Here is a 54,841-nt window from a genome sequence, read left to right as displayed (position 1 = left end):
CGGATTGGCCCGACGGAGGCGCCCATTTCCCGCGCACCGCCGCGCGACAGAACGGGACGCCCGCCATGGAACTCACCCTTCCCACGACCAATGCCGAGTGGCTGCCCTTCGCGGCCGCCGCCGTGGCCGCCCTTCTCGGCCTCCTCGCGCTTCTCGCGCCGCGCCTCGTCCTTCGCCTGAAGCCCGCCGAGCGCGAGGCGCGGGCGGTGGCCGAGGCGCGCTCGCTGATCGCGGGCTTCGGGCTCGGCATCGGCGTCGTCGGCCTCCTCCTGTTCAACCAGCCTTTCGTGCAGCTTGCCCTCGGCGCGAGCTTCGCCTTCGCCGCGCTGGGCCGGCTCGTCTCGATTCTCACGGACGGAATGGCCGGCGCCTACGACTGGCTCTTTCTCCTCGTCGCTCTCCTCCTCGCCTACTGCGCGCTGGCGCCCGTCTTCGGCCTGCCGCCCGCTTGAGGCGGCGATCCCCTGAAAAGAGCGCGGTTTTACCCGGAAATCGGGCGTCAAGCGGCGTTGTCGCGGGCAAAACCCTATGCTAGACGGAGCCTGCCCTTGGAAGGGCCTCGGCGGCACGGCCGCCTTCCTTCCGTGAATTCTCAACGGCTTCAAGCTCTTGGGGCGGCTTCCTCCACACGGGAATCGCGACAGTCGAGCTTGAACGGAACGCGAAAAGAAACGGTCGTTTCGTGGCACAAACATCCTCTCCGGTCTCCGGAGTCGCAGACCGCTACGCCCAGTCGCTCTTCGAGCTTGCGCGCGACGAGGGATCGGTCGACGCCGTCGAGGGCGAACTCGACGCCTTCGGTCGGCTGATCGAGGAGAGCGCCGACTTCCGGCGCCTGGTGGAAAGCCCTGCCTTCTCCTCCGACGATCAGCTGCGCGCCATCGACGCGATCGTGAAGGCCGCCAATCCCGGCCCGCTCACCGGCAATTTCCTGCGCGTCGTCGCGGCTAACCGCCGCCTCTTCGTGCTGCCGTCGATGATCGTCCGCTTCCGCCAGCTCGCCAGCGCCTTCCGCGGCGAGGCGGAGGCCGAGGTGACGAGCGCGCAGGCGCTCACCGATTCCCAGCGCGCCGAACTGAAGGCCGCGCTCGGCTCCTATACGGGCAAGTCCGTCAACATGCGCGAGCGCGTCGATCCCGCCATTCTCGGCGGCCTCGTCGTCAAGATCGGCTCGCGGCAGATCGACACCTCGCTCCGCACCAAACTCTCCTCCCTCAAGATCGCACTGAAAGAGGTCGGCTGATGGATATCCGCGCCGCGGAAATTTCCGCCATCCTTAAGAACCAGATCAAGAACTTCGGCTCGGAAGCGGAAGTCTCGGAGATCGGCCAGGTCCTTTCCGTCGGCGACGGCATCGCGCGCGTCTACGGCCTCGACAACGTCCAGGCCGGCGAGATGGTCGAGTTCCCCGGCGGCATCCGGGGCATGGCGCTGAACCTCGAGTCCGACAATGTCGGCGTCGTGATCTTCGGCGCCGACCGCGACATCAAGGAAGGCGACACGGTCAAGCGCACCGGCGCCATCGTGGAAGTGCCGGTCGGCAAGGGCCTCCTCGGCCGCGTCGTCGACGGTCTCGGCAACCCGATCGACGGCAAGGGCCCGATCGAGGGCGCAGAGCGTCGCCGCGTCGACGTCAAGGCCCCGGGCATCATCCCGCGCAAGTCGGTGCACGAGCCGATGTCGACGGGTCTCAAGGCCATCGACGCGCTGATCCCGATCGGCCGCGGCCAGCGCGAGCTGGTGATCGGCGACCGTCAGACCGGCAAGACCGCGATCATCCTCGACACCTTCCTCAACCAGAAGCCCGCCCACGACGAGGGCCGGACCGCCGACCAGCTCTTCTGCGTCTACGTCGCGGTCGGCCAGAAGCGCTCCACCGTGGCGCAGCTGGTGCGCACCCTGGAAGAGCGCGGCGCGCTCCAGTACTCGATCATCGTCGCCGCCACCGCCTCGGACCCGGCGCCGATGCAGTACATCGCGCCCTTCGCCGGCTGCGCCATGGGCGAGTATTTCCGCGACAACGGCATGCACGCCGTGATCGCCTATGACGACCTGTCCAAGCAGGCCGTGTCCTACCGCCAGATGTCTCTGCTGCTGCGCCGTCCGCCGGGCCGCGAAGCCTATCCGGGCGACGTCTTCTACCTGCACTCGCGCCTCCTGGAGCGCGCCGCCAAGCTCAACGACCACATGGGCGCCGGCTCGCTGACCGCCCTCCCGGTCATCGAGACGCAGGCGGGCGACGTGTCGGCCTACATCCCGACCAACGTCATCTCGATCACCGACGGCCAGATCTTCCTCGAGACCAACCTGTTCTACCAGGGCATCCGCCCGGCGGTGAACGTCGGCCTCTCGGTCAGCCGCGTGGGCTCCTCGGCCCAGATCAAGGCGATGAAGCAGGTCGCCGGCTCGATCAAGGGCGAGCTCGCCCAGTATCGCGAGATGGCCGCCTTCGCCCAGTTCGGCTCGGACCTCGACGCCGCGACGCAGCGCCTCCTCAACCGCGGCGCCCGCCTCACCGAGCTCCTCAAGCAGCCGCAGTTCTCGCCGCTGAAGACAGAGGAGCAGGTGGCGGTGATCTTCGCCGGCACGCAGGGCTATCTCGACAAGCTGGCCGTCAACCAGGTCGGCGCCTTCGAGCAGGGTCTTCTCCAGTCGCTGCGCACGCAGCACAAGGAGATCCTCGACACCATCGCCCGCGAGAAGCAGCTCTCGGACGACACCCGCGCGAAGCTGAAGTCGGTTCTCGACAGCTTCTCCAAGACCTTCGCGTAAATTCCCGCGACGGACACGTCAGACTGATCGATCCCCGGAGGAGGCTTTCCCTCCTCCGGCGGACCAACCGGAGACAGCGCCCGAGCCATGGCCTCCCTGAAAGACCTCAGGAACCGCATCGCGTCGGTCAAATCCACGCAGAAGATCACCAAGGCCATGCAGATGGTCGCGGCGGCCAAGCTGCGCCGGGCGGAAGAGGCGGCGAACGCCGCCCGTCCCTATGCCGACCGTATCGCGGCCGTGCTCGCCAACATCTCCCGCGCCACCGAGGGCGACGCCCCGGCGCTCGTGTCGGGCACCGGCAAGGAGGACACGCACCTCCTCGTCGTCTTCGCCTCCGACCGCGGTCTCGCCGGCGGCTTCAACGCCCAGATCGTCCGCCTCGTGCGCGAGCATGCCCGCAAGCTCGAAGCCGAGGGCAAGACCCTCAAGCTGATGACCGTCGGCAAGAAGGGCTTCGACATCCTGCGGCGCGATTACGGCTCGAAGATCATCGACCGCATCGAGCTGCGCGACGTGAAGCAGATCGGCTTCGCCCAGGCCGAGGATATCGGCGACAAGATCATGGCGCGCTTCAACGCGGGCGAGTTCGACGTCGCGACGATCTTCTACTCGCACTTCCAGAACGTCATCACCCAGGTGCCGACCGCGCAGCGGATCATCCCCGCCGCCGTCGAGGCCTCGGACGCGGACGCCGCGGCCAACGGCGCGGTCTACGAGTACGAGCCGGATCCGGCCTCGATCCTCGAGGACCTCATCCCGCGCAACATCAAGGTGCAGATCCTCCACGCGCTGCTCGAGAACGCCGCCTCCGAACAGGGCGCGCGCATGAGCGCCATGGACAGCGCCACCCGCAACGCCGGCGACATGATCGACCGGCTCTCGATCTCCTACAACCGCCAGCGCCAGGCGCAGATCACGACGGAACTCGTCGAGATCATCTCCGGCGCCGAAGCGCTCTAACCCTTCCGAGGAGTCCGGTCCCATGTCCGACACCAACTTCACCGCCGGCCGGCAGGGTCGCGTCGCCCAGGTCATCGGCGCCGTCGTCGACGTCGAGTTCGACGGCCACCTGCCCGCGATCCTGAACGCCCTCGAATGCGACAACCAGGGCAATCGCCTGGTGCTCGAGGTCGCCCAGCACCTCGGCGAGAACACCGTCCGCACCATCGCCATGGACCTCACCGAGGGCCTGGTGCGCGGCCAACCGGTGCGCGACACCGGCGCTCCGATCGAGGTGCCCGTCGGCGACGAGACGCTCGGCCGCATCATGAACGTCATCGGCGAGCCGATCGACGAGGTCGGCCCGATCGTCACGGCCAGCAAGCGCGCCATCCACCAGGAAGCGCCGCCCTACGTCGAGCAGAGCCCCGAGTCGCAGATCCTGGTGACGGGCATCAAGGTCATCGACCTCCTCGCCCCTTACGCCCGCGGCGGCAAGATCGGCCTCTTCGGCGGCGCCGGCGTCGGCAAGACCGTGCTGATCCAGGAGCTGATCAACAACGTCGCGAAGGCGCACGGCGGCTACTCCGTGTTCGCCGGCGTCGGCGAGCGCACCCGCGAGGGCAACGATCTCTATCACGAGATGATCGAGTCGGGCGTCAACAAGGACCCGCACGAGAACGGCGGCTCGGCCGTCGGCTCCAAGGCCGCGCTCGTCTACGGCCAGATGAACGAGCCGCCCGGCGCCCGCGCCCGCGTCGCGCTGACCGGCCTCACCATCGCCGAGCATTTCCGCGACCAGGGTCAGGACGTTCTGTTCTTCGTCGACAACATCTTCCGCTTCACGCAGGCGGGCTCCGAGGTGTCGGCGCTTCTCGGCCGCATTCCCTCGGCCGTGGGCTATCAGCCGACGCTGGCCACCGACATGGGCGCGATGCAGGAGCGCATCACGACCACGACCAAGGGCTCGATCACGTCCGTGCAGGCCATCTACGTGCCCGCCGACGACCTGACCGACCCGGCGCCGGCCACCTCCTTCGCCCACCTCGACGCGACCACGGTTCTCAACCGTGCGATCTCGGAAAAGGGCATCTACCCGGCCGTCGATCCGCTCGACTCCACCTCGCGCATGCTGTCGCCGATGATCATCGGGGAGGAGCACTACACCGTCGCGCGGCGCGTCCAGCAGATCCTGCAGAAGTACAAGTCGCTGCAGGACATCATCGCGATCCTGGGCATGGACGAGCTCTCGGAAGAGGACAAGCTGACGGTAGCGCGCGCCCGCAAGATCGAGCGCTTCCTCAGCCAGCCCTTCTTCGTCGCCGAGGTGTTCACCGGCTCGCCGGGCCAGCTCGTTCCGCTCGAGGACACGATCCGCTCCTTCAAGGGCCTCGTCGACGGCGAGTACGATCACCTGCCGGAAGCCGCCTTCTACATGGTCGGCTCGATCGACATGGCCATCGAGAAGGCCCAGCGCCTCGCTCAGGCGGCCTGAGGTCTGATCCGTGGCTGAGAGCTTCCCCTTCGACCTCGTTTCGCCGGAGCGGCAGCTCCTGTCCGAGGCGGCGACCGCGGTCGTCGTCCCCGGCACCGAAGGCTACTTCACCGTCATGGCGGGCCACGCGCCCTTCATGACGACCGTCAAGCCGGGTGTCGTCCAGGCGACGCTCGCCAACGGCCGCGAAGAGCGCATCTTCGTGCTCGGCGGTTTCGCCGACGTCTCGCCGGCCGGCTTCACGCTGCTCGCCGAGCACGCGACGCCGGTCTCCGACATGAACGCCGCCGACCTCGACGCGCGCATCCGCGACGCCGAAGAAGACGTCAAGGACTCCGAGACGCCGGAGCGCAAGGCCAAGGCCGAGCGCGATCTGGCGGCGCTGAAGGAAGCCCGCTCCGCCCTCGCCGGCTGACGGCAGCTTCCCTCGCGAACCATACAAGGCCCGGCCCCAGCGCCGGGCCTTTTTGCATCGCGGCTCGACGTTGTTCGCGTCGCGCCTATGCTTGGAAAGGTCTCGGAAGAGGAAGACGGCCGAATGCGCAAGCTCGTGATCACCGTCCTCGTCGCGGCCACGGCGATCCTGCCGTCGGCGGCGCACGCATTCCGCAACTTCACCGTTCCTTCGAGCAGCATGGAGCCCGTTCTCGGTCCCGGCGACGTCGTGACGGCGGCGCTCTACGGCTTCGACTACGACGCCCTGGCGCAGGGGCAACCTCTGACGCCGAGCGACGACCCGACGTTCCAGCCAAAACGCGGCGACGTCGCCTTCTTCAGCGCCGAGGACGGAACGGTCTTCGTCATGCGCATCGTCGGCCTCGGCGGCGACCGCGTGCAGATGGTGGGCGGCCTGCTTCACCTGAACGGCGAGCCGGTTCCGACGCGGCCGACAAACGCCGTGCCTGACCTGTGCACGGATGGCGAGGCCTGTGAGTTCTTTCGGGAGACGCCGCCTGGAATGGACGGCGGCTACGTCGTCATGAGCCAGCGGGAGGACGGGATCGCCGACAGTACGGAAGCGTTCACCGTGCCGGAGGGCCACTTCTTCGTCATGGGCGACAACCGCGACAACGCCAACGACAGCCGCTTCGTCGGCAGCGACTTCGGCATGGTCGGGTTCGTGCCGCGCGAGGCGATGATCGGACGCCTCCACGCGATCCTCTACAGCCCGCGTCCGAGCCCGCCTTTCGCGGACCGGATCGCCGGCTTCCCGGCCCTGCCCTGAGGGCCGGCTTCAGTCCGCCTTCACCAGCGGCGCGAAGACGCGCGCCACGGCCTCGTAGACGCCGCGCTTGAAGGGCACGACGAGCTCGACCACCTCGCTCATGGGCTTCCAGGCATAGGCGTCGAATTCCGCCGCATGGCCTTCCGGCGGCGGGTCGATGGCGATCTCGCTCTCCTCGCCCTCGAACCGATAGGCGAACCAGCGCTGCTTCTGGCCGCGGAAGCGGCCCTTGAGCGCGATTCCGACCAATTCGGGCGGCAACTCGTAGGTGATCCAGTCGGGCGCCTCGCCGAGAAGCGACACGGAGCGGATGCCGGTTTCCTCATAGAGCTCGCGGCGCGCGGCGATCTCCGCGTCCTCGCCCTCGTCGATTCCGCCCTGCGGCATCTGCCAGAGCTTGAGCGCCCCTTCCATCTCCCCGCTCGGCACCACCAGCCGCCGGCCGCACCAGACGAGCCCGTCCCGGTTGACGACGACGACGCCGACGCAGGGGCGGTAGGGAAGGGTTTCGGGATCCACGGGCTTGCGGGACGGGGACGCGATCTCGGCGCACATGGGGCGGCTCCTGGCGATGCTGCGGGTCTCGGGGCGGAGATACCGCGCCCGTCCCCTCACCGCCAGCCCGCGCCCTCCCCCGTCAGCCGCGCTCGGGGTCGACGGCGAGCTGCGACAAGGGGACGATCTCGATGCCGCGCTCGCGCGCCTCGCGCGCCCAGCTGCCGATCGCCGCGATCGAGGTGTCGAAGGCCGAGGCGACCCCGATGGCCGACCCTTGCGCGCGCGCGATCCGCTCCAGGAGGTCGAGCTGGCGCCGCATCTCGGCCGGGTCGTTCGCGCGGTCGACCACGACGTCGGCCACAGCGAAGGGCGCGCCGGTCAGCGCGCCGAGATCGCGGATCTTCGAGCGAGGCGAGGAGCCGTCGTCGAGGAAGAGGAGGCCGCGCCGGTCGGTTTCCGACAGCAGCGCCTCCAGCGCCGCCCCGTCAGCGGTGAGCGCCGCGCCCATGTAGTTGACCACGCCGACATAGTTGGTCGTCCGGCCGAGCGCCGCGTAGAGGGCGTCGAACTTGTCGTCGCGCGCGTCCTCGGCGGTGAGCGTGTTCGGACCCGGCGTGACGGCGGGGTAGCCGATCGGCTCCATCGGCGCCTGCATCATCAGTTCGCGCCCGTCGCGGCGGGCTTCCTGCATCCAGCGGTCGAGGCTGTTGCCGGCCGGCGCGAAGGCGAGCGTGACGCCCTTCGGCAGGCGCTCGATGGCGGCCTTGGTCCCGGTCTGGCTGAGGCCGAGGCCGCCCACGACGATGGCGATGCGGGTGCCGAGCGCTTCGCCGGGCGCCCCGGCATAAACGTCCAGAGGCCGCAGCCCTTCGGCGGAGCGGCGCGGCAGCGGCCCCCAGGCGCTGTCCTCCACGAGGCCCGGAGCCGGGCGATGCGCTTCGGCGGCCGGCTGGCGAAGCGACCCCGGGTCGGACACGGCGATCGCGGCATATCGGGTGGCGGGCGCGGCCTCGGCCGCGAAGCCCCCATCCAGATCCTCGTCGCCCCGGAGCGTGGCCGCGGTCGCCACCGGGTCGCTCGCGGATGCGGCCGCCCGTTCGGCTTTCGGCTGCTCGGTGGGAACGGGAGCGGGGATCGGCGCGAGGGCGTCGGCCACCCGGAAGCTCGGCTGGCCGTCGAACACGGTCCAGGTCAGGCCGGCCGCCACGAGAAGCAGCGCCGTGCCGGTCGCGAGCCGCACGACGCGGCCGGCGCCGCGCCGCGGGCGAAGGGGCGACGGGCGGTCGAGGCCGAGCGGACGGTAGAGCGAGCCTTGCATGACTCGGTAGCTAGCAGCGGAAGCTGAAGCGGGCCTCGCGGCGCCGGCGCGCGAACGAGAAAGGCCCCGGAGGCGGGTGCCGTCCGGGGCCTTGGATCGTCTGCGGGACGCGATCGCCTCAGTTGGCGATCGAGGCCTCGCGCTTGGGCGGGAAGCTCGCATCCGTCTTCACCCCGCGCAGGAGGTCGAAGGCGTAGTTGAGTTGGAGGTCGTCCTTCTGCTCCGGCGGCACGTAGTCGAGCGAGCCGGAGCCCTCGTCGGTTTCTTCCTTGCCGGTGATGTGGCCGCGCAGCGAGGATTCGCCGCGAACCACCTCGTCCTCGGAGTCGAGGCCCATCTGCTTCTTGATCTCGTCGGGCAGCGGCTGCTCGACGGCGATGTCCGGGTTGATGCCGCGGCCCTGGATCGAGGCGCCGGACGGCGTGTAGTAGAGCGCCGTCGTCAGGCGCAGCGCGCCGTTGGCGCCGAGCGGGATGATGGTCTGCACCGAGCCCTTGCCGAAGGAACGCGAGCCGACCACGGTGGCGCGGCGCTGATCCTGAAGGGCGCCGGCGACGATCTCCGAGGCCGAGGCCGAGCCGCCGTTGACGAGCACGACGAGCGGCTTGCCGTCGATGTCGTCGCCCTGGCGGGCGTTGTAGCGGCGCGTTTCCTCGGGGTTGCGCCCGCGGGTCGACACGATCTCGCCCGAGTCGAGGAAGGCGTCCGACACCGAGACCGCCTCGTCGAGGAGACCGCCCGGATTGCGCCGCAGATCCAGGACGTAGCCCTTCAGCTTGTCGCCGGTCTTGGCCTTGATGTCGCGGATCGCGTCCTCCATGCCGACGGTCGTCTGCTCGTTGAACTTGATCAGCTTGATGTAGCCGATGTCGTTCTCGACCGTGTGGCGGACCGAGGGCACCTTGATGTCGTCGCGGGTGATCGACAGCCGGATCGGCTTCGTCGCGCCCTCGCGGATGATGGTGAGCGCGACGGCCGTGCCGATATCGCCCTTCATCTTGTCGACGGCTTCTGTCAGCGACAGGCCGCGCACCTCGTCGCCGTCGATCTGGGCGATGAGGTCGCCGGCCAGGATCCCGGCCTTGTCGGCCGGGCTGCCCTCGAAGGGCGAGACGACCTTGACGAGCTCGTTCTCCATGGTGACCTCGATGCCGAGGCCGCCGAACTGGCCACGCGTCTCGACGCGCATGTCGGCCGCCTGCTCGGCGTTCATGTAGCTCGAATGCGGGTCGAGCGAGGTCAGCATGCCGTTGATGGCGGTCTCGACCAGCTTGCTGTCGTCCGGCACGTCGACGTACTGCGCGCGCACGCGCTCGAACACGTCCCCGAAGATCGCAAGCTGCCGATAGGTGTCGGAGTCGGCCGCCTGGGCGACGCCCCACTCGTGGCTGGAGATGACGGTCATGGCCGTCGCTCCCATCAGCGCACCGGCGGCGAGTATCGAAAGCTTACGAATCATTCCTCGTCCTTCCAGAGGATTCGACCGTCCACCACGGAGACGGATCGATCGGTTTCCCGTCCTTGCGAAACTCGACGTAGAGGGTCGGCTCCGTCGCATCGAAGTCGCTCCCCGATACGCTCGCCAGCCGCCTGTCGCCCATCGCGGCGACCGGCTCTCCTGCCAGCACGAACTGTCCGACGCCCGCGTCGATCCGGCTCATGCCCGCCAGAACAACATGATAGCCATCGCCGGCGTTCAGGATCAAGACTTGCCCGTAGGAACGGAACGGTCCGGAGTAAAGCACCGTCCCGTCCGCCGGCGCGGTCACGACGTCGCCGGCGCGGGTCGCGAAGGACGCGCCGCTCGCCGCCTGCCCGATGTCGTCCTTGTCGCCGAATGCCACGATCTGCCTGCCCGCCACCGGCTTCGTCAGACGTGCCTTCAATGTCGAAAATGCGGCGGCCGGTTCAAGGTGCGGAATGTCACGGCGAAGTGACGCGATGTCGTAGGTCGGCGCCGGAGGCGGCGCGGCCGGCTCGACGACGGCGGCTGCCGGCGGCACGAGCGCCGCTACGTCCTGCGGCGGCTCGGCGGCAGGCGTGGCAGCGCCGTTGGACCGGCGCTGCGCCTCGACGCTTTCGCGACGCGCCTCCCCCGCTTCGGCGAGGCGCAGGCGCTCGGCGGCCTCCGCTTGCGCCTGCGCCTGCGCCGCGGCCTCGGCTTGCGCGACACGCCGCGCTTCCTCTTCCAGGCGAGACGCGGCTTCGGCGGCCCGCGCGGCGTCGAGTTCGGTTTCAAGGGACGCGATCAGGCCTTCGAGGTCGGTCGCCTGACCGGCGAGTTCCTCGGTGCGCTGCTGGGCGGCCTCGCGCCGGTCGCGGCTCGTCGCTTCCAGCGCTTCCTTCTCGGCGAACAGCGCCGCGAGGCGTGCCTCCTCCTCCTTCTGCAGGCGCATCTGAGAGGCGTAGGCGGATTTTTCGGCGACGATCGCGCCGCGAACGAGGGCGAGCTTCTCCAGGTCCCGGGCAAGCGCTTCGGTTTCGGAGCGGATACCGGGCACCACCGACCCCAGGAGAATGGCGCTGCGCACGGAGCCGAGCGCGTCCTCGGGTCGCACCAGCAGCGCCGGCGGCGGTTCGCGGCCCATGCGCTCCAGCGCGCCGAGCACCTCCGCCAGGAGGCCGCGCCGCTCGCGCAGCGAAGCGCGCAAGCCCTCCTCCTGGACGCCCAGGGTCGCGATCCGGCTCTCGATCGCGGCGACCTCTCCGGCTGCGCGCTTCTGCGCGCTGGCCGCCTCGATCATCGCGGCGCGGATCTTCTCGCGGTCGGCGGCGAGCGCCACGATCTCGGTGTTCAGCTCGTCGACGGTCTTCTGGCCGAGCGTGATCTCGGCCGCGATGGCGTCGAGCTCGTCGCGCGTCTTTCGGCTGCGGGCCTCCAGCGCGGCGAGGCCAGGCGCGGGCGCCGCGGCCGGCGCCGCGTCCAGGGCGAGCGGCGGCGCGGGCGCGTCCTCCGTCGCCAGGGCCGCGAGCGGCAGTCCGGCGGCGAGCGCGAAGGCGGTCGCGCACAGCCACGCGCCGCCGCGCCGTCGCCGGGAACGGCGCCGGGTCTCCTCGTTCGGGAGCGGGCGGTGCATGCTGGATACCAAGAACGGTCCTCCGCGGCCTCGATCGAGGAAGATAACGGCGAGGCTTTAAGATCCAATCAACTATCCGCGCATGGCGCCAAGCCTGCGTCCCATCATCGCCCTGTCGGTCCGGCCGAACAAGACGGGGGTCGCGGTGCCGCGGGAAAACCTTGACCGGGTGCGGCACAACGGCTAGATGCGGGCCTCGACATGGGCGCGGGGTCGACTCGCGCCCGTTTGCCTATAGACCACCCGATCCTTCAACCGACTGAACAAAAAGACGGCCCGCCCCCGGCATCGGGGATCCAATGCGAGGCCGGATCCGAACGGAGATAAAATGTTCGCAGTCATCAAAACCGGCGGCAAGCAGTACCGCGTGTCCGCCGACGACGTCTTCGAGGTCGAGCGTCTCGCCGGCGAGGCGGGCGACAGCCTGACCTTCGCCGAAGTGCTGATGGTCGGCTCGACGATCGGCGCCCCCTTCGTTTCGGGCGCCAGCGTCATCGCCGAGATCGTCGAGCAGACCCGCGGCCCCAAGGTCATCTCGTTCAAGAAGCGTCGCCGTCAGAACTCGAAGCGCTCGCGCGGTCACCGCCAGGACCTGACCCGCATCCGCATCACCGAGATCCGCGGCGCCTCCAACGAGAGCAAGTCGGCCTGAGGCCGGCGCTGACGACCGCACAAGGAGAACACCCATGGCACACAAAAAAGCAGGCGGCTCCTCGCGCAACGGCCGCGATTCCGAGTCCAAGCGCCTCGGCGTGAAGCTGTTCGGCGGCCAGGCGGCCCGCGCCGGCAACATCATCGTGCGTCAGCGCGGCACGCGCTGGCACCCGGGCGCCAACGTCGGCATCGGCAAGGACCACACCCTCTTCGCCCTCACCGACGGCACCGTGACCTTCCAGACCAAGGCCCGCGGCCGCGCCTTCGTTTCCATCAATCCGAATCCGATGGCCGACGCCGCAGAATGACCGGTGCTCGACGTACCGGTGGCCCAGCCCCCCGGTACGTCTGACGGAGCGCCCCGAAAATCGGGTTTCCAGGACGAAGCGGAGGGGAGATGGGTCGCCATCTCCCCTCTTCGCTTTTCCCGGAAGGACCTGTTCCATGGCGCCCGAGTCCCCACCTGACGACGAGCCCGAATGTCGCTTTCCCGGCGGTTCGATCCGCACCGGGCGGCTTCTCCTGCGGCCGCTCAGTCCGGCTGACGCGCCGGAGCTCGCGCGGCAGGCCAACGACCGCGCGCTCGCGGCGATGACCTCCTCCGTGCCGCACCCCTACGGGCTCGAAGACGCCGAAGCGTTCATCGCGTCGGTAAGGGCCGAGGACGCCTTCGTGCGGGCGGTGGCCTGCGGGCGCACGGACCGCTTCTTCGGCGTCTGCTCGCTCTCCGACTGCCGCGAGGATCGCTCCACCGAGCTCGGCTACTGGATCGGGCGCGAGCACTGGGGCCGGGGCTATGCCACGGAAGCCGCGCAGGCGATGATCGACGAGGCCTTCTCGCGCAACACCGGGATCGCCGCCGTCACCGCGAGCTGCCGCGTCATCAACGGCGCCTCGCGCCGGGTGATCGAGAAGTGCGGCTTCCAGATGCGCCGGCTCGGCTTCGTGACCTCGCGCGTCGACGGCCGCGTCTCGGCCGAGTGCTACGACCTCGACCGCCGCGCCTGGGAAGCGCTGAAGCGCTGGGGCAAGGCCTCGTGAGCCGCCGCCTCGCCTCGGCCGCGGCGATCGCGCTCCTCCTGGCGCTCGCCGGGTGTCTCGCGCTCGCCGCCCCGGCGCGGCTGCCGGAGGCGCAAGCTGACGGCTTCGACCTCCTCGCCTTCTTCGACGGCGAGGCGCGCTCGACGGGCACGATCACGACGGCGCTCGTTTCGACGCAAGCCTTCTCGGCGACCTTCGAGGGCCGCCGCGAAGGGAACAGCCTTCGCCTCGACGAGCGCTTCCGCTTCGCCGACGGCTCGGCGCGGCTCCAGCGCTGGAGGCTGACGCGGGATGGCGGCGGGCGCCTTCGCGGCACCGTCGAGACGGAGGACGAGACCGGCGCGCTGCGCCCGCCCGTTCCCGTCGAAGGGCGGCTGACGGCCGAGGGGGCAGTGCTCGCCTATGACGGCTATGCCCCGGGCGGCGGGACGCTCCGCCTCGGCTTCCGCCACGCGATGACCCGCCTCGACGGGCGGCGCGTGTCCAACCACGTCACTGTCAGGCTCCTCGGCCTGCCCCTTGCCACATCCGACGTCGTCTTCGTCCGGGACGGTGCCAATCCCCATCTGATGCGCTAAGGAGGCCAGGAAGGCCCCGCAGCGCCAACGAACGTATCGACCCCATGAAGTTTCTCGACCAGGCCAAAGTCTATGTCCGCTCCGGCGACGGGGGCGCCGGCGCCGTGTCCTTCCACCGCGCCAAGTTCATCGAGTTCGGCGGCCCGGACGGGGGCGACGGCGGGCGCGGCGGCGACGTGTTCATCGAGGCGGTCGCCGGCCTCAACACGCTGATCGACTACCGCTACCAGCAGCACTTCCGCGCCAAGACCGGCATGCACGGCATGGGCCGCAACCGCACGGGCGGCAAGGGCGACGACGTCACGCTTCGCGTGCCCGTCGGCACGCAGGTCTTCGACGAGAACAACGAGACGCTGATCTGCGACCTGACCGAGATCGGACAGGTCGTGCGTATCGCGGCGGGCGGCAATGGCGGCTTCGGCAACGCCTACTTCAAGACCAGCGTCAACCAGGCGCCGCGCCGGGCCAATCCCGGCCAGGAGGGCGAGGAGCTGACGCTCTGGCTGCGGCTGAAGCTCATCGCCGATGCCGGGCTCGTCGGCCTGCCCAACGCCGGCAAGTCGACCTTTCTCGCCTCCGTCACCCGCGCCCGGCCGAAGATCGCCGACTATCCCTTCACCACGCTCCATCCCGGCCTCGGCGTCGCCCATGTCGGCGACCAGGAATTCGTGATCGCCGACATTCCCGGCCTCATCGAAGGGGCGCACGAGGGCGTCGGCATCGGCGACCGATTCCTCGGCCACATCGAGCGCACCCGCGTCCTCCTCCACCTCGTGTCCGGCACGGAAGAGGACGTGGCGCTGGCCTACCGGACGGTGCGCACCGAACTGGAGGCCTACGGCGAAGGGCTCGACGAGAAGCCCGAGGTGCTGGCGCTCTCGAAGATCGACGCCCTCACGCCGGAGGAGCGCGAGGAGAAGCGCGCCGCGCTGGCCGCGGAAGCCGGGCGCGAGCCCATGCTGATGTCGGCGGTGAGCCGCGAGAACCTTTCCGACGTTCTCGTCGCGCTCCATCGCGAGATCGTCGGCCTCGACGCCGAGGACGACGAGCGATGAGCGTCGGCGGCCTCGCCCCCTTTCGGCGCATCGTCGTCAAGATCGGCTCGGCGCTCCTCGTCGACCCGAAGAAGGGCCTGCGCCGCACCTGGCTGGAATCGCTCGGCGAGGACGTCGCGCGCCTCGCCGCCGAGGGCAAGCAGGTCCTCCTCGTCTCCTCCGGCGCGATCGCGCTCGGCCGCACGCTGCTGAAGCTGCCCCGCGGCCCCCTGAAGCTGGAGGAGAGCCAGGCGGCGGCCGCGGTCGGGCAGATCGCGCTGTCGCGCACCTATTCCGAGATCCTCGGCCGCCACGGGTTGGAGACCGGCCAGATCCTCCTCACCTTCGGCGACACCGAGGAGCGGCGACGCTACCTCAACGCCCGCGCGACGATCGAGACGCTGCTCTCCTTCCGCGCCGTGCCGGTGATCAACGAGAACGACACCGTCGCCACCGCCGAGATCCGCTACGGCGACAACGATCGCCTCGCCGCGCGCGTCGCCACCATGACCGGCGCCGACCTCCTCATTCTCCTCTCCGACGTCGACGGGCTCTACACCGCGGCTCCGCAGATCGACCCGGAGGCCCGCCACATCCCCGTGGTCGAGGCGATCACGCCGGCGATCGAGGCCATGGCGGGCGCCCCGGCCTCGGAGCTGTCGCGCGGCGGCATGCGCACCAAGGTCGATGCCGGCCGCATGGCGACGGGCGCGGGCACCGCCATGATCATCACGCTCGGCAGCCGCCTTTATCCCCTTTCCGCCATCGAGCGCGGTGAGCGCTCGACCCTGTTCAAGCCGGTCGGCACGATCGGGCTGGCGCGCAAGCGCTGGATCGTCGGGCAGATGAACCCGGGCGGCCGCCTCGTCGTGGACGAAGGCGCGGTCGCGGCGCTGAAGAGCGGCAAGAGCCTTCTGCCTGCCGGCGTCACGCGCGTCGAGGGCCGCTTCTCGCGGGGCGACGCGATCCGGGTCTGCGACCCCTCGGGCCACGAGATCGGCCGCGGGCTCGTCGCCTACGACTGGGAGGACGCGGCCAAGATCGCCCGGCGCCGCACGAGCGAGCTCGCTGCCATCCTCGGCTACCAGCCCCGCGCCGCGATGATCCACCGCGACGACCTCGTGCTCGGCGTTCTGCCGGAGATCGAAGCCCCGGCCGCGGCGGGCGAGCCGCCGGCGCCGGACGCGCGCGTTTCAGCCGCCTGATCTCATCCCTTTGCCGGTGACGAAGCCATGCTCGACCAAGCCGCAGACACGACCGACATCCACGCCCTGATGGCCGACCTCGGCGCCCGCGCCCGGGCCGCCGCCCGCATCCTCGCGACCGCCCCCTCCGCCGCCAAGGACGCGGCCCTGCGCGCCATGGCCGACGCGATCGAGGCGCGAAGCGCCGGCATTCTCGCCGCCAATGCCGAGGACGTCGCCCGCGCGGAAGAGGCCGGCATGGCCGCCTCCTTCATCGACCGCCTGCGCCTCGACGACAAGCGCCTCGCCGGCATCGCCGAAGCCTTGCGCGAGGTCGCCGCCCTGCCCGACCCGGTCGGCGCCGTCACCGCGGAGTGGACGCGCCCCAACGGCCTGCGCATCGCCCGCGTGCGCACGCCCCTCGGCGTGATCGGGGTCATCTACGAGAGCCGGCCCAACGTCACGGCCGACGCCGGTGCGCTGTGCCTCAAGGCCGGCAACGCCGTGATCCTGCGCGGCGGCTCGGACTCCGCGGCCTCCTCCGCCGCCATCGGCGAAGCGCTGCGGGCGGGCCTTGAGGCGGCGAACCTGCCCGCCGACGCCATCCAGATCGTGCCGACCCGCGACCGCGCCGCCGTCGGCGCGATGCTGCGGGGCCTCGGCGGCGCCATCGACGTCATCGTGCCGCGCGGCGGGCGCTCGCTGGTGGAGCGCGTGCAGGGCGAGGCGCGCGTGCCCGTCTTCGCCCACCTCGAAGGCCTCTGCCACGTTTATCTCGACGCCACGGCCGACCTTGCCATGGCCGTCGAGGTCGCGACCAACGCCAAGATGCGCCGCACCGGCGTCTGCGGCGCCGCCGAAACGCTGCTCGTCGACCGGCGCGACGCAAGCCGCCTCCTTCCGCCCGTCCTCGACGCGCTCAGCCTCCGCGGCTGCGAGGTCCGCGGCACGGACGAGGTCCGCGCGCTCTGGCCCGACGCCCGTCCCGCGACAGAGGCCGACTTCGACACGGAATATCTCGACGCGATCATCTCCGTCGCGCTCGTCGACGGCGTCGACGGCGCCATCCAGCACATCGAGCGCCATTCCTCGCACCACACCGAGGCGATCGTCGCGGACGACGAGGCGGTGGCCGAGCGCTTCCTGTCGTCGATCGATTCCGCGATCCTCCTCCACAACGCCTCGACGCAGTTCGCCGACGGCGGCGAGTTCGGCTTCGGCGGCGAGATCGGCATCGCGACGGGCAAGATGCACGCCCGCGGCCCCGTCGGCGTCGAGCAGCTGACGAGCTTCAACTACCGCGTCCGCGGCACCGGCCAGATCAGGCCGTGACGAGCCGGGATGCGGAGCTGCGGACGGCGCTGCGCCTGCCGCCGGCCCCGCCGGGGCAACGGATCGGGCTCTTCGGCGGCTCCTTCGACCCGCCGCATGAGGGCCACCGCCTCGTCGCGCGCGTCGTCCTTCGCCGGCTTCGGCTCGACCGGCTGTGGTGGATCGTCACGCCCGGCAATCCCTTGAAGGACCACGGCCGCCTCGCGCCCTTGAGCGAGCGGGTCGCCCTGTCGCGCGCGCTCGTCGGCGGCGACCGGCGCATCGTCGTCACCGCCTTCGAGGCGGCCCACCGCATCCGCTACACGGCCGACACGCTGGAGCTCGTCACCTCGCGCCGGCCGAACGCCCGCTTCGTCTGGATCATGGGCGCGGATTCGCTGCGCTCCTTTCATCGGTGGCAGGACTGGAAGCGGATCGCGGCCATGATGCCGCTCGCCGTCGTCGATCGGCCGGGCTCGACGCTGTCGGTCCTGTCCTCGCCCGCCGCTCTTCGGCTGGAGGGGCATCGCATCCCGGAACGGGACGCCGCGCGCCTCGCGAGCCTCGATCCACCGGCCTGGGTGTTCCTCACCGGACCGCGCTCGGCCCAGTCGTCCACGACTCTTCGGCGGCTGCAAGATTCACTGTCTTGAAACCGTCGCCTGTCGGTGCCTATCTTTTGATCGTGAGCCCGAGATCGTCTCGGTGCCACGACGTTTCCGAAAGGGAAAACGAAGCTGAGACCTGCTTTGGATGCGAAGGACGCCCCTGTGGCCGCTCCTTCAACCGCCGCCGAGGATGCGGGTTCGTCCGTGGCGCGCGCCATCGAACTCGTCGTCCGCAGCCTGGATGACTCCAAGGGCGAGGACATCGTCTCGATCGACATGAGGGGCAAGAGCCCGCTCGCCGACCACATGGTGGTCGTGTCCGGACGATCCCATCGCCACGTCACGGCCGTCGCCGAGCATCTCCTCTCCGACCTCAAGGACAACGGCTTCGGCAATGCCAAGGTCGAAGGCCTGAACAACGGCGACTGGGTGCTGATCGACACGGGCGACATCATCGTCCACATCTTCCGTCCCGAAGTCCGCGCCTTCTACAACCTCGAGAAGATGTGGACCGTGGGCGACGCGGGCGACTCGACCGTCCACTGAACCCAGTGGACGCGACATCGGGCATGGCGGCGCGCGGGGCATTCCCGTGCGGCTGACCACCGCGGCCATCGGGCGGATGAAGGCCGGCCCGGAGCGCGAGCTCTGCGAGCGCTATCTCGACCGCTTGAAGAAGAGCGGCGGCGCGCTCGGCCTCGACTATGCCGGCACGAAGGAGTGGCCGGAATCGCGCGGCGGAACGGCACCCGAGCGCAAGCGCGAGGAGGCGGCGCAGTTCCGCGCGGCGCTGCCGGACAGGTGCGTCCTCGTCTGCTTCGACGAGACCGGCCGCAGCCTCGGCTCGGAAGCCTTTGCCGGCGAGATCGCCAGCCGCCTCGAAGGCGGCGTGCGGGACATGGTCTTCTGCATCGGCGGCCCGGACGGCTTCGACGAGACCCTCCGCTCCGAGGCGGCGCTGGTCCTGTCCTTCGGACGCATGACCTTCCCCCACCAGATCGCCCGCATCCTCCTCGCCGAGCAGCTCTACCGCGCCGTGACGATCCTGTCGGGCCACCCCTACCACCGGGCCTGACGCGCCCGGCAAAAAGCGGGGAGCAAGGCGGCCCGCCTCCATACACGCGGCGGCGGGCGCCGCTACATTCCTCCCGGTATGTGCAATCTCTACTCGATCACCACGAACCAGGAAGCGATCCGGCGCTTCGCCCGGGCGACCGGCGACCGCACGGGCAACCTGCCGCGCCTTCCCGGCGTCTTCCCTGATCAGATGGCGCCGGTGGTGGGCTGCGACGCCTCGGGCACCCGCGTCCTCGACCTTTTGCGCTGGGGCCTGCCGGGGCCGAAGGCAACCGGCGAAGCGCCGGTGACGAACGTGCGCAACACCGCCTCGCCGCATTGGCGGCGATGGCTGGGCGTATCGCATCGCTGCCTCGTGCCCGCCAGTTCCTTCTGCGAATACGAAGACACCAAGCCGCGAAAGACGCCGACCTGGTTCGCGCTCGACGAGGAGCGCCCGCTCTTCGCCTTCGCCGGCCTCTGGACGGAGTGGACCGGCACGCGCGGCCCCAAGAGCGATCCCGTCGAGGGGCGCCACCGGCTCTTCGGCTTTCTGACCACCGACGCCAATGCCGAGGTGAAGCCGGTGCATCCCAAGGCCATGCCGGTGATCCTCACCGAGCCCGAGCAGATGGACCTTTGGCTGGAGGGCGACTGGGAGGACGCCAAGGCGCTTCAGCGGCCCCTGCCCGACGGCACGCTCCGGATCGTCGCGCGCGGCGAGCGCAAGGACGAGGGGAACGGCGGAGAGGACGGGCCTTGAGCCAGCTCCTCGACCCCGGCCGCACCTGCTGGCGCATCGAGGCCGCGGCCCGCTTCGCCGTGATCGTCGACGGCGCGGACTATTACCGCGCGCTGAAGGAGGCGATCCTGAAGGCTCGCCGCTCGGTCGCGATGATCGGCTGGGACTTCGACACGCGCGTCGCCATCGAGCCGGAGGGCGCGACGCTGGAGGGGCCGAACGAACTCGGCGAGTTCCTCGAATGGATCGTCGAGCGCAATCCCGAACTCGACGTCTCGATCCTCAAGTGGAACCTCGGCATCATCAACACGCTCTCGCGGGGCGAAACGCCGCTCTACGTCCTGCGCTGGATGAGCGGAGCGAGCCGCGTGCGGCTCAAGCTCGACGCCGCCCATCCCGTCGCGGCGAGCCACCACCAGAAGATCGTCGTGATCGACGACGCCCTCGCCTTCTGCGGCGGCATCGACATCACCATGGGGCGCTGGGACACCCGCGCGCACCGCGACGTCGAGCCGAGGCGCCGGGCACCCGGGCGGCGCGGCGCGCTGCTGCAGCCCTGGCACGACGCGACGACCTGCGTCGACGGCCCGGCCGCGCGGGCGCTCGGCGACCTCGCGCGCGAGCGCTGGAGCCGCGCGACGGGCAAGGCGCCGGACGCCCCGCCTCCCCCGGCCGACGACGACCGGCTGGAAGATCTCTGGCCGGACAGCGTGACGCCGCTCGCGCGCGGAGTCCCCGTCGGCATCTCCCGCACCGCCGGCGCCTTCGGCGCCTTCGCGCAGGTGTCGGAGATCGAGGCCATGACGCTCGCGATGATCGCGGGGGCGAAGCGCACCATCTTCGTGGAGAACCAGTACTTCGCCTCGCGGCGCATCGCCGAGGCCATGGCCGCGCGGCTCGCCGAGCCGGACGGTCCCGAGATCCTGATGATCAATCCGCACTCGCAGGAAGGCTGGCTGGAAGAAGCGACGATGGGCGCGGCCCGGGTCAAGCTCCTGGCGCTGATGCGCCGGGCCGACCATCACGGCCGGTTCCGCCTGTTCCACCCGGTGACGGCCGGCGGCGTCGCGATCTACGTCCACGCCAAGATCATGATCGTCGACGACCGCGTCCTGAAGATCGGCTCGGCCAACTTCAACAACCGCTCGATGGGCTTCGACACGGAATGCGACCTGTCGGTCGACGCCGCGCTGATGCCGGACGAGGCAATGGCCGCGGCGCTCGAGGCGCAAATCGCGGGCGTGCGGGACGATCTTCTCGCCGAGCATCTCGGCCTCGCGCCGGAAACGATCGCGGACGCCGTCGCGCGCGGGGGATCGCTGGTGCGGGCGGTGGACGGCTTCGCGAGCGAGACGCGGCGGCTCCAGCCGCTGCAGGCCCGCGACCTCGACGTCCTCGATCAGGCCCTGGCCGAGGCCGACCTCGTCGATCCCGAGCGCCCGCCCCGGCCGCTCAAGGCGCTGGCGCGCCGGTTCTCGACGATCATGCGACCGCGGGCGGAGCCGCGGCCGGCGCTCGCATCGCGGCGAGATCCGGTGCCGGGATCCCCAGGCGGCGGCGCATAAAGGACGGATCGCGCACGAGGTCGGCGATCGTGTAGGCGGCCAGCGCCGATAGGAAGGCTTCCAGCGCCTTGTGCAGCGCCGCGTTCAGCTCGCAGCTGTCGATCAGCGGGCAGTCCATGCGGCCCGTCTCGAAGCACTCGGCCAAGGTGAAGTTGTCTTCCGTCGCCTCGACCACGTGGCGCAGGTTGATCTCCGCGGGCGGCCGCCCGAGGCGGATGCCGCCGTTGCGGCCGCGCACGGTCTCGATCATCCGCGCCTCGACGAGGGGCGGCAGGATCTTGAACATGAAGAGCTCGGAGGCGGAATTGGCCGCGGCGATCTCGCGGATGCGGCTGAGCCGGCCTTCGTTGGCCGCGCAGTACATCAGGATGCGGATCGCATAGTTCGTCTGGCTCGTGAGCCGCATTCCGGCCTCCCATGCCGACCCGGCGCATCGCGCGCCGATCGGCCATCGCTGTCGTCGACGGCCCGCCCCTGCTTCACCGAATCACCGGCGAGCTCCGGGCGAGCGTTCATCTGATTTAGAAGCGTTCTAGGTCATTTGGAAGAGGCAGGCTCGATGCGAACCCTTCGCCGAGCTTGGCAGGCACTTCCAGGAACTCACGCGCAGCGCGAGATTCCGCGTCGAAGGCCAGTTTGGAACCTTTCCAAACCCAAACGGGTTTGCTACCTTGGAAGCATTCTAAGAGAGCGGGTCGCGAGGCCCGAGCGATCGGCGGGCACCGGATCGGTCGCCCAAACACTGGAAGGAACGGATCATGTCGGTTCACAGCGAAGCCGCCTGCAAGAAGTGCACCTACTTCGACGACCACGCCGCCAACGGCCAGCACGCCGACGCCGAAGCCGGCCTGTGCCGCTTCAACCCGCCGGTGACGCAGCCGGAGCCGGATTCCCACGGTCTCTGGCCGATCGTGGCGAAGTCCGACTGGTGCGGCCACTTCGAGACCGGCACGACGGTCAACTGACCCCGTCGATCCCATTCGGGGTCGCATGAAAGGGCCGGCGGCGCATCTGGGCGCCCCGGCCTTTCGCATGTCCGGGGGTCAGCGCAGGCGGCGCGTCGCGCGGCCGAGATCGGCCAGCGCGTCCCGCAGCGGCGGCCCTCCCCGCCCGAACAGCGCCGCGTCGAGCCGGCGAAGCGCCGCGCGCGCCTGCCCCTCCCCGTCCGTCGCTCCCTCCGCCAGCATCCGGCGTACGATGCCGCGCGCCGTCATCGCGTCGCCGCGCCGCACGGCCGCCGCGAGCCGCAACCGCTCGGGCGCGACCGGCAGGCGCCGCAGGAGGCGCCTCCACTCCGTCTCCCGCAGCCGCCGGCGGCTGGGCAGGAGCACGGCCCCCGTCAGCAGGAAGCCGGCCGCCGCCGCGAGAACCGGCGCGTTGTCCGCCAGACGGTCGCCGATTCCGGGCTCGGGCGCTTCGGTCAGGACGCCTTCCAGCGCGATGCGCTGACTGCGCAGGACAATGTCGCGCACCGCTCGCGCCTGCGTGTCGTACCAGGGGATGTGGAAGGCCTCGAGAAGACCCGGCTCCGACGAGACCGGACGCATGCGCCAGCGCCAGACGACCTTGGCGACCGGCCCGTCCGGCGTGATCGCCTGCGTGCGCTCCTCCGGCTCGGCGAAGGTGATGAGCCATTCCGCCAGCATCTTCGGGCGCGGCGGCAGGCGCGAGGCGGGCACGCCCACCGCCTCGATGGTGACCGTGCGCCGAGCCACCTCGCCGCTGGCAAGCCGCGACGGATCGCGGTCCCATTCGTCGGAATAGCTCAGCCGGCTCGCCGGCAGCCACCAGCCGCCGGCGTCCGGCGGAATGGGCGAGACCTCGATCGCCACGGGCGCCGAGACGACGGCGCGCTTCTCGCGCCGCGCCCCGTCGGCGACGGTCAGGAGATGGGTGAAGGCGCCGATCTCCAGCCGGCCGGGGCGGCTCGGATAAAGCGCGAGCCGCCGCTCGAAGACGGTGCGCTTCTTCCCGTCGATGAAGGCGCTCGTCCAGCTGTCGCGGCCGAGCTGCTGCCAGCCGAAGTTGACGAGCGGCGGCTGCTTCATCTCCTCGATCGCCACGGCAACGGTATAGACGCCGCGCAGGCGCACCAGCACCATCTCCTCGACATGCGTGTCGGCATGCGGCTGCTCGACGATCAGCTCCAGCCGGGCCGATTCGGGGTCGAGGAGTGGCGCCTCGGGTGCCGCAGGACCGGATGGCGCCGGCCGGTCCGGCGCGACGGTCGGACCTGCGGGCGCCGTTCCGGGCGCCGCGAGGTTGCCGTCGCGGTCGGCGTTGCGCGGCAGGGTCTGCGGGGGCGGCGCGATGGTCGCGGGGGCGAGTCCCTGCGCGCCGGCGGGCCCGGCGAGCGCGATCAGCAGCAGGCAGGCAAGGAGGCGAAGGCGGTTCACCACGGCGTATCCTCCGGCGGCACGGCGAGCCCGTCCTCGAATCGCTGCTGCGACTCGGCCTTGAAGCGCAGCTTCAGATAGGTGCCGGGCTCGTCCGCGAGCGTCGTCAGCCAGTCGGTGCTGGCGACTGTCGCCTTGTTGTCGTCGCGCGGCCGCAGCACCCGCTCGGCCTGCTCACCCATGGTCAGGGTCGGACCGGAATGCGAGGCGGCGTCGCTCTCCTCACCTCGCGCGGCGGTGGCGGGAATGCCGTCGATGGCATTGGCCTCGCCGATCACCGGCGGTACGAGCCGGGCGACGAGGTCGCGGTTGCGCCGGGCTTCGACGTCGGTCGCCTCGGCGAAGAGCACGGCGTCGAAGTAGGCGAGGGAGAGCGGGTAGTCGCCGAGCGCGGCGAGCGACAGGGCGCGGTTGAAGGTCTGCGAGCGTCCGGCTTCGGTGAAGGCCGCGTCCGCCTCGGCGAAGCGTTCGGCCTCGTAGAGCGCGACGCCGCGCGCCGCCGGATCGTTGAGAAGCGGCGCGGCGAGGTTCGGCAACCCCGCTTTCAGCGCGAGGCGCCCGAAACCGGCGCGGCCGGCGAAGACGGCCGCCACGAAGGCGATGACGAGAAGAAGAACGGGAGCCGCGCGCCGCATCAGGTCACCCGCTCCCGGCGGAAGAAGAACAAGGCCGGCAGCATCGCCGCGGCGAGGAGGACGCGGCCGTAGTCGTGCCAGAGGAGTGCCACGAGGTCGCTCCGGCGGAGCGTCGCCGCCTCGTTCTGGGCCAAGCGTGCCGCGACGCCGGCGGGCGCGAGCGCGCTGCCGGCGACCCCGCCGCCGGCCTCCGCGAGGCGGGCGAGCGCGTCGGCATCGGGCGGCGGCGCGGCGGCCGCGGCCGCGTTCGGCTCGACGAAGAGGGTCGACACGCGGCTCCCGCCGGCCGCGATCCGCTCCGCCTCGCGCAGGGCCGCGGGCGAGAGCCCCTCCCCGTCGGAGACGAGGACGACGTCGCCGGACAGGATCTCGGCCTGGTCGAGCAGCGTCTTGGCCATGGCGAGGCCGCGCTCGGCCCGGCTGCCCTTTTCCGGAACGGTGTCGGCGGCGAGAACCGCGATCGTGGTTTCCAGCGCCTCGGCGTCGGTGGTGAAGGCGCTGGCGAGATAGGCGTCGCCGGCGAAGACGACGAGCGCGATCGGCCGCGAGCCGGCCTCCCGCGCGACGAAGCTCGCCGCCCCCTGCGCCGCGGGAAAGCGCCCGCCCGTCACCACCGAATCCGACAGATCCATGACCAGAACCACCGCATCGAGGTTGCGGAACGTCGGCGCCTCGTCGTCGGGCACGGCCGGGCCGACCAGCGCCAGCGCCAGGAGCGCGCATAGGAGAACCGGCGCGCGGTGCCGGCGCCGGGCGCCGGGCACGACGCGGCCGAGCGCCGACAGGGCCCGCATCATCGCGGGATCCACCGCCGCTTCCCACGCACCGAGACCCGAGCGCCGCCGCCAGACATAGACGGCGGCGAGCGCGACGAGCGGAAGGCCGAGGAGCCAGGCCGGACGCAGCAGCGTCAGGTCGCCGAACAGCGTCATCGCCGCGCCTCCGCGAGCAGCAGCGCCAGCGCGAGAAGGAAGGCGAGGCTCGCCGGCACGGTCCAGTAGGGCTCCTCGACCTCCGCCGCGGGCTCGGCGAGGCGGCTCGCCTCCATGGCGTCGATCGCCTCGCCGACGGCGACGAGGTCGGATGTGTTGCGGACCCGGAAGGCTTCGCCGCCGCTCGCTTCGGCGAGGCGCCGCAGCGTTTCGGAATCGACCGCGTCGCGTGGGGCGTCCGCCTCCGAGCGGTCGCGTGGCCCGAGGGCAATGGTGTGGACGCGCACGCCGAGTTCGGCTGCGAGCTGTCCGGCGGCGATCGGATCCACCGTGCCGGACGTATCGACGCCGTCCGACAGGAGCACCACGACGCGGCTCGCGGCCGGCGAGTCCTTCAGCCGCTTGAGCGCGAGGCCGAGCCCGTCGCTGATCGCGGTCGCCCGGCCGGACACGCCGATCGTCGCCTCCTCGATGGCGCGCGCGACCGCCTCGAAGTCGAAGGTCGGCGGCGTCGCGTAATAGGCCTGGTTGCCGAAGATCACGAGCCCGACGCGGTCGCCGCCGCGCCCGCGCACGAAGCGCGCTGCCACCTGCTTGACCGCCTCCAGCCGCGTCACGGTCCGCCCGTCGAGCTCGAAATCCTCTTCTTCCATCGAGCCGGAGAGGTCGAGCGCGAGAACGAGGTCGCGCCCCGAGACCGGCAGCGCGGCGCTCGTCGACAAGCGCTGCGGTCCAGCGAGCGCCAGGACGAGGCAGAGCCAAAGAAGCGCCGGCAGCCAGCGCCGCGCCCGCGCGGCGAACGCGGCCCGCGCGACAGGCGCGGCGAGGCGCGCGGCGATCGGCGCTGGAACGCCGAGCGCGCCGATCGATGCCTGCCGCGGCGGCAGGAGACGAAGCGCCAGGAGCGGCAGCGGCACGAGCAGAAGGGCGAGCGGATCGGACAAGCTCCACATCGGATCAGCCCCGCCGCAGCGCTGCGCGGATCGCCGCGTCGGTGGCGTCCGGATCGAGCGTCGGCGCCGGCGCGTAGAGCGCGGCCCCGATTTCCCTCGCGAGTGCCGCGAGCGCCGGGCGCGGGCGCTTGGCGGACAGCTCGCGCAGGACCTGCGCCTGGACGAGGAGGCGGCGCTCCGGTTGAAGCGCGCGCGCCGCGTCCAGCCGGGCGAGGCTGGCGGCGAAGGGGGCGTCGCGCCGCCGGCTGACGAGGGCGAGAAGCGCGACGAGGAGGATCATCGCGAGGATGCCGAGCGAGAAGGCGGCGAGCGCCGTCTGCCAGAACTCGGCCGGCGTCGGGTCGGCCAAGCGCGGCGCCGAGAGCGCCGCCATCAGCTCAGCGTGCTCGGGCGAAGCGTTCATCGACGCGCTCCTCCACGCCGCGCCCCGCCGTTTCGGCCGCGAGGCCTGCATCGACCACGGCGAAGGGCAGGCCGAGCCGCTCCAGCCGTCCGATCCGCGGATCGGGCGGCTGCGCGCCGGCCTCGACGCTGCCGATGCCGCGCGCGCCGTTCGGCGCCAGAAACGGGTAAAGGCCGGCCCGTGGCTCGATCTCGAAGCGGTCGAGAACGAGAAGGCAGGCGAGGCGCGCGCGCTGCATCAAAGCGAGCGCGGCGCGGTCGAAGCGCGGTCCCGCCGCGTCGAGCCCGCTCGCCAGGAGCACGGTCGCGCCTCGCGGCCCGGCCTTCAGCGCCGCTTCCAGGAGCAGCGCCGACCCGTCCTCCGCCGGCACCGCCGCGCGCCGCGACGCGGCGAGCGCCTCGTCGTGGGCGCGGGCGAGGCGCCCGAGAAGCCGCGCCATGCCGCGCTCGCGCCCCTGCGGCGGCACGTAGGCGACCTCGCCGGCGGCGTGGATGAGAAGCGCCGCCTTGCCGCCTGCCTCCAGCGTGCGCCAGCCCTCGACCGTCAGCGCCTCGGCGGCGGCCACCGAGCGCAGCGCCCGGCGCGTGCCCCAGAGCATGTCGGGGGAAAAATCGGCGAGAAGCAGCGTCACCCGCTCGCGCTCCTCGCTGAAGGTCCGCACGTGGCGCGTGCCGGTGCGGGCGGTGGCGTTGCGGTCGATGTGCCGGATGTCGTCGCCGGCCACGAAGGGGCGCACGTCGACGATCTCCAGACCCGGCCCCTTGCGCCGGCCGACGAGCCCGCCGGGCCGGGTCGTGGCGCCGAGATGGCGCGCCGGCCGCTCGCGCGCGAGGTGCCGCAGCGCGAGAAGCGCGTCGACGTCGAGCCGCGCGCCCTCGCCCGCAGTCGCGGCGGGGTCGCTCCGCTGGAAGAGCGGCGCGGCCATCAGAGCGGCCGGACGATGTCGAGGAGGCGGTCGACGAGCCGGCGCGCCGTCTGCCCCTCCGCCTGGGCTCGCCAAGTCGGGATGATCCGGTGGGCGAGGATGTCGGGCGCGAGGGTGGACACATCCTCCGGCACCGCGAAGTCGCGTCCCCTGATAAAGGCGCGGGCCTTGGCGGCGGCGGCGAGCGCCAGCGTGCCGCGCGGCGAGACGGCGTGCTCGATGGAGCCGGCGACTTCGGTCGCGCCCGGCCCTTCGCCGCGCGTCGCCGTGACGAGGCGCACGATGTAGTCCTTCAGCGCCGGGGCGAGATGGACGCGCGCGGCGGCGCGGCGGGCGGCGAGGACCTCGCCCGGAGGCAGCGGCGGAAAGCTCCGCGCGCCGGCGTCGCCCACCGCCTCCCCTTCCACGAGGTCGAGGATCGCCGCCTCGGTTGCGGCATCCGGCAGGTCGACGAGGACGTGGGCGAGGAAGCGGTCGAGCTGCGCTTCCGGCAGCGGAAAGGTGCCCTCGTGCTCGATCGAGTTCTGCGTCGCGACCACCATGAAGGTTTCGGGCAGGCGATAGGTACGCCCGCCCGCCGTCACCTGCGACTCCGCCATGGCTTCCAGCAGCGCCGACTGGACCTTGGGCGGGGCGCGGTTGATCTCGTCGACGAGAACCAGCGAGGCGAAGACCGGCCCCTCGACGAACTCGAAGGTGCCCTGCTCCGGCCGGAAGATCGGCGTGCCCGTGAGGTCGGCGGGCATCAGGTCGGGCGTGCACTGGATGCGCGAGAAGGAGCCGTCGAGACCAGCTGCGAGACGCTTCACCGCCCGCGTCTTGGCCAGGCCCGGCGGTCCCTCCACCAGGAGATGGCCGCCCGCGACGAGCGCGACGAGCAGCCGCTCGACGAGGTCGGGCCGCCCGACGAGCCCTTCGGCCACGAAGGCGCCGAGGCGCGCGAGCGGGCGCTCCCCGCTTGCGGCGTCGGATTCGATGGCGCGGTGACGCGCCGCATGGTCCAGCATGACGGGTCCCTGTATTGCGGGCCGCCGGCGCCTCCCTCCGACGCGCGGCCGCCCTCCTCCCGAGCGGCGGTCCCGGGTGCCCGTCGTGACCGCCTCGCCTCCAAGACTAGGAAAGCCGCCCCGTCTCGGCAACAGGGCTTTGGTCGTGGATTCGCTCGACGCGAGAGCCATGCCGGTGCGCGGCAACGCAAGCGCAATCCTGCGGAAACAGGCACGCGGCAGGATTGCACCGTCGATCGAGGCGGCCGCGGCGCGGCGCCCGTGCTTTCCGGAGTCTCGCCCATGCCGCCCCGCTCCTCGGTGCTTCAACGGCTCGCCGCCGCGCTTCTGGTGGGCGGGCTCGTCTCGTCGGCGGAATCGGCGGGCGCGCGCGACGCTGCGGCGGGCCGGATCGACTGCTTCGCCCGCAGCTACGACGCGGCGCATCATGCCGCCCATCCCGCGCAGGCGGTCGAGACGATCTGGCTCGGGCACACGCCCGAAGCGGAAGCCGACCGGCCGACCGGGCGGGTCGATGCCGTCCTCGGCTTCGGCTTCCGCCTCGGCGGCGAGGCCTATTCGGGCTTAGCCTATTGCCGGAGCCTGCGCTGCGAGGTCGAAGGCGATGCCGGCAGCTTCACGCTTCTGCGCAAAGGGCGGAGCATGCGGCTCACCGTCGGCCCACACCTGTCGCTGGAAGGCGCCGACGGCTTCTCACCCGACCTCGCCCGCAGCGCCGACGACCGCGTCTTCCTCCTGCACCCCGCCCCGGCAGGCACCTGCCGCTGACCGCGAAGCGCGACGCGACACGCCATGTACAAACGAGGCGCATCCGCCGTATGTCGCGTGCGAAGCCGCCCGGTCGGTCGCGGGCGGAGGACAGCGATGGCGGTTTCATGCGGATCAGCATTCTCGGCGTCACGGGTTCCATCGGCGGCTCGACGCTCGACGTGGTGGAGCAGCTCGGCGGCCGGGAGCGCTTCGACGTCGAGGCGGTGACCGGCCACGGCAACATCGCCCGTCTCGCCGCCCAGGCCGTGTCCAGCGGCGCGAAGATCGCGGTGACCTCCAATCCCGACTGCTACGCCGAGCTGAAGTCGGCCCTCGCCGGCACGGGCATCGAGGCCGCGGCGGGGCGAGAGGCACTCTGCGACGCAGCCGAGCGGCCGGTCGACTGGGTCATGGCCGCGATCGTCGGCATCGCCGGGCTGGAGCCGACGCTTCGCGCGGCGCGCAGCGGCGCGACCATCGCCCTCGCCAACAAGGAATGCCTCGTCTCCGCCGGCAGCCTGTTCCAGGCCGCGATCGCACAGGCCGGGGGCACGCTCCTTCCCGTGGATTCCGAGCACAACGCGATCTTCCAGGTGCTGGAGCGCGATCAGGACCACGCCGTCGAGCGCATCATCCTGACGGCCTCCGGAGGGCCGTTCCGCACCTGGACGCGCGAGCGCATGGCGGGCGCCAGCGTCGCGGAGGCCGCCGGCCACCCCCGCTGGTCGATGGGGCAGAAGATCTCGATCGATTCGGCGAGCCTCTTCAACAAGGGGCTGGAGATGATCGAGGCCGAGCACCTCTTCGGCGCGCCCGGCCGCGCGCTGGAGGTGGTCGTCCATCCGCAGTCGGTGATCCACTCCATGGTCGGCTACAGCGACGGCTCGGTGCTGGCGCAGCTCGGCAGCCCCGACATGCGCACCGCCATCGGCTACGCCCTGAGCTTTCCCCGCAGGCCGAACCTCGACGTCGAGCGGCTCGACTTCGCCAAGCTGTCGCGGCTCGACTTCGAGGCGCCGGACGAGACGCGCTTTCCCGCGCTGCGGCTCGCCGGCCAGGCGATCGCCGCCGGGGGCCTGTCCGGCGCGATCCTCAACGGCGCCAAGGAGGCGGCGCTCGAGGCCTTCATCGCCGGGCGCTGCGGCTTCCTCGACATGGCGAGCGTGGTCGAGCGCGTGATGGAGGAGATGGGCGCGCCGCCGGCCACGAGCCTCGACGCCGTCTTCGCGGCGGACATCGAGGCGCGCGGGCGCGCCGCGATCCACCTCGCGCGGCTTGCGGCGTGACGGCCTCGGCGCAGTCGGCGGGCGTTGCTGCGCGGCCGGGACGGGCCGGCCGCCTGCTTCTCGGCGGTTTCCTCTCGCTCGCGATCCTGATGGGGATCGGGCGCTTCCACTACACGCCGTTGCTGCCCCTCATGCAGCGCGAGTACGGCTTCGGCACCGACGTGGCGGGCCTCGTCGCGTCGGTGAACTTCGCTGGCTATCTCCTCGGCTCGATCCTGTCGGCGCTGGTGCCGCGCGGACGGCCGCGCCTCCTCGCCTTCCGGATCGGCATCCTGACGAGCGTCGCGACGACGCTCCTGATGGGCCTGACCGACTGGCTGCCAGCCTGGCTGGCGCTGCGCGGACTGTCGGGCATGGCGAGCGCCTTCGGCATGATCGCGGCGGTCGGCATCGTGTCGGAGGCGCTCGGCCGCGTCGGCGCCGAGGAACGCCTCGCCTGGGTGTTCGGCGGCGTCGGCTGCGGCATCGCCGCTTCCGGCCTCCTGACGGAGATCGGGCACCCCGCCCTGTCGGCCGACGGGCTGTGGATCGCGGCGGGGCTCGGCTGCCTCGCGCTCCTGCCGCTGGTTCTCAGCGAGATCGGCGAGCGCGACCTCGGGGCGCCGCCGAGCACCGGCGCGACGGGCGAACGACCCCAGCCGCGGCCGATCGCCTTCTGGCCGCTACTCGTGAACTACACCTGCGAGGGGCTCGGCTATTCGGTCTTCGCCACCTTCATCGTGACGATCGTGAAGAGCCAGCCCGGCCTCGACCATCTCGGCGACTTCGTCTGGATCGTCGTCGGCCTCGCCGGATTGCCGAGCAACCTCCTTTGGTCGCGGATCGCGCGGCGCATCGGCTTCGCCGCGGCGCTCGCCCTCTGCTATGTCGGGCAGATCGTCGGCGTCGCCCTGCCGGCGCTCGGCGACGGCCCTGTGCCGGCGGTCGCCGGCGCGCTGCTGTTCGGCGGCACCTTTATGGCGATCACCTTCCTGACCGGGCCGCTCGGCCGCCGGAGCCTGGGCGGGCGAGGCTTCGCGGTGCTGACCGCCGGATTCGGCCTCGGCCAGATGACCGGTCCGCTCATCGCTGGCCTCTTCGTGTCCGGCCCGGAGGACTTCGCCGCCGCGCTCCTCGCCTCGGCCGGCATCCTCGCCTTCGGCCTCCTCTTCCTTCTCGGCGCGATGATCTGGCGGCCGGCCGCGACAGCGTAAAGGAGGCGTCAATATTCACCCGCTAAGGTTGCGACATCTCCTTGAGGCATAGGCGCCATTTCGCGCGTCAACCGGATCCGACGATGACCTCCCTGTCCGCGCTGTCCACCGCCGCCAGTCTGCTCGCCCCGCCATCGAGGCTCGCGGCCCAGCCCGCCTCGGTCTTCGGCGACGCCGCTGCCCGGCCGGGCGCGCCGGGCGTTTCCGTCCAGCCGAGCGCCGCCCGGACCCTCGCCCTGTCGACCATCAGCGGCGCGCTCCTCGACATGAAGCCCGAGCCGACCGGCGCGGCCAAGGAGGCGTTGGAATTCATCGACTCGGACGACTTCGCCATCAGCGATCCCGCCGCCAAGCTCGCCCTCGCCGACGCCATCCGCTACGGCGCCGACGCCTTCAACCGGAGATTCGCCGTCGAGCAGGCCCTCGACGACAAGGCGACCTACAAGCAGTTCCTGATGCGGACGATCACGCACACCGTGGTCAAGAACCGCGAGCTCTTCCCGCCCGGCGAGTTCGTCATGGGCGGACGCTTCGAGGACGGCTCGTTCGGCTTCGTCTCCATCGCCGCGATCGGCGCCAAGGAGACCGAGCAAAGCAGGCTGACCGCCGCGCTGGACGCCGCCAAGGCGAAGAAGAACGCGGCGCTGGCCGAAAGCACCGCGACGGGCGCGCCCTACGTGGAGCCGCCGGAACTCGCCGAGGCGCAGGCCGCCTTCGACGCTTGGCAGGAGAGTTGGCTGGTCGCCTTCAAGTTCAAGCCGGCAGCTTGAGGTCGTCCTCCAGCACCGCCAGGAAGGTCTCGCACCAGTCGGCCGCCGTGTTGTTGAAGACGGCGTCGCGAAGCGCCGCATGGCGGCGCCGGCGCTCGTCCGGTTCCATGGCGATGGCCGTGCGCAGGGCTTTGGCAAGATCGTCGGCCGAGTGCGGATTGACGATCAGGGCCTCGCCCAACTCCGCACGCGCGCCGGCGAAGCGCGACAGGACGAGGACGCCGGGGTCGCCGGGATCCTGCGCCGCGACGAACTCCTTGGCGACGAGGTTCATGCCGTCGCGCAGCGGCGTGACCAGGCAGACCCGCGCGCCGCGATAGATGCCGGCGAGCGCGCGCCGCGTGAAAGGCCGCGTCATGATCGTGACGGGCGTCCAGTCGAGCGTGGCGAAGCGCCCGTTGATGTGGCCGGCCAGTTCCTCGAGCTCCCGGCGCAGCGCCGCGTAGGCTTCCAGCTCGGCGCGCGAGAGCGGGGCGATCTGCAGGAACTGCACGCGGCCGTGCGTGTCGGGGTGCTCTTCGAGCAGGCGCCCGAACCCGCGCAGCCGCTCCACCAGCCCCTTGGAATAGTCCATGCGGTCGACGCCGACGATCTGGACGCGATCGCGGGCGATGTCGCGCAGCATCTCCTCGTGCTCGCCGGCCTCGGGCGAGAGCGCGAAGCGCTCGAAGCCCTCCGCGTCGATGCCGATCGGAAAGGCGCGGGCGACGACTTCGCGGTCGTCGAGCGTCAGAAGCCCGTCCTCGCCCGCCTCGCCGCCGAGCTCGCGCGTGACGAAGGCCGCGAAGTTGGCCCGGTCGGTCTCGGTCTGGAAGCCGAGGACGTCGAAGGCGAGCATGGCCGAGACGAGATCGTGCGCGGCCGGCAGGGCCGAGACGATCTCGGGCGGGGGAAAGGGAATGTGCAGGAAATAGCCGAGACGGCCGGAAAAGCCGAGACGGCGCAGCTCCGCGCCGAAGAAGAAGAAATGGTAGTCGTGGACCCAGACGAGGTCGTCCGCGTCGATCAGCGGCATCAGGCGCTCGGCGAAGCGCGCGTTGACGCCGCGATAGATCGCCTCCGATCCGCGGTCGAACTCGGCGAGGTCGAGCCGGTAATGAAGAAGCGGCCATAGGGTGCGATTGGCATAGCCGAGATAGAAGCCGTTCAGCTCCTCCTCGGTCATGTCGATCGTGACGAGCGCGGTGTCCCCGACGATCTCGGTCTTTTCCTTGGCTGCGGCGGCGTTCTCCGCGGTATCCCCGCTCCAGCCGAACCAGAGGCCGCCGCGGCGCCGCAGGGCGTCGGCGAGGCCGACCGCGAGGCCGCCCGCCTTCCCCTCGTCGTCGAGCGGCCCGACCCGGTTCGAAACGACGACGAGCCGCCGTTCCCGCTCCACGGCGCTCATCGCGAGGCCTCCGCGACGCCGAGCCAGCGATGGACCGCCGACACGTCCGCCAAGCGATGACGCGCGACACTCGGGTGCCGCCCGACCTTGACGGCGAGGCCGCCGCGCTCCTCCACGACGCCGAGCGCGAACTCGTCGGTCCGGTCGTCGCCGAGATAGACCGGCACGCGCCCGGCAAAGGGCGCCTCGGCCATGAAGGCCGCGACGGCGACGCCCTTGTCCATGCCGGCGGGGTGAACTTCGACGATCATGTCGCCGTGGAGCACCGACAGTCCCTCGCGATCCGTCACCGCCTCGGCCATCAGCCGCGCGGCCGCCTCGGCGAGGTCGGGCGCCGTGCGATAATGCAGGACGAGCGCCGTGCCCTTGTCCTCCAGCGCCAGCCGCGGCTCGGCCGCGACGCCGTCGCGAAGCCGCATGCGCACGTCGTCGAGGTCCTCGGGCGATGCGATGCTCTCCACCCGGCCACCCGGTCGCGCCCGGCGCTCCAGCCCGTGGACACCGGCCGCGGCGAAGTCGAGCGGCGCGAGGAAGCGGTCGAGATCGGCGATGCGCCGGCCGGACACGATCGCCAGTGCGCCGTTCGTCTCCCGGGCGATTGCGCCGAGGCGGGAGACGAGCGCCGGCGTCACCGGCACGGCGCCGGGATCGGCGACGAGCGGGGCGAGCGTTCCGTCGAAATCCAGGAACAGGGCGTGGCGGGCGGGGTCGAAGGGCGCGGGTTCCGACATGGCTCCAACGGCATGAGGCCGGCGAGGCGGAGAACGGCCGCGCCGGCGTTCGTCAATCCGGGGTTCGTTCCAGACATAAGGCCGCCGTCCCCGGCGGCAACCGATTCCCACCTTCGCCGGCCGGCAACAGTGGGAATCGGGCCGGCTTCGTTATCCGCAGCTGCCCTCCCGTCCGCCGCCCAGCGCTGCCAGGGTCGCCGCGTCGGCGATGCCCGAGGGTGTCAGGCCGCGGCGCTCCTGGAAGGCGCGCAGGGCCGTCTCCGTGCCGGGCCCGAACACCCCGTCGACACTCAAGCCGTGTCCGGCTTCGGCCAAGGCTTCCTGAAGGTCGAACACCCCTTGTCCGCGCGCGCCGCGCCCGAAGGCCGCCGCCGGGACGGCGGGTCCGGCATCGAGCAGGGCGTCGGCGCGCCGCAAGGCGGCCTCGATCTTCTCGTCGTAGCGGTTGGTGCGGTAGTTCGGGCCGTTGTAGCGGCGCGCGAAGCCGGCGAAGTCCTTCGCGACGAGCCGGTCGACGAGGTCTTCGGCGAGAAGAAAGCGCGCGCACAGATCGAGCTGGCCTTGGGTGCCCGAGCGCGCGTGTGCCGCCAAGGCCCGGGCGCTGGCGAAGCCGAGGCGCTGCCAGTGCGCCCCCATGACCTGGCCGAGCCCCCAGGACACCGAGGCATAGGCGGCCTCGGCATCGATCGCGGCGGCGCGGCCGAGCAGCGCCCAGCGCGCGGCCTGCGAGGCGGGGTTGGCGACGGCCCCGGCGCTCGGGCTCGCGAGGCCGGCGGCGCGGGCGCGCTCGCGCGCTTCGCCACCGAGGCGGCGGTCGAAGTAGTGGCCCTCGAAACGGATCAGCGGCTCGCGCCGGTCGCCGACCCGCGCGTGGGCGACGGCATTGGTCTCGACAAGCGAGACCGCGAGAAGGACTTCGGGCGGCAGTTCGCGCGCGGCGCCGACGCGGCGCGCCGCCTCGATCACCTCCGGCTCGATCATCGTCATGCACGCTTCTCCCCGCTGTTGCGACCGGCCGCGATCATGCGGCCGGTCGGCTTGCGCGGGGAAAACGTCGCCGGCGCGTCAGGCGGCGACGAGCGGCGATCCGGCCCCGACGGCCGAGCCGGGAACGCGCGTGCGCCCGAAGGCGGCGGCGACCTCGGCGGCGACCATGTCCGCGGTGGCGCCCGACAGCGTCCAGCCGAGATGGCCGTGGCCGGTGTTGTAGAAGACGCCGGGATGCGAACCCCGGCCGACGCGCGGCATCATGTTCGGCATCATCGGACGAAGGCCCGCCCAGGGGTTGGTCGCGGCCGGACGGATGCCGGGGAAGAGGCGCTCCGACCAGGCGACGAGCGGGCGGATGCGGGCGTCCCGGACGGTGCGGTCCTCGCCGGCGAACTCGGCCGTGCCGGCGATGCGCAGCCGGTCCGGCCCGAGGCGGCTGGTGACGATCTTCGCCTTGTCGTCGAGGAGGCTGACCCAGGGCGCCGCCGCGCGGCTCGCCTCGTCGGCGAGTTCCAGCGTCACCGAATAGCCCTTCACGGGATAGATGTTGACGCGGTCGCCGAGCATGGCGGCGAAGCGGCGCGAGGCGACGCCCGCCGTCACCACCACGGCGTCGAAGCGCTGCGCGTCCGCCGTCGCGTTCGAGCCCGCGGCACGGAACGCCACTTCGACGCCGCCGTCCGGCAGGCGGGCGAGGTTCGCGACCTCGGTGCCGAGCCGCATGACGGCACCGCGGCGCAGGCACGCCTTGGCGAGACCGACCGTGTAGAGGTGGATGTCGCCGGTGAAGTCGCTTTCGGTGAAGTAGCCGCCGACGAAGCGGCCGTTCGCCAGCGCCGGCTCGATGCGCGCGACCTCCTCGGCCGAGACGGCGCGCCGGTCGAGGCCGCCCTTCTTCAGGAGCGCGTTGACGCGGCCGGCATGCTCGAAATCGTGAGCGGTCTCGTAGAAGTGGAGGATGCCGCGCTTTTCCGCGTCGAATGCGATGCCTTCGGCCTCGGCCATGGCGAGGAGGTGGCGGCGCGCGGCGATGGCCATGCGCACGGTCGTCACTGTGTTGTCCTCGTAGGAGCGCGCGGCGGCGACGAACTCGGCCATCCAGGAGAGCTTGTGCCAGGTCGGCTGCGGGTGAACCAGCAGCGGGGCGTCCTTCTTGAGCATCCACTTGATGCCCTTCAGGAACGTCGCGGGGTGGTTCCAGACCTCGGCGTTCGAGGCGGAGAGCTGTCCCCCGTTGGCGAAGGAGGTCTCCATGGCGGCGGAGTTGTGCCGCTCGAAGAGCGTCACGTCGAAGCCGCGGGCGAGGAGCTGATAAGCTGTGGTCACGCCGGTGATGCCGGCGCCGATGACGGCGATGCTGGTCATGGACGGGTCCTTGTCCGGCGTTCGGGGCTCCGCCCGCAGAACGCCTCGATCGACTGAAGGTGCCCCGCCCGTCATGAGGCCTGAGAGCTTCACGGCGCAGGAGGGATTTCCCGTCTGCCGCTTTCTCCTTCGGCGGACGATCCGGACACGCGCCCGCATCGTCACTCTTCGGACTTAGACCAGACGCCAGGCGGTCCTTTTGCCTGAGAGATTCCGGGGCGGTTGCTCCTTCGGCGCCGGCCTCGAAGGGCCGGTCTCTCCCGCTTGGCGTCGATGGCAAAGATGATACGCCCGAAGTCCCGATCGGGCAAGTGGGATTCTCTATCGCCCGATGGCGATCCTTGATCCTTCGTCGCCTTTCCTTGTTCGCCGCTTTCCGTAGATTGGCGCGTGAGGAGGGCTCGCGCGGCCGCCCGCGCTGGGAGGCGCGGCGGCCACAAACGCGGCGGGCCCGCGGAGGAGAGCCCATGACCGGCAGCCGCTACGCCGAGACCTATGCTGCCTGGGAGCGCGACCCGGAGAACTTCTGGCGCGAAGCCGCGCGCGGCATCGACTGGCTCCGCGAGCCCGAGCGCATCTTCGATCCCGCGGCCGGCGTCTACGGCCGCTGGTTCCCGGACGCGCTCTGCAACACCTGCCACAACGCGCTCGACCGCCACGTCGCGAACGGCCGCGGCGCACAGGTCGCGATCCAGTACGATTCGCCCGTCACCGGCACCAAGCGCGCATTCACCTATGCCGAGCTCCTGCGCGAGGTGAAGGCGCTCGCCCTGACGCTGCGCGGCTTCGGCGTCGCCAAGGGCGACCGCGTGGTGATCTACATGCCGATGGTGCCGGAAACGGCGGTGGCCATGCTCGCCTGCGCGCGCATCGGCGCGATCCATTCGGTCGTCTTCGGCGGCTTCGCCCCGCGCGAACTCGCCGCGCGCATCGACGACGCCCAGCCGAAGCTGATCCTGTCGGCCTCCTGCGGCATAGAACCGGCGCGCCGCGTCGACTACAAGCCGCTCCTCGACAAGGCGGTGGAGCTCGCCGCCCACAAGCCGGACGCGGCCATCGTCCTCCAGCGCCCGCAGGGGCCCTGCGACCTGACGGCGGGCTTCGACCACGACTGGGCCGCGCTTCGCGAAGCTGCACTCGCGCGGATCGACGCGGGCGAGGAAAGCCCTTGCGAGGACGTCCTCGCCACCGACCCTCTCTACGTCCTCTACACCTCCGGCACGACGGGCAAGCCGAAGGGCGTGGTGCGCGACAATGGCGGGCACATGGTTTCGCTCCACTGGTCGATGGAGGCCGTCTTCGGCACCAAGGCCGGCGAGACCTTCTGGGCGGCCTCCGACGTCGGTTGGGTGGTCGGCCATTCCTACATCGTCTACGGGCCGCTCCTGAAGGGCTGCACCTCGATCCTCTTCGAGGGCAAGCCGGTCGGAACCCCGGACGCCTCGACCTACTGGCGGGTGATATCCGAGAACGGCGTCAAGGTGCTCTTCACCGCGCCGACCGCCATCCGCGCCATCCGCAAGGAGGACGGCGAGGGGCGGCTCCCGAAGCGCTTCGACCTGTCGCGCTTCGCAGCCCTTTATCTCGCGGGCGAGCGGGCCGATCCCGACACGATCCGCTGGGCGGAAGGCGCGCTGGACAAGCCGGTGATCGATCATTGGTGGCAGACCGAGACAGGCTGGCCGGTGGCGGCCAATCCGCTCGGGCTCGGCCTCCTGCCCGTCAAGCACGGCAGCCCCGGCGTCGCCCTCCCCGGCTACCGCGTCGAGATCCTCGACGAGGGCGGGCGGCCGCTTGCCCCCGGCGAGATGGGCGCGATCGCCATCCGCCTGCCGCTGCCGCCCGGCGCCCTGCCGACGCTCTGGAACGCCGACGCGCGCTTCCGCGAAAGCTACCTCGCCGCCCTGCCCGGCTATTACTCCACCTCCGACGGCGGCTTCCTCGACGCGGACGGCTACCTCTACGTGATGGGCCGCACCGACGACGTCATCAACGTCGCCGGCCATCGCCTCTCCACCGGCGAGATGGAGGAGGCCGTCGCCTCGCACCCGCTCGTCGCCGAATGCGCCGTGATCGGCATGCGCGACCCGCTCAAGGGCGAGGTGCCCTGCGGCTTCGTGGTGCTGAAGAACGGCGCGGCGCCCGAGGCCGTGGAGGGCGAGGTCGTCGCCATCGTGCGGGACCGCATCGGCCCGGTCGCCGCCTTCCGGCGCGTGGTCGTGGTCGACAAGCTGCCCAAGACGCGCTCGGGCAAGCTCCTGCGCCGCACCATGAAGGCGCTGGCGGAGGGCGAAGGCTTCGACATGCCCGCGACGATCGAGGATCCCGCCGCCATCGACCTCGTGCGACAGGCCCTCGCCCGATAAGTCAAAGCTGACTTATTCCGTTTGTCGCGGTCCTCCGATAGAAGCCGCCCCGACGGTTTGGCAGCCATGGAGCTGAGCGGATGAGTGACGGCGCGGTCGCGATGAATTCCAACGAGGCGCGGGCGCACGTCCTCGCCGAAGCCCTGCCCTACATGCAGGCCTACGAGAACAAGACGGTGGTCGTGAAGTATGGCGGCCACGCCATGGGCGACCCGTCGCTCGGCCAGGCCTTCGCCCGCGACATCGCGCTTCTCAAGCAGTCCGGCGTCAACCCGATCGTCGTTCACGGCGGGGGGCCGCAGATCGGCGCGATGCTCAAGCAGATGGGCATCGAATCGCGCTTCGAGGGGGGCCTTCGCGTCACCGACGAGGCGACGGTGAAGATCGTCGAGATGGTCCTCGCGGGCTCCATCAACAAGGAGATCGTCGCCCTCATCAATGCCGAGGGCGAGTGGGCCATCGGCCTCTGCGGCAAGGACGGCAACATGGTCTTCGCCCGCAAGGCGGAGAAGCGCTACCTCGACCCCGATTCCAACATCGAGCGCGTGCTCGACCTCGGCTTCGTCGGCGAGCCCGTCGAGGTCGACCGCACGCTTCTCGACCTCCTCGCCCGCTCCGAGATGATCCCGGTGATCGCGCCGGTCGCGCCCGGCCGCGACGGTCACACCTACAACATCAACGCCGACACTTTCGCCGGCGCCATCGCCGGCGCCCTCCAGGCCTCGCGCCTCCTGTTCCTCACCGACGTGCCCGGCGTCCTCGACGCCGACAAGCAGCTCATCAAGGAGCTGTCCGTCGCCCAGGCCCGGGCGCTGATCGCCGACGGCACGATCTCGGGCGGCATGATCCCCAAGGTCGAGACCTGCATCGAGGCGATCGAGCGCGGCGTCGAGGGCGTCGTCATCCTCAACGGCAAGACCCGCCACGCGGTGCTGCTGGAACTCCTGACCGAGCACGGCGCCGGCACGCTGATCGTGCCCTGAGGGGCTCGGGAGGGGACTACGGTCCGCCGGCCCCATTCCCTCCCTTCTTCCCTTCTTCCTTTCCTCCGTCCCTTTCCTTCTGCTCATTTCCGCTTCGTCATCCCGGGCTTGACCCGGGATCCATGCCTCCGCGCCCGTCATGGCAGAACCGGTCGACGCCACCCGCTCACCGGCCTATCGCGCTGCCCCCACTCGACGATTTGGAATGGATCCCGGGTCAAGCCCGGGATGACGAAGGGGGTGGAGGCAGGCGCAGCTGAAAGGCGCCTCGTAAGGATGTGGAGACGCGGAACGCTGGCGAGGGTCGCGGCGGCGAACTCGGTTTTTCTCGCTCCCCGTCAACCACTTAACCCTTCGATTTGCGCATCGCAGCATGCGCGTGCTATCGGCAGGCCGAAAAGCGTAACGGTCGTTACGCCCCGTTCCATGCCGTGAAAGCCCGCTTCCGTGTCAGCCCTGTCTCCCGCGCCCTCCGGCGCGAGCGCCGCCGCGCCCGTCAACTCCAAGGCCCGCGTCCTCTTCGCCAGCCTCATCGGCACGACGATCGAGTTCTTCGACTTCTACATCTACGCGACCGCCGCGGTGATCGTGTTCCCGACGCTGTTCTTCCCCTCCTCGGATCCGACCAGCGCGACGCTCCAGTCCTTCGCGACCTTCGCCATCGCCTTCTTCGCGCGCCCCGTCGGCGCGGCGATCTTCGGCCATTACGGTGACCGGATCGGGCGCAAGGCGACGCTCGTCGCGGCGCTCATGACCATGGGCGTTTCCACCGTCCTCATCGGCGTCCTGCCGACCTACGCGCAGGTCGGCATCCTCGCGCCCCTGCTTCTCGCGCTCTGCCGTCTCGGCCAGGGTCTCGGGCTCGGCGGCGAATGGGGCGGCGCGGTGCTGCTGGCGACGGAGAACGCGCCCGAGGGCAAGAAGGCCTGGTACGGCATGTTCCCGCAGCTCGGCGCGCCGATCGGCTTCATCTGCGCCACGGGCAGCTTCCTTCTCCTCGTCGAGCTTCTGTCGGACGCCGACTTCCTCGCCTGGGGCTGGCGCGTGCCGTTCCTGGCGAGCGCGCTCCTCGTCTTCGTCGGCCTCTACGTTCGCCTGAAGATCCACGAGACGCCCGCCTTCCAGAAGGCGATCGACCGCCACGAGCGCGTGCGCGTGCCGATCGCCACCGTCTTCGGCAGCCATCTCGGCCTTCTCGTCCTCGGCACGCTCGGGGCGCTCGCGACGTTCACGCTGTTCTACCTGATGACGGTGTTCACCCTGTCCTACGGCACCGGCACCCTCGGCTTCACGCGCGAGCAGTTCCTGCCGCTCCAGATGCTCGGCGTCGTGTTCTTCGGTCTGACGATCCCGATCTCGGCCGTGCTCGCCGACCGCTACGGCCAGCGCGCGGTGCTCGTCGGCGCCTCGCTCGCGATCCTCGCCTACGGCTTCGCCTTCCCGCCGCTCTTCGGCGCTGGCACGGCCGTCTCGGTCGGGCTGTTCCTGATCGTCGGCTTCGCGCTGATGGGCCTCACCTACGGCCCGCTCGGAACGGCGCTCGCCGAGCTCTTCCCGACGGCGGTGCGCTACACCGGCGCCTCGATGACCTTCAATCTCGGCGGCATCGTCGGCGCTTCGCTGGCCCCTTACGTCGCGACTTCGCTCGCCCGCGACCACGGCATCGCCGCGGTCGGCTGGTACCTGTCGGGCGCGGCGGCGGTGACGCTCGTCGCCCTCCTCCTCATCCCGCTCGCGCGAACCCGCGCGGCGCGCTGACGAGCCGGGGCGCGGGGGCGCGTCGTTGACGCGCGCCCCCGCCCGGCCCACAACCGGACGAACCATCGACGGTCAGCTCAGGAGCCCGACCCCATGACGCAAGCTGCGCCCATCGGGCGGACCCGCGACGCCGAGCCGGCCGACTTCGACCACGTGCAGGACTGGGTCTTCGACCTCGACAACACGCTCTATCCCCGCCACACCGACCTCTTCAGCCAGATCGACAAGCGGATGACCGCCTTCGTCGCCGAGCTCCTGCAGATGGAGCCGGACGAGGCGAAGCTGCTCCAGAAGGACCTTTATCGCCGCCACGGAACGACGCTGCGCGGCCTGATGGAGGAGCACCGGGTCGACCCCGACGCCTTCCTGAGCTTCGTCCACGACATCGATTATTCCTGGCTCGCGCCCGATCCCGCGCTCGGCGAGGAGATCCGGCGCCTGCCCGGCCGCAAGTTCATCTTCACCAACGGCGATCGCGGCCATGCCGAGCGCACCGCCCGGATGCTCGGCATCCTCGACCATTTCGAGGACATCTTCGACATCGTCGCGGCGGGCCTCGTGCCCAAGCCCGCGGGCGAGACCTACGACAAGTTCATGGGGCTCCACCGCATCGACGGGCCGCGGGCCGCGATGTTCGAGGACCTCGCGCGCAACCTTGAAGTGCCGGCGCGCGTCGGCATGCGCACGGTGCTCGTCGCGCCGCGCAACTTCGAATCGACGCTCGGCGACTACTGGGAGCACGAAGGCCGCGAAGCCGACCATATCGACTTCGTGACCGACGATCTCGCGACCTTCCTGCGCCGCATCCAGGGCGCCTGAAAGTGGCGGCTCAGTCGCCGAGGATCGAGCGCCCCTTGCGGGCGAGCCCGCCGCCCTGGCCGTGCGCGGCCGCGTCCGCCACGAAGGCGGCCTCGCTCGCCTCGCCCTTCTGCCCGTCGCCGGCGAACTTCCGGTTGGCGGCGAGGATCGCGTCCTGCTGCTCCACCTCGTAGCGCACCTCGCCGCGCTCGGCGGCGCGTCGCGCCTCGAAGGAGCTGGGGTCGAGGTCCGGGCGCTCGCGCGGAGGGTGGGCATCGTCGAGCGGGATGTGCTCGCGCACCGCCTTCATCTGTTGCGCGCGGATGATGTCGCCGTCCTGGGACTCGGTCATGGGAGAAGCCTTTCCGGTGCCGGCCGAAGCGCCGGCCGCTTCCCGGCAAAAGTCCGTGCGAGGCCTCCGGGTTCCGGTCAGGCGAAGTCGTAGAAGCTCCGGATGCGCGCCCAGCCCTCCTCCGCGCTGTCGACGAACGAGAAGAGGTCGAGGTCCTCCGGCGCGATCGTGCCCTCCTCGGCCAGAGCCTCGAAGTTGATCACGCGCCGCCAGAAGCTCTCGCCGAACAGGATCACCGGGATCGGCTGCATCCGGCCCGTCTGGATCAGCGTCAGCGCCTCGAACATCTCGTCGAGCGTGCCGAAGCCGCCGGGAAAGATCGCCATCGCCTTCGCCCGCAGAAGGAAGTGCATCTTGCGGATGGCGAAGTAGTGGAAGTTGAAGCAGAGCTCGGGCGTGGCGTAGAGGTTGGGCGCCTGCTCGTGCGGGAGCGTGATATTGAGCGCGATCGAGGGCGCGCCCACTTCGGACGCTCCGCGGTTGCCCGCTTCCATGACGCCCGGCCCCCCGCCGGTGACGATCACGAATTCCTTGCTGCCGGACGAAGTGGCGGAATGGCGCGAGCACAGCCGCGCGAACTCCCGCGCTTCCTCGTAATAGCGCGAATTCGCTTCCAGCCGCGCCTTCTGCCCCTCGTTGCGGGCCGCCCAAGCCGCCTGTCCCGGCTCGGGGATCCGCGCGCCGCCGAAAAGCACGACGGTCGACAGGATGCCGGCCTCGGCCAGCGTCATCTCCGGCTTCATCAGTTCGAGTTGGAGCCGCACGCCCCGCGTCGCCTCCAGCGTCAGGAAGTCGGGGTCGTCATAGGCTAGCCGGTAGGTCGGCGAACGCGTCTGCGGGGTGTCCGGCTTGATCTGCGCGAGCTTCGCGTCGGTGCTCGAACTCGGAAACGGATCCCAGTTCTCGGTGTCGTTCTCGTCCGCCATGCCTGCCTCCTCGAGCCTCCGCTTCGATTGACCGCTTGCCCGCTCATCTAATAGAGCGGACCGAGCTTTCGAACCTTGAGGACCGACGCGATGAGCGCTTCCGATGCGACCGAGCTGGAACGGGTGATCGACGCCGCCTTCGAGGCGCGTGCCGAGCTTTCCCCGGCAACGACGGGCGAAGTGCGCGACGCCGTCGAAGCGGCCCTCGAAGCGCTCGATTCGGGCACGATGCGCGTCGCCTCGCGCGGGGAGGACGGCACCTGGACCGTCCACCAGTGGCTGAAGAAGGCGGTGCTCCTGTCCTTCCGCCTCAACGACATGGAGATCATCGAGGGTGGCCCCGGCGGCGCCATCTGGTGGGACAAGGTGCCCTCGAAGTTCGCCGGATGGGACGCGGAGCGCTTCCGCGCGGCCGGCATCCGCGCCGTTCCCGGCTCCATCGTACGCCGCTCGGCCTTTATCGGCCGCGACGCGATCCTGATGCCCTCCTTCGTCAACCTCGGCGCCTATGTCGGCGAGGGCACGATGGTCGACGGCTGGGCGACGGTCGGCTCTTGCGCCCAGATCGGCGCCCACGTCCACCTGTCGGGCGGCGTCGGCATCGGCGGCGTCCTGGAGCCCATGCAGGCGGGGCCGACGATCATCGAGGACAATTGCTTCATCGGCGCCCGCTCCGAGGTCGTCGAGGGCTGCATCGTGCGCGAGGGCTCTGTGCTCGGCATGGGCGTCTATATCGGCAAGTCGACCAAGATCGTCGACCGCGAGACCGGCTCGATCACCTACGGCGAAGTGCCGCCTTATTCCGTGGTCGTGGCGGGCTCGCTGCCCGCCGCAAAGCCCATGGGCAACGGCGAGCCGGGTCCGGGGCTCTACTGCGCCGTGATCGTCAAGCGCGTCGACGAGAAGACCCGCTCGAAGACCGCGATCAACGACCTCCTGCGCACCTGAGCCGTCTCCGGCCAGCCGGAAGCTCCCCGTTTCGAAGGACGTCGCCATGGCGCTCTGGCCGCTGCCGATCCTCGTCTCGTCGCTGCTCGGCTGGCTGATGCCGGTGCCGTCGATCCCGCCCGACCATCAGGGTCTCTGCCGCACCGCGAGCGGCGCGGGCGGGGACTACGTCGTGTGCGACGTCGATCTCGAGCGGCACGCCCTCCGCCTCCTCGCCGAGGACGCGAATCGCGCGCCCTTCCGCAACTTCGAGCGGGCGCGTGACGCGCTGGCCGGTGCCGGCGCGAAGTTGGAACTGGCGGTGAACGCCGGCATGTACCACGAGAACCGTCGGCCCGTCGGCCTCGCCGTCCAGGACGGGCGGGAGGTCACGCGCGTCAACACGAGCGACGGGCGCAACGCCAACTTCACGCTGAAGCCGAACGGCATCTTCTTCGTCGAGAACGGCCGCGCCGCGGTGATGGAGACGGAGCGTTATCTTGCGGGCAACCACGCGCCCGACCTCGCCACGCAGTCGGGGCCCATGCTGCTGATCGAGGGCGAGCTTCACCCCCGCTTCATCGAGAACTCGCCGAGCCGCTACGTGCGCAACGGCGTCTGCGCCAGCGCTGACGGGCGCATCGTGCACCTCGTCCTGTCGCGCCGGGCCGTCAACTTCTGGGACTTCGCGCTGTTCTTCCGCGACACGCTGGGCTGCCGCGACGCGCTGTTCTTCGATGGGCAGGTATCGAGCCTCTTCTACCCCGCCCTCGGCATCAACTACCAGCGCGACCAGCTCGGACCGATCCTGGCGGTGACCGACCGGTAAGAGGCGCACGCGCCCCCCGCATCCGCGTCCCGTCCGGCTTCTCCCGAATGCGTCATCCCGTGCTTGACGCGGGATCCATGCCTTCGCCTCAAACACGAGGGAAGCGGTCGAGGGTTCGCTCCCTCGCCCGGCGATCCGGACCAGATCCCGGCTCGGCAGCCGGGACGACGATGTGAAAAGGGATGCGTGCGCCCCAGGGGCGGCAGGAAACCGCCGGTCAGTCCGCGAAGGACGGGACCGGAACGTCGCCCGCTGCGTGGTGGCCGATGCGGCCGCTCTTGGCGGAAACGGGCGCGGCGCTGGCGATCTCGCGCGCGGCATCGCTGGCGGCCGGGCGGGCTGCGGGCACGGCGACGGCCGCGGCGGCGATCGCCTCGGACGCGGCCGCGGCCTTGGTCTCGCCGGCGGTCAGCGCGACGGCGCGGGCTTCGGGGGTCTGCGAGGCGGCGGCAATTGCGGCGCTCGCGGTGGTCTTCGGCGCCGCGGTCTGCGTCAGCGCCACGGCCGCGGCGGTCTCCGGCTTTTCCTTCAGCGCGGCGGCGATCACGGTCTCCGGCATGCGCGAGCGCCCGGACACCTTCGCCATCTCGCGCTTCACCGCAGCGCAGTAGCTCAGGGTCGATTTCGTCATGCGCGTCGCGCGGTGGCCGCCCTTGTACTTCATCGCGGCCATGCAGACGTCGCCGCCGCCCTTCTGCCAGGCGCCGGCGAGATAACGCATGCCGTAGCGAAGGTTGGTGTCGGGATCGAACAGTGCCGTCGTCGGCCCCGAGAAGCCGAGCCCGCGGGCGGTCGACGGCTTGATCTGCGACAGGCCGTAGACGCCGCTGCCCTTGGCGCTCGGATTGTAGCGGCTCTCGACCCGAACGAAGCCGTAGGCGAGAGCCGGGGGAATGCCGTTCTCGCGAGCGTGCTTCTCGATCAGCGCGTCGATGGCCGTGGAGCCGGAGATCGTGCTGCCCCGCGTCTCGGCCTGGGCGAAGGCTTCCGCCACCCGCTCGCGGCTCGGCGCGTAGGCCACTTCGGTGAGGAGCGCGTCCCGGTCCTTGCCGCTCTGGACCTTGTCCTTGGGCGCGGTCTCGGCGCGGGCGAGGCGCGAGCCCTTGCCCTCCGCCGCCCGCGGGGCGAGCGCCGGCACGGGGATCGCCCCGGTGGAGCGTCCCAGCGCCCCGTTCTGTGCCGCATCGTATTCCGTCGCGCCCTGCGCGAGGCATCCGCTCAAGGCGCCCGCCCCCACGACGATGGCGAGCATGGTGCCGATGGAGCGGGCAGCCGCGCGGCTGCGGGCGAGCGACGGGACGGGCATGCAGCGTCCTTTCCGGACCGTTGAACCTAGCGTCGGGCCACCTGCCCGGCCCGGCCTGTCGAAAGCGACACGGCAGACCGGCGGACACGTTCCGCAACACTCCCGGCTCGATTCAGGCCTGATCAAGGCCGAACCATGGCGGAACCGGGCTGCCGGCACCCGGCGGCAACGCCCCGTTAAGTTTTGCACAAGCCTGTGGCCGGGCCGCATCGCCCGACGACGCGCCGGGAACCCATTTCTCCGCATGGTTGCCCTTGTTTCCGCCCGCCTCCAGCTTCTACTCTTCCTCGCGCTGCACCATGACCATACCCGATCCGACAAACCCCTCCGCTCTTCTCTCGGCCCTGATCCGCTGCCCCTCCGTGACGCCGGAGGAGGGCGGCGCGCTGGCCGCGCTCGAAGCCATGCTCCGCCCCCTCGGCTTCGCCGTCGAACGACCGGTCTTCTCCGAGCCGGACACGCCGAACGTCGAGAACCTCTTCGCCCGCCGCGGCGAGACGGGGCCGCACCTCGTCTTCGCCGGCCACACCGACGTCGTGCCGCCGGGCGCCGCAGAGGACTGGCGCGAGGGCCCGTTCTCCGGCGCGATCCGCGACGGCTTCGTCTGGGGCCGGGGCGCCGTCGATATGAAGGGCGGCATCGCCTGCTTCCTGGCCGCGCTCGGCCGCATGGCGGCGGCGGGCGAGCTGCCGGCGACGGGCCGCATCTCGCTGCTGATCACCGGCGACGAGGAAGGGCCGGCGATCAACGGCACGGTGAAGCTTCTCGACTGGGCTCGGAACCGCGGCGAGCGCTTCGACGCCTGCATCGTCGGCGAGCCGACCAATCCGGCGGCGCTCGGCGACATGATCAAGATCGGCCGCCGCGGCTCCTTGTCCGGCCACGTCCACGTCGACGGCGTCCAGGGGCACGCGGCCTATCCGCACCTCGCCGCCAATCCGATCCCGCTGCTCCTCGCGCTCGGGCAGAGCCTGATCGACCCGCCGCTGGATGCGGGCAACGCGCGCTTCGACCCGAGCAACCTCGAGATCGTCTCCGTCGACACGGGCAATCCCTCGCTGAACGTCATTCCGGCACGCGCGCGCCTGTCCTTCAACGTCCGCTTCAACGACGAATGGAGCGGGACCACGCTGAAGGCCGAGATCGAGCGCCGGCTGACGGCCGCCGCGGGCGCCATGCCGATGCGGGAGGGTGCGCAGGCTCCACACTGGCGGGTCGAATGGAAGGCGCCCGTCTCCGACGTATTCCTGACGACGGACGACGCGCTGGCGCGCACCCTGTCGGAGGCGGTCGAGGCCGTCACCGGGCGCCGGCCGGCGCTCTCCACCTCCGGGGGCACCTCGGACGCGCGCTTCATCAAGAACCACTGTCCCGTCGCCGAGTTCGGCCTCGTCGGACAGACCATGCACAAGGTGGACGAGCGGGCGAGCGTCGCCGATCTCGAGCAGCTGACCGAGATCTACCGTCGTTTCGTGTCCGGCTGGTTCGCCGCGAGAGGATAAGACCGTCCATGCCAGAGCTGGCCCGGATACTCGACTACTTCGCCGGCGCCTTCGACCTGATGCGCGGCCGAACCGAAGGCTTGAAGCGCCTCGACATTTCGGCCGACGGCTTCTGGGAGTCCTTCGCGGCCATCCCCGTGGCCCTACCCGCGCTCGCCTTGTCCTGGATCGAGTTCCGGCAGGTTGAGGAGGTGGTCGAGCCCGGCATGCCGCGCGACCCCGTCCTCATCTACGGCGCGCACGCGCTCGCCGACCTCCTCGGCTGGATCCTGCCGGTGGTCATCCTGATGGTGATCGCCCGGCGCATCGGGTTCTCGCGCAAGGTCGTGCCGCTGATCATCGCGGCCAACTGGGGCGGCGCGCTGATCGCCTGGGGCTTCGTGCCCTATTGGCTCATGCTGCTCGCCTTCGGGGCGGGCGCGGGCGCCTCGCTCGTCGGGCTCGTCCTGTCGATCGGCTCCATCGCCCTCACCGTGCGCCTCGTCTCGACCGCGCTCGGGCGCGACGTCGCGGCGGCCACGGCCGTGGTGGCGCTGATGGTGGTCGCCTCGCTGATCTCCTACGGCGCGGTCATGGACGTGACCGGCGTGAGGCTCCTCTAGGCCGGCCTCAGGCCACCTCGAAGGTCACCACCAGCTTGGACATGATGAACTCGTCGATGTCCCGGCTGATCTTGGCGAAGCAGGAGGGGAACTCGGCGATGAGCTCGACGCCGCCGAAGTCGCGCTCCTCGCTGTAGGCCACGCGGCGCAGGCGCCCCGTCGCCTCGACGTCGTCCCATAGCGCCCGGTAGCGGGCGAGCGGCCAGTGGTTGAGGTTCCACAGGTCCGGGCTGGTGACGCGCGGGCGGATGTCGTCCTCGCGAAACAGGTGCTGGATGAACGGGATGCCGAACTCCAGGAAGGCGTGGAGGCCGAGCGGCGCGTTGTAGATCGGCGCGAAGGCGACGTGGATGCGCCCGCCCGGCCGCACGACCCGCGCCATCTCCATGAGGGCGGCGCGCGGCTCGTGGATGTGCTCGAAGCTGTTGTAGGAAAAAGCCGCGTCGAACTCGTCATCGGAAAAGGGCATGGCGCAGCCGTCGCCGACCACCGGCCGCACGCCCGCCGCGACGGCGCCGGGATGGAACTCGTCGAGGATGTCGATGCAGGTCGCCAGCCGCCCCGTTTCCGCGATGCCCCAGGAGACGAGTCCCGGACCGCCGCCGACCTCCAGAACCGTGCGTGCGCCCTCGCCGCACTGGCGGATGGTGCGGCGCGCCTCCTCGCGGTTGGGGCTTGGCGCCGAGGCGGGCTCCAGGCCGCGCGTCACCGGATAGCGCCTCGCCAGAGCGTCAATCATCGACGGGTCCAGCCAGTTCGGCCCCTCGGCGGCTCCGCGCAGCGCGCGCTCGGCGCGGTCGAGGCGCCCGCGCGCCATGCCGCGCTTGCCGATCTCGAGTGCGCGTTGCGGAAGGATCTTCCGCAGGATCTGCTTGCCGAACCGATCGCTCATGACCATCCCTCTTCGCGGGCGAGGGTATCCGCCGCGCGCGGGGACGCAACTCGCGGCCTCGGATGAGTCGGTTTATGGATAACGCGACCGCGCAGGCCGGTTCATTCCGCCGATCGCGGCGGCCAGGTTTCAGGCAGAGTGCGCTTGCGGCCGGTGCCGTAGTCGACGCCGGTGAGATAAAGGCCGTCCGGCGGGGCGACGGGCCCGCAGCGGGTGCGGTCGCGCGCGGCAAGCGCAGAAGCGACGTCCTCGGCGCTCCAGCGCCCCTCCCCGACGAGCTTCAGCGTGCCGGCGAAGGAGCGGATCTGGTTGTGGAGGAAGGACTGCGCCGAGGCGCGGATATGCACCTCCTCGCCCTCGCGCGTCACGTCGAGCCGCTCGAGGGTGCGCACCGGGTTCTTCGCCTGGCAGTGGGCGGAGCGGAAGGTGTTGAAGTCGTGGGTCCCGACGAGCCGCTGGGCGGCCTCGTGCATGGCGCGCTCGTCGAGGTGCTTCCAGGCCCACCAGACGCGGCCGGCCAGGAGCGCCGCGGGCGGCCGGCGGTTGAGGATGCGGTAGAGGTAGTGGCGCTGCGTCGCCGAGAAGCGCGCGTCGAAGCCGTCCGGCGCGACCTCGGCGGTCAGGATCGCGATCCGCTCCTCGCGAAGATGCGCGTTGAGGGCATCGCGAACCGTGTCGGTCGGGTAGGCGCGGGTGAGGTCGGCATGGGCGACCTGGCCGCTCGCATGGACGCCCGCGTCGGTGCGCCCCGCTCCGAACAGGGTCACCGTCTCGCCCGAGAGCTTGTGCAGCGCCGTCTCGATCGCTTCCTGGACCGACCAGCCGTTCGCCTGCCGCTGCCAGCCGCAATAGGAGGTGCCGTCATATTCGACGGTGAGCTTGTAGCGCGGCACGGGCTCAGCCGGCCGCCGGCAGGATCGAGGCGCCGACCTTCAGCCGCGTGCCCGCCAGGAACTGCGCGGCGCCCATCGCCTTCGAGCCCGCGCGCTGGACGTCGAGGAGCCGCAGCGCGCCGCGCCCGCAGGCCAGACGAAGCCCGTCGTCGAGAAGCGTGCCGGGCACGGCGTCGCCGCGCCCCTCCTCTGCGCGCGCCCGCAGCACCTTCAGCCGCTCCGGACCGTTGCCGAGATCGACCGTCAGGTGCGCGCCGGGGGCGGGCGAGAAGGCGTTGATCCGGCGCGCGAGAACGGCCGCGTCGCCCGTCAGGTCCAGCGCCGCCTCGGCCTTGTCGATCTTCCTGGCATAGGTCGGCGCGACGCCGGTGCGCCGCGTCAGCTCGTCCTGGCTTTCCAGCGGCAGGTCGCCAGCCGCCAGCCGGGCCAGCGCCTCGACGACGAGATCGGCCCCGATCGCCGACAGGCGCTGAGACAGATCGCCGGCCGTGTCCGACTCGCCGATCGGCGTCTCGGCCGTCAGCGCCACCGGGCCGGTGTCGAGCCCGGCTTCCATGCGCATGACCATGACGCCGGTCCGCGCGTCGCCGGCCTCGATCGCGCGCTGAATGGGCGCGGCGCCCCGCCAGCGCGGCAGGAGCGAGCCGTGAAGGTTGAAGCAGCCGAGGCGCGGCGCGTCGAGAACGGGCTGCGGCAGGAGGAGGCCGTAGGCGACGACCACCGCGACATCGGCCCCGAGCGCGGCGAATCGCTCGCGCTCGGCCGGATCCTTGAAGTTCAGCGGCGAGCGGACATCGAGGCCCAGCGCCTCGGCGCGCACCTGCACGGGCGAGGGCGTCAGCGCGAGACCGCGACGCCCGGCGGCGCGCGGCGGCTGGGTATAGACGGCGGCGATCTCGTGACCGGCGCCGTGGATCGCCGCGAGGGTCGGCACCGCGAAGTCCGGGGTGCCCATGAAGACGACGCGCACGCGCCCGCCTCAGCCGACCGCCCGACGGGCCTGCTTGGTGAACTTCTTCACCACCATGTCGCGCTTCAGCTTGGAGATGTGATCGATGAACAGGACCCCGTTGAGGTGGTCGATCTCGTGCTGGAGGCAGGTGGCGAGGAGCCCGTCCGCCTCCTCCTCGTGCATCTGACCGTCGAGGCCGAGATAGCGGACGCGGACGGTGGCCGGACGCTCGACCTCGGCATAGTAGTCGGGGATCGACAGGCAGCCTTCCTCGTAGATGCTGCGCGCCTCGGACGACGACAGGATCTCGGGGTTCAGGAAGACCTGCGGCGCCTTGGGCTCGTCCTCCTTGGCGAGGTCGATCACGAGCATGCGCAACGGCTCGCCGACCTGGATCGCCGCGAGGCCGATGCCCGGCGCGTCGTACATGGTCTCCAGCATGTCGTCGGCGAAGCGCTTCACCGCCTCGTCGACCCGCTCCACGGGCTTGGACTGCACGCGCAGAAGGGGATCGGGAAGGATGATGAGCGGCTTGATCGTCATGCGCGCGGACGTAATGGCGGCGCGGGGCCCGGTCAACTGCGATTCGCGCCGGAGACGCGTGTGAAAAGCTGGGGAAAACAAACGGGGACAGCGGGGACGTTCCCGCTTTGATCCGTTCCGTTCAACATTTGCCCGCAACCCTTCCCCGCATGACACGCGACGATCTTCTTGCGCTCCTCGCCGAACCGCTCGTTCATCTCGGGCCGCTGCCCGTGCCCGGCTGGGCGGCCGGGCTCGCGCTTCTTCTCGCGACTGCCGTCCTGTTGCGGCGGCGGCCGCGTGCCGGCGGGGCGGCGTCGGGCGCCGAGCTGGACGCGGCGCTCGCCCGGCTCGATGCGATCCTCGCCTCGCAGGCCGAGACCAACGGGCGCGTCCATGCCATGGCCGAGCATCTCGGCGCCCGGCAGTCGGACCTCGCCCGCGCGGTGTCGGAGCGGCTCGACGGCATGACGGCGCGCGTCGGGCAGACCTTGCGCGACAGTGCCGGGCAGACCGGCGCGAGCCTGTCGGTGCTCGCCGAGCGCCTCGCCGTCATCGACAGGGCGCAGAGCGAGATCCGCGACCTCGCCGGCGAGATGGTGCGGCTGCAGGACATCCTGTCCGACAAACAGGCGCGCGGAGCCTTCGGCGAGGGGCGGATGCGCTCCATCGTCGCCGACGCGCTGCCCGCCTCGGCCTACGCCTTCAACGCGCCGTTGCCCAACGGCAAGCGGCCGGACTGCCTCGTTTCGATGGGGCGCGAGGTGCCGCCGCTCGCCATCGACGCGAAATTCCCGCTCGAAGCCTTTCTCGCCTTTCGCGAGGCGGACACCGAAGACGCGCGCACCCTCGCCGCCCGCCGGGTCGCCCGCGACATGGAGGTTCACGCGCGGGCGATCTCGGAGAAGTACCTCCTGCCCGGCCGCACGCAGGAGGTGGCGCTGATGTTCGTGCCCTCCGAATCGGTTTTCGCCGACCTCCACGAGCACTTCCCCGACGCGCTGGAGCGGGCGCAGCGGCTGCGCGTCCTCGTCGTCTCGCCCTCGCTGCTTCTCCTGGCCCTGCAACTCGCCCGCTCGATCTGCAAGGACGCGCGCATGCGCGAGGAGGCCCATCGCATCCAGCGGGAAGTCGCGCTGATCGCCGAGGACGTCGAGCGGCTCGCCGGCCGCGTCACCGGCCTGCAGACGCATTTCGGACAGGCCCTGCGCGACATCGAGGCGATCGTCGTCTCGGCCGAGAAGTTGCGGCGGCGGGGCATCCGGGTGGCGGAGATCGACGTCGGCGAGGCTCCCGTCGCCCCGATCGAGCGCGGTTTCGCGCCGGCCGAGTGAGCCCTGCGGCGGCTACGGTTTCCGAAAGGTTTCAGCAGCGTTTCGAGACGGAATCAAAGTGTTCGTGAACGAAAAGTAAAAATCAAGGGATCAAAACAGCGATTCGCGCGTTCTTCCGTCGCAAGTTTCTGACGAGGGGGTTAACATGCGGAACGCGCTTCGCGCCCTGGTGATCGGTCTGGCCGTATCGGCAGCACCGGTGCTTGGCATGCCTGCTTTCGCACAAGTTGCCGCCGATCACGCTGGACTTGCATCGGCCTACAACAACCAGACCGATCAGGACTTCCGCAAGGGCCTCCAGATGCGGCTCGCCTGGACGGGCGACTATGCCGGCACCTTCGACGGCCGCATCGGTCCGGCTTCGCTGCGCGCCATCCGCGATTTCCAGGCCCGCCACGGGATGAAGGCCGACGGCATCATCTCCGAGCCGTTCCTGCGCATGCTCGTGTCCAAGTCCGACGAGGCGCAGGACGCCGTCGGCCTCGGCTACGTCGACGATCCGGAGACCGGTGCCCGCATGGCGCTGCCCCTCGGCCTCGTCGAGGATCGCGGCCGGAGCGAGGTCGGGCATCTCTGGCGCTCGGCGAACGGCGGCATCGAGATCGAGCTCGTGCGCATCGCCGAGGCTGGTCAGACGATGGAGGGCCTCTACGGCATCCTGTCGTCGTCCACCCCGACCCGCACCGTCCTGTCCGCGGCTCGCGGCGACGACTGGTTCATCGTTTCCGGCGAGGATCGCGGCCGCGCCTACTACATCCGCTTCGCCGACCGCGGCGGCGACCTGCGCGGTTTCTCCGCCTCCTACGTGGATGCCGAGGCCGAGCGGATCGCGCCCTACGTCGCGGTGGCCGCGAACCTCTTCCAGCCCTTTGCCGGCGAGCCGCGCGGCGCGCTCGTCGCCGAGGCCAAGCCCCCGCTCAAGTTCTCCGATCTCCTGAGCCCGGTGCCGGGCGGCGCGGAGCGCGGCGAGCCGGCGCGCTACGCCATGGCCTATGCCGACCCCGCCAAGCCCAATCTCTTCGAGCTGCCGGACGACCGCGGCGCCGACCGAGCCGAGGCGGGCGTCGCCCCGAACT

Annotated in this window: 57 protein-coding genes and 1 riboswitch (1 of these 58 only partly in view); of the genes, 34 read left to right on the top strand and 23 right to left on the bottom strand. The window is 70.9% G+C overall.

Going from position 1 to position 54,841, the window contains the following annotated elements; genetic code table 11:
* The first annotated feature begins 65 nt into the window (after positions 1 to 65).
* From FZN60_RS12125 to lepB, 7 genes are all read left to right on the top strand, one after another.
* Positions 66 to 452: an AGROH133_08824 family phage infection protein gene (locus FZN60_RS12125; RefSeq protein ID WP_158873735.1), complete on the top strand. Its 387-nt coding sequence runs from the start codon at positions 66 to 68 to the stop codon at positions 450 to 452.
* 230 nt (positions 453 to 682) lie between these two features.
* Positions 683 to 1,243 (top strand): F0F1 ATP synthase subunit delta, encoded by a 561-nt coding sequence (locus FZN60_RS12120; protein ID WP_158873734.1) that lies wholly within the window; start codon positions 683 to 685, stop codon positions 1,241 to 1,243.
* Positions 1,243 to 2,772 (top strand): F0F1 ATP synthase subunit alpha, encoded by a 1,530-nt coding sequence (gene atpA, locus FZN60_RS12115; protein WP_158873733.1) that lies wholly within the window; start codon positions 1,243 to 1,245, stop codon positions 2,770 to 2,772. The genes FZN60_RS12120 and atpA overlap by 1 nt, the downstream gene beginning before the upstream one ends.
* 87 nt (positions 2,773 to 2,859) lie before the next feature.
* Positions 2,860 to 3,735: a F0F1 ATP synthase subunit gamma gene (locus FZN60_RS12110; protein WP_158873732.1), complete on the top strand. Its 876-nt coding sequence runs from the start codon at positions 2,860 to 2,862 to the stop codon at positions 3,733 to 3,735.
* A 22-nt stretch (positions 3,736 to 3,757) separates the two neighbouring features.
* Positions 3,758 to 5,209: a F0F1 ATP synthase subunit beta gene (gene atpD, locus FZN60_RS12105; RefSeq protein WP_158873731.1), complete on the top strand. Its 1,452-nt coding sequence runs from the start codon at positions 3,758 to 3,760 to the stop codon at positions 5,207 to 5,209.
* 10 nt (positions 5,210 to 5,219) lie between these two features.
* Complete coding sequence (locus FZN60_RS12100; protein WP_158873730.1) at positions 5,220 to 5,624, top strand: F0F1 ATP synthase subunit epsilon; 405 nt, start codon at positions 5,220 to 5,222, stop codon at positions 5,622 to 5,624.
* A gap of 123 nt (positions 5,625 to 5,747) precedes the next feature.
* A complete protein-coding gene (gene lepB, locus FZN60_RS12095) occupies positions 5,748 to 6,434 on the top strand; it encodes a signal peptidase I (protein WP_158873729.1) in 687 nt (228 codons plus the stop codon).
* Between the two features lie 9 nt (positions 6,435 to 6,443).
* On the opposite strand, the gene FZN60_RS12090 is transcribed toward lepB, so the two are convergent.
* From FZN60_RS12090 to FZN60_RS12075, 4 genes are all read right to left on the bottom strand, one after another.
* Positions 6,444 to 6,989 (bottom strand): RNA pyrophosphohydrolase, encoded by a 546-nt coding sequence (locus tag FZN60_RS12090; RefSeq protein ID WP_158873728.1) that lies wholly within the window; start codon positions 6,987 to 6,989, stop codon positions 6,444 to 6,446.
* Positions 6,990 to 7,071: 82 nt separating this feature from the next.
* The gene (locus FZN60_RS12085; protein WP_158873727.1) at positions 7,072 to 8,250 is read right to left on the bottom strand and encodes a divergent polysaccharide deacetylase family protein; all 1,179 of its coding nucleotides are present in this window, start codon (positions 8,248 to 8,250) and stop codon (positions 7,072 to 7,074) included.
* Positions 8,251 to 8,368: 118 nt separating this feature from the next.
* Complete coding sequence (locus FZN60_RS12080; RefSeq protein WP_158873726.1) at positions 8,369 to 9,709, bottom strand: S41 family peptidase; 1,341 nt, start codon at positions 9,707 to 9,709, stop codon at positions 8,369 to 8,371.
* The gene (locus tag FZN60_RS12075; protein ID WP_158873725.1) at positions 9,699 to 11,339 is read right to left on the bottom strand and encodes a murein hydrolase activator EnvC family protein; all 1,641 of its coding nucleotides are present in this window, start codon (positions 11,337 to 11,339) and stop codon (positions 9,699 to 9,701) included. Before FZN60_RS12075 ends, FZN60_RS12080 begins: the two co-directional genes overlap by 11 nt.
* 316 nt (positions 11,340 to 11,655) lie before the next feature.
* Here FZN60_RS12075 and rplU point away from each other — a divergent pair, with 316 nt between their 5' ends.
* The 12 genes from rplU to FZN60_RS12015 all read left to right on the top strand — a co-directional run bounded on the left by rplU (position 11,656) and on the right by FZN60_RS12015 (position 21,100).
* Entirely contained in the window at positions 11,656 to 11,979 is a 324-nt protein-coding gene (gene rplU, locus FZN60_RS12070; protein ID WP_158873724.1) for a 50S ribosomal protein L21, read from the top strand.
* 34 nt (positions 11,980 to 12,013) lie between these two features.
* Entirely contained in the window at positions 12,014 to 12,289 is a 276-nt protein-coding gene (rpmA, locus tag FZN60_RS12065; protein WP_158873723.1) for a 50S ribosomal protein L27, read from the top strand.
* A 136-nt stretch (positions 12,290 to 12,425) separates the two neighbouring features.
* Positions 12,426 to 13,022 carry a GNAT family N-acetyltransferase gene (locus FZN60_RS12060; protein ID WP_158873722.1) on the top strand — a complete coding sequence of 199 codons (597 nt, stop codon included), beginning with the start codon at positions 12,426 to 12,428 and terminating at the stop codon, positions 13,020 to 13,022.
* Positions 13,019 to 13,600, top strand: coding sequence for a DUF3833 family protein (locus tag FZN60_RS12055; protein ID WP_158873721.1), 582 nt, complete (start codon positions 13,019 to 13,021; stop codon positions 13,598 to 13,600). The genes FZN60_RS12060 and FZN60_RS12055 overlap by 4 nt, the downstream gene beginning before the upstream one ends.
* Before the next feature lie 44 nt (positions 13,601 to 13,644).
* A complete protein-coding gene (gene obgE / locus FZN60_RS12050; protein WP_158873720.1) occupies positions 13,645 to 14,655 on the top strand; it encodes a GTPase ObgE in 1,011 nt (336 codons plus the stop codon).
* A complete protein-coding gene (gene proB, locus FZN60_RS12045) occupies positions 14,652 to 15,839 on the top strand; it encodes a glutamate 5-kinase (RefSeq protein ID WP_158873719.1) in 1,188 nt (395 codons plus the stop codon). Before obgE ends, proB begins: the two co-directional genes overlap by 4 nt.
* Positions 15,840 to 15,866: 27 nt before the next feature.
* Positions 15,867 to 17,150 carry a glutamate-5-semialdehyde dehydrogenase gene (locus FZN60_RS12040; protein ID WP_158873718.1) on the top strand — a complete coding sequence of 428 codons (1,284 nt, stop codon included), beginning with the start codon at positions 15,867 to 15,869 and terminating at the stop codon, positions 17,148 to 17,150.
* Positions 17,147 to 17,782 (top strand): nicotinate-nucleotide adenylyltransferase, encoded by a 636-nt coding sequence (locus FZN60_RS12035; protein WP_422569993.1) that lies wholly within the window; start codon positions 17,147 to 17,149, stop codon positions 17,780 to 17,782. The genes FZN60_RS12040 and FZN60_RS12035 overlap by 4 nt, the downstream gene beginning before the upstream one ends.
* A 117-nt stretch (positions 17,783 to 17,899) precedes the next feature.
* Entirely contained in the window at positions 17,900 to 18,283 is a 384-nt protein-coding gene (gene rsfS / locus FZN60_RS12030; protein WP_246726731.1) for a ribosome silencing factor, read from the top strand.
* A gap of 46 nt (positions 18,284 to 18,329) precedes the next feature.
* Entirely contained in the window at positions 18,330 to 18,812 is a 483-nt protein-coding gene (rlmH, locus tag FZN60_RS12025; RefSeq protein ID WP_158873717.1) for a 23S rRNA (pseudouridine(1915)-N(3))-methyltransferase RlmH, read from the top strand.
* A 78-nt stretch (positions 18,813 to 18,890) separates the two neighbouring features.
* Positions 18,891 to 19,556: an SOS response-associated peptidase gene (locus tag FZN60_RS12020; RefSeq protein ID WP_158873716.1), complete on the top strand. Its 666-nt coding sequence runs from the start codon at positions 18,891 to 18,893 to the stop codon at positions 19,554 to 19,556.
* Positions 19,553 to 21,100, top strand: coding sequence for a phospholipase D-like domain-containing protein (locus FZN60_RS12015; RefSeq protein ID WP_158873715.1), 1,548 nt, complete (start codon positions 19,553 to 19,555; stop codon positions 21,098 to 21,100). Before FZN60_RS12020 ends, FZN60_RS12015 begins: the two co-directional genes overlap by 4 nt.
* Here FZN60_RS12015 and rirA read toward each other — a convergent pair.
* Positions 21,018 to 21,506, bottom strand: coding sequence for an iron-responsive transcriptional regulator RirA (rirA, locus tag FZN60_RS12010; protein WP_158873714.1), 489 nt, complete (start codon positions 21,504 to 21,506; stop codon positions 21,018 to 21,020). The two genes, FZN60_RS12015 and rirA, sit on opposite strands and share 83 nt — an antisense overlap.
* A 352-nt stretch (positions 21,507 to 21,858) precedes the next feature.
* On the opposite strand from rirA, the gene FZN60_RS12005 reads away from it, so the two are divergent.
* The gene (locus FZN60_RS12005; protein ID WP_158873713.1) at positions 21,859 to 22,065 is read left to right on the top strand and encodes a hypothetical protein; all 207 of its coding nucleotides are present in this window, start codon (positions 21,859 to 21,861) and stop codon (positions 22,063 to 22,065) included.
* 78 nt (positions 22,066 to 22,143) lie between these two features.
* Here the strand turns inward: FZN60_RS12005 and FZN60_RS12000 are convergent, their stop codons facing one another.
* From FZN60_RS12000 to FZN60_RS11970, 7 genes are read right to left on the bottom strand one after another with little or no spacing between them, the layout of a single operon-like run.
* On the bottom strand, positions 22,144 to 23,499 hold the full coding sequence (locus tag FZN60_RS12000) for a BatD family protein (RefSeq protein WP_158873712.1): 1,356 nt from the start codon (positions 23,497 to 23,499) through the stop codon (positions 22,144 to 22,146).
* Complete coding sequence (locus FZN60_RS11995) at positions 23,493 to 24,131, bottom strand: tetratricopeptide repeat protein (RefSeq protein ID WP_158873711.1); 639 nt, start codon at positions 24,129 to 24,131, stop codon at positions 23,493 to 23,495. Before FZN60_RS11995 ends, FZN60_RS12000 begins: the two co-directional genes overlap by 7 nt.
* Positions 24,131 to 25,063, bottom strand: coding sequence for a vWA domain-containing protein (locus FZN60_RS11990; protein WP_246726729.1), 933 nt, complete (start codon positions 25,061 to 25,063; stop codon positions 24,131 to 24,133). The genes FZN60_RS11995 and FZN60_RS11990 overlap by 1 nt, the downstream gene beginning before the upstream one ends.
* Positions 25,060 to 26,016 carry a VWA domain-containing protein gene (locus FZN60_RS11985; RefSeq protein WP_158873710.1) on the bottom strand — a complete coding sequence of 319 codons (957 nt, stop codon included), beginning with the start codon at positions 26,014 to 26,016 and terminating at the stop codon, positions 25,060 to 25,062. Before FZN60_RS11985 ends, FZN60_RS11990 begins: the two co-directional genes overlap by 4 nt.
* 4 nt (positions 26,017 to 26,020) lie before the next feature.
* Positions 26,021 to 26,419: a hypothetical protein gene (locus tag FZN60_RS11980; RefSeq protein ID WP_158873709.1), complete on the bottom strand. Its 399-nt coding sequence runs from the start codon at positions 26,417 to 26,419 to the stop codon at positions 26,021 to 26,023.
* Positions 26,394 to 27,344 (bottom strand): DUF58 domain-containing protein, encoded by a 951-nt coding sequence (locus FZN60_RS11975; protein ID WP_158873708.1) that lies wholly within the window; start codon positions 27,342 to 27,344, stop codon positions 26,394 to 26,396. The genes FZN60_RS11980 and FZN60_RS11975 overlap by 26 nt, the downstream gene beginning before the upstream one ends.
* Positions 27,344 to 28,351, bottom strand: a complete 1,008-nt coding sequence (locus FZN60_RS11970) for an AAA family ATPase (protein ID WP_158873707.1) — start codon at positions 28,349 to 28,351, stop codon at positions 27,344 to 27,346. The genes FZN60_RS11975 and FZN60_RS11970 overlap by 1 nt, the downstream gene beginning before the upstream one ends.
* 282 nt (positions 28,352 to 28,633) lie before the next feature.
* Here FZN60_RS11970 and FZN60_RS11965 point away from each other — a divergent pair, with 282 nt between their 5' ends.
* From FZN60_RS11965 to FZN60_RS11950, 4 genes are all read left to right on the top strand, one after another.
* A complete protein-coding gene (locus FZN60_RS11965) occupies positions 28,634 to 29,119 on the top strand; it encodes a hypothetical protein (protein ID WP_158873706.1) in 486 nt (161 codons plus the stop codon).
* A gap of 107 nt (positions 29,120 to 29,226) precedes the next feature.
* Complete coding sequence (dxr, locus tag FZN60_RS11960; protein WP_158873705.1) at positions 29,227 to 30,387, top strand: 1-deoxy-D-xylulose-5-phosphate reductoisomerase; 1,161 nt, start codon at positions 29,227 to 29,229, stop codon at positions 30,385 to 30,387.
* Positions 30,384 to 31,580: a YbfB/YjiJ family MFS transporter gene (locus FZN60_RS11955; protein WP_158873704.1), complete on the top strand. Its 1,197-nt coding sequence runs from the start codon at positions 30,384 to 30,386 to the stop codon at positions 31,578 to 31,580. Before dxr ends, FZN60_RS11955 begins: the two co-directional genes overlap by 4 nt.
* 83 nt (positions 31,581 to 31,663) lie before the next feature.
* Positions 31,664 to 32,350: a hypothetical protein gene (locus FZN60_RS11950; RefSeq protein WP_158873703.1), complete on the top strand. Its 687-nt coding sequence runs from the start codon at positions 31,664 to 31,666 to the stop codon at positions 32,348 to 32,350.
* On the opposite strand, the gene FZN60_RS11945 is transcribed toward FZN60_RS11950, so the two are convergent.
* The 4 genes from FZN60_RS11945 to FZN60_RS11930 all read right to left on the bottom strand — a co-directional run bounded on the left by FZN60_RS11945 (position 32,334) and on the right by FZN60_RS11930 (position 36,823).
* A complete protein-coding gene (locus tag FZN60_RS11945) occupies positions 32,334 to 33,737 on the bottom strand; it encodes an alpha,alpha-trehalose-phosphate synthase (UDP-forming) (RefSeq protein ID WP_158873702.1) in 1,404 nt (467 codons plus the stop codon). The two genes, FZN60_RS11950 and FZN60_RS11945, sit on opposite strands and share 17 nt — an antisense overlap.
* Positions 33,734 to 34,468, bottom strand: coding sequence for a trehalose-phosphatase (gene otsB / locus FZN60_RS11940; RefSeq protein ID WP_158873701.1), 735 nt, complete (start codon positions 34,466 to 34,468; stop codon positions 33,734 to 33,736). The genes FZN60_RS11945 and otsB overlap by 4 nt, the downstream gene beginning before the upstream one ends.
* Positions 34,469 to 34,618: 150 nt before the next feature.
* On the bottom strand, positions 34,619 to 35,455 hold the full coding sequence (locus FZN60_RS11935; RefSeq protein WP_246726728.1) for an N-acetylmuramidase domain-containing protein: 837 nt from the start codon (positions 35,453 to 35,455) through the stop codon (positions 34,619 to 34,621).
* A gap of 78 nt (positions 35,456 to 35,533) precedes the next feature.
* Positions 35,534 to 36,823, bottom strand: coding sequence for a D-amino acid dehydrogenase (locus FZN60_RS11930; RefSeq protein WP_158873700.1), 1,290 nt, complete (start codon positions 36,821 to 36,823; stop codon positions 35,534 to 35,536).
* A 181-nt stretch (positions 36,824 to 37,004) separates the two neighbouring features.
* Positions 37,005 to 37,096: riboswitch (glycine riboswitch) on the bottom strand.
* 194 nt (positions 37,097 to 37,290) lie between these two features.
* Between FZN60_RS11930 and FZN60_RS11925 the strand changes: the two genes are divergently transcribed.
* From FZN60_RS11925 to FZN60_RS11910, 4 genes are all read left to right on the top strand, one after another.
* Complete coding sequence (locus FZN60_RS11925) at positions 37,291 to 39,189, top strand: AMP-binding protein (RefSeq protein WP_158873699.1); 1,899 nt, start codon at positions 37,291 to 37,293, stop codon at positions 39,187 to 39,189.
* An 80-nt stretch (positions 39,190 to 39,269) separates the two neighbouring features.
* Positions 39,270 to 40,172: an acetylglutamate kinase gene (gene argB / locus FZN60_RS11920; RefSeq protein WP_246726726.1), complete on the top strand. Its 903-nt coding sequence runs from the start codon at positions 39,270 to 39,272 to the stop codon at positions 40,170 to 40,172.
* A gap of 456 nt (positions 40,173 to 40,628) precedes the next feature.
* Complete coding sequence (locus FZN60_RS11915) at positions 40,629 to 41,930, top strand: MFS transporter (RefSeq protein ID WP_158873756.1); 1,302 nt, start codon at positions 40,629 to 40,631, stop codon at positions 41,928 to 41,930.
* Between the two features lie 93 nt (positions 41,931 to 42,023).
* A complete protein-coding gene (locus FZN60_RS11910) occupies positions 42,024 to 42,749 on the top strand; it encodes a pyrimidine 5'-nucleotidase (protein WP_158873698.1) in 726 nt (241 codons plus the stop codon).
* Between the two features lie 10 nt (positions 42,750 to 42,759).
* On the opposite strand, the gene FZN60_RS11905 is transcribed toward FZN60_RS11910, so the two are convergent.
* Together FZN60_RS11905 and FZN60_RS11900 are read right to left on the bottom strand one after the other, a co-directional pair.
* Positions 42,760 to 43,080: a hypothetical protein gene (locus FZN60_RS11905; protein ID WP_158873697.1), complete on the bottom strand. Its 321-nt coding sequence runs from the start codon at positions 43,078 to 43,080 to the stop codon at positions 42,760 to 42,762.
* Positions 43,081 to 43,157: 77 nt separating this feature from the next.
* Positions 43,158 to 44,006 (bottom strand): LOG family protein, encoded by an 849-nt coding sequence (locus tag FZN60_RS11900; protein ID WP_158873696.1) that lies wholly within the window; start codon positions 44,004 to 44,006, stop codon positions 43,158 to 43,160.
* Between the two features lie 90 nt (positions 44,007 to 44,096).
* Between FZN60_RS11900 and dapD the strand changes: the two genes are divergently transcribed.
* On the top strand, positions 44,097 to 44,954 hold the full coding sequence (gene dapD, locus FZN60_RS11895) for a 2,3,4,5-tetrahydropyridine-2,6-dicarboxylate N-succinyltransferase (RefSeq protein ID WP_158873695.1): 858 nt from the start codon (positions 44,097 to 44,099) through the stop codon (positions 44,952 to 44,954).
* Positions 44,955 to 45,000: 46 nt separating this feature from the next.
* The gene (locus FZN60_RS11890) at positions 45,001 to 45,762 is read left to right on the top strand and encodes a phosphodiester glycosidase family protein (RefSeq protein ID WP_158873694.1); all 762 of its coding nucleotides are present in this window, start codon (positions 45,001 to 45,003) and stop codon (positions 45,760 to 45,762) included.
* A 217-nt stretch (positions 45,763 to 45,979) separates the two neighbouring features.
* Here the strand turns inward: FZN60_RS11890 and FZN60_RS11885 are convergent, their stop codons facing one another.
* Entirely contained in the window at positions 45,980 to 47,068 is a 1,089-nt protein-coding gene (locus FZN60_RS11885; RefSeq protein ID WP_158873693.1) for a lytic transglycosylase domain-containing protein, read from the bottom strand.
* Positions 47,069 to 47,367: 299 nt separating this feature from the next.
* Here FZN60_RS11885 and dapE point away from each other — a divergent pair, with 299 nt between their 5' ends.
* Entirely contained in the window at positions 47,368 to 48,570 is a 1,203-nt protein-coding gene (dapE, locus tag FZN60_RS11880) for a succinyl-diaminopimelate desuccinylase (protein WP_158873692.1), read from the top strand.
* Positions 48,571 to 48,578: 8 nt separating this feature from the next.
* Complete coding sequence (locus FZN60_RS11875) at positions 48,579 to 49,172, top strand: hypothetical protein (RefSeq protein WP_158873691.1); 594 nt, start codon at positions 48,579 to 48,581, stop codon at positions 49,170 to 49,172.
* A gap of 7 nt (positions 49,173 to 49,179) precedes the next feature.
* On the opposite strand, the gene FZN60_RS11870 is transcribed toward FZN60_RS11875, so the two are convergent.
* From FZN60_RS11870 to def, 4 genes are all read right to left on the bottom strand, one after another.
* A complete protein-coding gene (locus FZN60_RS11870; RefSeq protein ID WP_158873690.1) occupies positions 49,180 to 50,064 on the bottom strand; it encodes a class I SAM-dependent methyltransferase in 885 nt (294 codons plus the stop codon).
* Between the two features lie 101 nt (positions 50,065 to 50,165).
* A complete protein-coding gene (truA, locus tag FZN60_RS11865) occupies positions 50,166 to 50,957 on the bottom strand; it encodes a tRNA pseudouridine(38-40) synthase TruA (protein ID WP_158873689.1) in 792 nt (263 codons plus the stop codon).
* 4 nt (positions 50,958 to 50,961) lie between these two features.
* Complete coding sequence (fmt, locus tag FZN60_RS11860; RefSeq protein WP_158873755.1) at positions 50,962 to 51,912, bottom strand: methionyl-tRNA formyltransferase; 951 nt, start codon at positions 51,910 to 51,912, stop codon at positions 50,962 to 50,964.
* Between the two features lie 24 nt (positions 51,913 to 51,936).
* The gene (def, locus tag FZN60_RS11855) at positions 51,937 to 52,452 is read right to left on the bottom strand and encodes a peptide deformylase (protein ID WP_158873688.1); all 516 of its coding nucleotides are present in this window, start codon (positions 52,450 to 52,452) and stop codon (positions 51,937 to 51,939) included.
* 149 nt (positions 52,453 to 52,601) lie between these two features.
* Between def and FZN60_RS11850 the strand changes: the two genes are divergently transcribed.
* Positions 52,602 to 53,765, top strand: coding sequence for a DNA recombination protein RmuC (locus FZN60_RS11850; RefSeq protein WP_158873687.1), 1,164 nt, complete (start codon positions 52,602 to 52,604; stop codon positions 53,763 to 53,765).
* A gap of 145 nt (positions 53,766 to 53,910) precedes the next feature.
* Positions 53,911 to 54,841 carry the 5' portion of a serine protease gene (locus tag FZN60_RS11845; protein ID WP_158873686.1) on the top strand. 647 nt of this gene lie beyond the right edge of the window, so 931 of the gene's 1,578 nt are visible here — the first part of the coding sequence; its start codon is at positions 53,911 to 53,913; the stop codon falls past the right edge of the window.

Origin of the sequence: Antarcticirhabdus aurantiaca, from assembly GCF_009765365.1 — a bacterium.
Taxonomy (GTDB): Bacteria; Pseudomonadota; Alphaproteobacteria; order Rhizobiales; family Rhizobiaceae; genus Antarcticirhabdus; species Antarcticirhabdus aurantiaca.
The sequence above is the reverse complement of the archived record's forward strand: the minus strand, read 5'-3'. Positions and strand labels throughout refer to the sequence as shown.

Bases quoted from the DNA above. Each gene is read 5' to 3' on its own strand.
- FZN60_RS11985 (WP_158873710.1), bottom strand. From the start codon at position 26,016: ATGTGGAGCTTGTCCGATCCGCTCGCCCTTCTGCTCGTGCCGCTGCCG.
- def (WP_158873688.1), bottom strand. From the start codon at position 52,452: ATGACGATCAAGCCGCTCATCATCCTTCCCGATCCCCTTCTGCGCGTG.
- rpmA (WP_158873723.1), top strand. From the start codon at position 12,014: ATGGCACACAAAAAAGCAGGCGGCTCCTCGCGCAACGGCCGCGATTCC.
- lepB (WP_158873729.1), top strand. From the start codon at position 5,748: ATGCGCAAGCTCGTGATCACCGTCCTCGTCGCGGCCACGGCGATCCTG.
- FZN60_RS12090 (WP_158873728.1), bottom strand. From the start codon at position 6,989: ATGTGCGCCGAGATCGCGTCCCCGTCCCGCAAGCCCGTGGATCCCGAA.
- FZN60_RS11925 (WP_158873699.1), top strand. From the start codon at position 37,291: ATGACCGGCAGCCGCTACGCCGAGACCTATGCTGCCTGGGAGCGCGAC.
- otsB (WP_158873701.1), bottom strand. From the start codon at position 34,468: ATGTCGGAACCCGCGCCCTTCGACCCCGCCCGCCACGCCCTGTTCCTG.
- FZN60_RS11885 (WP_158873693.1), bottom strand. From the start codon at position 47,068: ATGCCCGTCCCGTCGCTCGCCCGCAGCCGCGCGGCTGCCCGCTCCATC.
- proB (WP_158873719.1), top strand. From the start codon at position 14,652: ATGAGCGTCGGCGGCCTCGCCCCCTTTCGGCGCATCGTCGTCAAGATC.
- atpD (WP_158873731.1), top strand. From the start codon at position 3,758: ATGTCCGACACCAACTTCACCGCCGGCCGGCAGGGTCGCGTCGCCCAG.
- FZN60_RS11935 (WP_246726728.1), bottom strand. From the start codon at position 35,455: ATGACGATGATCGAGCCGGAGGTGATCGAGGCGGCGCGCCGCGTCGGC.
- FZN60_RS12125 (WP_158873735.1), top strand. From the start codon at position 66: ATGGAACTCACCCTTCCCACGACCAATGCCGAGTGGCTGCCCTTCGCG.
- rirA (WP_158873714.1), bottom strand. From the start codon at position 21,506: ATGCGGCTCACGAGCCAGACGAACTATGCGATCCGCATCCTGATGTAC.
- FZN60_RS11970 (WP_158873707.1), bottom strand. From the start codon at position 28,351: ATGCTGGACCATGCGGCGCGTCACCGCGCCATCGAATCCGACGCCGCA.
- FZN60_RS11850 (WP_158873687.1), top strand. From the start codon at position 52,602: ATGACACGCGACGATCTTCTTGCGCTCCTCGCCGAACCGCTCGTTCAT.
- FZN60_RS11995 (WP_158873711.1), bottom strand. From the start codon at position 24,131: ATGCGGCGCGCGGCTCCCGTTCTTCTTCTCGTCATCGCCTTCGTGGCG.
- FZN60_RS11875 (WP_158873691.1), top strand. From the start codon at position 48,579: ATGCCAGAGCTGGCCCGGATACTCGACTACTTCGCCGGCGCCTTCGAC.
- rplU (WP_158873724.1), top strand. From the start codon at position 11,656: ATGTTCGCAGTCATCAAAACCGGCGGCAAGCAGTACCGCGTGTCCGCC.
- FZN60_RS11945 (WP_158873702.1), bottom strand. From the start codon at position 33,737: ATGAGCGCCGTGGAGCGGGAACGGCGGCTCGTCGTCGTTTCGAACCGG.
- argB (WP_246726726.1), top strand. From the start codon at position 39,270: ATGAGTGACGGCGCGGTCGCGATGAATTCCAACGAGGCGCGGGCGCAC.
- FZN60_RS12020 (WP_158873716.1), top strand. From the start codon at position 18,891: ATGTGCAATCTCTACTCGATCACCACGAACCAGGAAGCGATCCGGCGC.
- FZN60_RS12005 (WP_158873713.1), top strand. From the start codon at position 21,859: ATGTCGGTTCACAGCGAAGCCGCCTGCAAGAAGTGCACCTACTTCGAC.
- FZN60_RS11900 (WP_158873696.1), bottom strand. From the start codon at position 44,006: ATGGCGGACGAGAACGACACCGAGAACTGGGATCCGTTTCCGAGTTCG.
- obgE (WP_158873720.1), top strand. From the start codon at position 13,645: ATGAAGTTTCTCGACCAGGCCAAAGTCTATGTCCGCTCCGGCGACGGG.
- FZN60_RS12085 (WP_158873727.1), bottom strand. From the start codon at position 8,250: ATGCAAGGCTCGCTCTACCGTCCGCTCGGCCTCGACCGCCCGTCGCCC.
- dapE (WP_158873692.1), top strand. From the start codon at position 47,368: ATGACCATACCCGATCCGACAAACCCCTCCGCTCTTCTCTCGGCCCTG.
- FZN60_RS11950 (WP_158873703.1), top strand. From the start codon at position 31,664: ATGACCTCCCTGTCCGCGCTGTCCACCGCCGCCAGTCTGCTCGCCCCG.
- fmt (WP_158873755.1), bottom strand. From the start codon at position 51,912: ATGGGCACCCCGGACTTCGCGGTGCCGACCCTCGCGGCGATCCACGGC.
- FZN60_RS11965 (WP_158873706.1), top strand. From the start codon at position 28,634: ATGCCGCCCCGCTCCTCGGTGCTTCAACGGCTCGCCGCCGCGCTTCTG.
- FZN60_RS12060 (WP_158873722.1), top strand. From the start codon at position 12,426: ATGGCGCCCGAGTCCCCACCTGACGACGAGCCCGAATGTCGCTTTCCC.
- atpA (WP_158873733.1), top strand. From the start codon at position 1,243: ATGGATATCCGCGCCGCGGAAATTTCCGCCATCCTTAAGAACCAGATC.
- FZN60_RS12110 (WP_158873732.1), top strand. From the start codon at position 2,860: ATGGCCTCCCTGAAAGACCTCAGGAACCGCATCGCGTCGGTCAAATCC.
- FZN60_RS11975 (WP_158873708.1), bottom strand. From the start codon at position 27,344: ATGGCCGCGCCGCTCTTCCAGCGGAGCGACCCCGCCGCGACTGCGGGC.
- FZN60_RS11870 (WP_158873690.1), bottom strand. From the start codon at position 50,064: ATGAGCGATCGGTTCGGCAAGCAGATCCTGCGGAAGATCCTTCCGCAA.
- FZN60_RS12080 (WP_158873726.1), bottom strand. From the start codon at position 9,709: ATGATTCGTAAGCTTTCGATACTCGCCGCCGGTGCGCTGATGGGAGCG.
- FZN60_RS11930 (WP_158873700.1), bottom strand. From the start codon at position 36,823: ATGACCAGCATCGCCGTCATCGGCGCCGGCATCACCGGCGTGACCACA.
- FZN60_RS11910 (WP_158873698.1), top strand. From the start codon at position 42,024: ATGACGCAAGCTGCGCCCATCGGGCGGACCCGCGACGCCGAGCCGGCC.
- FZN60_RS12040 (WP_158873718.1), top strand. From the start codon at position 15,867: ATGCTCGACCAAGCCGCAGACACGACCGACATCCACGCCCTGATGGCC.
- FZN60_RS11905 (WP_158873697.1), bottom strand. From the start codon at position 43,080: ATGACCGAGTCCCAGGACGGCGACATCATCCGCGCGCAACAGATGAAG.
- FZN60_RS11890 (WP_158873694.1), top strand. From the start codon at position 45,001: ATGGCGCTCTGGCCGCTGCCGATCCTCGTCTCGTCGCTGCTCGGCTGG.
- dapD (WP_158873695.1), top strand. From the start codon at position 44,097: ATGAGCGCTTCCGATGCGACCGAGCTGGAACGGGTGATCGACGCCGCC.
- dxr (WP_158873705.1), top strand. From the start codon at position 29,227: ATGCGGATCAGCATTCTCGGCGTCACGGGTTCCATCGGCGGCTCGACG.
- FZN60_RS11980 (WP_158873709.1), bottom strand. From the start codon at position 26,419: ATGAACGCTTCGCCCGAGCACGCTGAGCTGATGGCGGCGCTCTCGGCG.
- FZN60_RS11990 (WP_246726729.1), bottom strand. From the start codon at position 25,063: ATGACGCTGTTCGGCGACCTGACGCTGCTGCGTCCGGCCTGGCTCCTC.